Consider the following 55,370-nt stretch of genomic DNA (forward strand, 5'->3'; position numbering starts at 1 on the left):
CTTGTCTTAGGCTATGTCTTTCCCACTACTAGGGCAGACTAGGGACTTTAACCCTTAAGATTGTGCCCATGCTGGGCACACACAAAAAAAAGCCCTGCACCTTCCTATAAGGTGCCAGGGCCGGATCAAACCATTTGGAAGTATCATTAAATGAATTTCTCCAGAATACTCTGCAATTTCTCCCTGCCGTCCTCCTTTTCGGCCTTAAGCCTTGCGAATCCGTCTTCAAAGCACGGTTTATCTGTCTCATAGAACCTGCCTATGGCAATCGGACCCTTTGAAGTGTGATAATCCCACTCTCTTATCGCCTCCAGTGCTTCTTCAAAATGCTCTGGATTGCTGATTTCAACTTCTTTTACATTTTCATTGTATGATTCATAAAGATTATTAAATGTGATGCAAACCTGAAGTGCATCAATAAAAGAAAATCCTTTATGCAGTATCGCTTCCTTCAGCAATTTCCTGAAGTGCTGTTTTTTAACCGGGTAAGCACGGGCTATATAGGTTGCTCCGCTTGCCAGCATAAGAGCAAGAGGATTGAACGGCTCCTCCTTGGCTCCGTATGGCATGGTCCGCCCCATATACCCCAGTTGGGAAGTCGGGGTAGACTGCCCTGTGGCCAGCGCATAGGAACGGTTGTCATGGACAATGACCGTAATATCAACATTCCTCTTTGCGGCAAAAACCAAGTGTTCCAGTCCCTCTGCAAAGGAATCCCCATCCCCCACAAAACAGACAACCTTGAGCTCCGGATCAGCCAGTTTTATGGCTGTCGCGACGGGCAGGGCTCTGCCATGAATGGAGTTGAAACTGTTGACATGGAGGTAATCAACTATTTTGGCGTGATTGCCGATTCCGCTTACGATTACTACTTTTTCCAGATCCAGGCCTTCCGACTTCAATTCCTCCAAGACAGCCTCGAAACTGTTTAAAATTTCAAAGTTCCCGCAGCCAGGACACCATGTTATAGGCGCGTCGGTTTTCAACTGACTCATTCAATCACCTTCTCCACTTCTTTTTCGAGGTCCTCAAGAGAAAATGGCCTCCCGTCATATTTCAGGATTATCTCATCAACCGCAAATCCATACTGCTTCAAAAGCATCGCAAGCTGCCCCCTGGCATTGCATTCCACGCTGACCAGTTTATCGACTCCCTGCAGGGCCTGGGTCAAATCTTTTTGCGGGAATGGGGACAGCACCAGCATCTGTATCATCTTAAACCCGTACTTCCTGGCTATTTCAAGACACACCCCTTTATTCGATCCCCAGCAGAGAAGGGCTGTCTGGCCGCTGTTGTAGACCTTCACCTGCTCATAGTCTTCCAGCTCTTTCCCCAAATTTCTTTCTTTCAGCATCATCTTGTCTGCATATCCTTTTGCATGGTCCGGGCTTTCGCTGGCTAGCCCGTATTCGTCATGGATATAGCTGTTTGTTTTTATCACCTGCTCCTTTGTCGGAGCAAAAGCCAGGGGTGATATGCCACTTTCTGTATTGCTGTAGCGTTTGTATTCCCCTTCGCCATCCCAGAGTACCGGCTGTTCATCTGACAGTTCGCCCGCAAGACTGATGTCGAAGCTGAACACCCCCAGCCCCAGCGTCTTATCCGTCAGTACAATGGCCGGGATCTGGTATTTCCATGCTTTATTCATCGCCAGTCCTGACCAGTAATACGCTTCTTCTGCATCGCCTGGCGCGACAACAAGCCGGGGCATTTCTCCATGTCCGGCATTCAAGGCAAAGTGCAGATCAGTCTGTGCCGTATAAGTTGGCATCCCAGTGGATGGTCCGGCTCTCTGTCCAAGCACTACCACAACCGGAAGCTCCGACATCGCAGACATTCCAAGACCCTCAGCCATCAGACTGAATCCGCCACCGGAAGTTCCAACTGCATTCTTTACACCCATATAGGAGTATCCCGACGACATCATGATAACCGCAATCTCGCTCTCTGGAAGAACAACCTGGAGGCCGAGCTCCGGTTCCAGGCTGGCCATCAGTTCTAATATCGGCGAGGTAGGGGTCATCGGGTACGCTATATAAGCCCGAAGTCCGGCCTTAAGCAGCCCCATGCTGATTGCCTGACAGCCGTTAAGCACCGGCAAAACCGGACGTTCCACCCCAGCGACAGGCATCCGTTCCTGCATCAAATTAAAAGCTGTGCGGGCTATCCGTATTTTCAGCTCCAGCATGTCCGGATAGTGTTTCCGGATAATGTCTTCGTAAATCTCCCATTTGACCTTTAATATTCTGCACAGCGCTCCAGCCATACAATATATCCCCATTGCAGGCTTGGCGCCCTCCTCCTTCAGTATCCTGCCAACCGGAAGCCCTGCGGCGGCCTGAACCAGGCCCTCTGCCGCTACCGTTTCAGAATCATAAAGTATAATCGTCTTTTCACTGAAGCTTTCCTTGTGCCGATCGATGGCATCCTGTCCGAATGCCATTACGACATCCGGCTGGTCCGAGTGTGCTGAGACTTTCTCCAGGGAAGCCCTGACGACAACAAATTGATGCTGCCCTTTAATTACCGAAGGAAAATCATTGTACATGTAGATATGATAACCGAGATGGCTGAAAATCCTGCACAGCATTATGCCGGCCTCATCGATTCCATAGCCATTTGTTCCTCCCAAGAGTACAGTTATATTTCTCAAATGAATACCTTCTTTCATCCTTAAAAAATATAAACGGGTTACTGCATCGGTTAAGACGGAATGTTTGTTGACTATATTTTACTACGCAAATCACGATGGGTCAAATCTACAGATAAGCAGTTTTCTGCGCTTACCATTTTCCGATCTAATGCTTTTGCATATATTCTGCGCAGCTCATTTCCTACTATCGAAATATCTCTCTGTTTTGCCACTTCATATCCCTGTTCAGCAAGATTCTCTATTTTATCTTCCAGTATATTTCTGATGTATATTTCAAACTCTTCTGTGTCTGCAGCTTTGTACACATCCCGTCCATCCACCAGCCAGCTGTCATATACTGGAATGTCCCGCAGCAGAATCGGAATTTTCATGGCTAATGCTTCCAGCACAACGATTCCCTCCGTTTCCTCATAGGAGGGGAAAAGGAATAAATCACTGTGTTCATAAGCTCTTTTCAGTTCGCTTTTCGGAACGTACCCTGCAAATTGCAGGTTTGGCAATTCCGTGCGGACTGCATCCCGTATCTTTTTGGGAACGGTGTGAAGATTGGATTCTCCAAACCAAATGAACTTGTACTTTGGAAACCGCCTTGCCAGTTCTACAAATTCAGGCAGACCTTTTCTTCCTATCATCAGGCCAACCGACATAATGATTTTATCTTCTTTTGAATATCCATACTTTGACCGGAACGCCATTCTTTCCGACTCATCTTCCGTCTTCCTGTAATACTCAAGATCTATGCCGTTCGAAATGACATGGATCTCCTTTTTGATCCCATAAGATTCCAATAACTGTTTCGAATATTCACTGGGAGTTACGATCATATCTCCATGACTGTAGCAGTGTTTTATCCATATTCCGAATAGCCCGTCGAACAAATTGGAACCCAGGTAAGAATTTTTAAAATCCTCCTTTGTCGAATGCGCATGAAATATGACTGGAATCCCAGATTGATGGGCCCTGCAGGCAATCCACAGCGACTTCGGAAACACCGTATTGATATGCACCACATCTGCATCCGCCAGGCCATCCGTGCATGATATCCGGTTCATGTCCGCTGCCATTTTCTGGTGGTAAATAGCACGCCCTACCCCACTCTTTTCAATCAGTTTCTGCATACCGGAATAAAAATAAACCCTCATATTAATAACCTTTCCTCTCTATGAAATCGCCCGGAGCATCATCTCGAAAATCCGACTCAGGCCCAGGCTGTATATATAAATCGCCGCCGGCTTTCCCAACAGAATAATTGCGGTAAATTTTTTAAACGGCATCCGACTGACTCCGGCTAAATAGCACAGGAAATCATCGGGTGCTACCGGCAAAAAAATCAGCAGGGCAAACATCTTTTCAAATTGATTTTCCTTCAGCAGATATCGGTTATACTTCTCAAAAAATCTGCTTCCAGTCATCTTTTGAACAAATCCTGTCCCATATTTTCTCGCAATCATGAACGCCAGCATCGAGCCGATGCAGATCCCCAGGTAATTATAGATAAATCCTTTCACAGGGCCAAAAAAAACTACGCCAAACAGGCATCCCACAGCGCCCGGAAGGATCGGCACCACAACCTGTACCGCCTGAATTGCCAAAAATATGAGGGGAGCCATGATCCCACATCTGTTCAGAAATGCCTCCATCCTGTTTTGATTCGTGAATATTCCCTGTGTATAGCCATAAGCCATCAAGGCAATCAGCAGTGCCGTGCTGAGCAGCAGCAGCACTTTCTTATGATCACCCAGCCAGCTGATGCGCTTTTTCATACACTTCACCTTCTTCCACAGCATGTGCCCAGCATACTTTATGATAGGTTCTCTCCAGTGTCTGGGCAAAATTCTGCAGAGATATTCTTTGTATGCTTTCCTTACATATTTCCTTCATTTCTCTGCATTTCATATCAGAAAACAGCTTCTGATATGATTCAAGGAAATCACAGTCTGTACTGTAGCCATATCCATTTATCCCCTCCTGCAGGATCCCCTCCAGGCATTCATCCTTTCTTGCCAGAATGGGTTTTCCTGCGGCCAGGCTTTCAATATATGTCAGTCCCTGTGTCTCACTACTGGATGCACAGACAAAAGCATCCCCCAAAGCATAATAGTTCTCAACCCCGTTCCAGGCGACTTCTCCCGTGAATACAACGCGGTCCGCTATCCCCTCTTCACATGCCCTGTGCCTGAGGAATTCAAGTTCTGGGCCATTTCCAACAATAAGCAGCTTTGCCATCGGATCTGTTTTTTTCAGCCGTACCATTTTTTCTATCAATTCAATCTGATTCTTTTCACGTGAAACTCTGCCCACCGACAGCAGGATATGATCAGAACCGCTCAGATGATATTTTATCCTTAATCTTAAAACCTCATCCTCATCATATCTGTCAAACTTCGATATGTTCACACCTGTCGGCTGAATGATGATTTCTTTTTTCACTCCATACGAAGAAAGCAGCCTTTTCACCTTTTCCGTCGGCGCAATAATCAGATCTGCTTTTTCACAGCAGCTTCTACTGAAAGTCCTTGCTATACCTTTCAACTTCTGGTTCCCCGGAATCCGAAGATAATGTGTATAATCTTCATAAATGGTATGATAGGTATGAACATGCGGAATCCCCAACTGCTCGGCAAGCTTCCTGCCCAGATGTCCCACGCCAAACTCTGTCTGCGTATGGATCACATCCAGGTGAAGTTCTTTCACTTTATTTATCCATATTTTTGTCAGACTGTAAGTGACCCGACGTTCCTTCAGCAATGCAAAAGGTACGCTCCTCAAACGAAATACATTGTATTCCATTTCCTTCATTTCCGGATTGGAAACAGTAAAAACATACACGGTGTTTCCCTCACTCTCCAGCTCACCTTTTAGCTGGTATGCTGAATTTGCTACTCCGTTCACTTCCGGATAATATGTATCAGTAAAAATTCCGATATTCATAAAAAGCCTCCTCGATATCTGTCCACACTTAATATATCAGGCACAAATAAATATCCGGAAGGTTTTTTGTAAACGTTTAATAAACAATTTGTTTGATAATTGTTTAGAAATTGTTTAGGATTTACTCTATGCATGTTTAGAACCGTCTTATATGATAACTTAATAACGCTATATGCAGGAGGTTTACTATGTTCCATTTTTTATCACAGTTAGACGGAAGTCTACTTGTCTGGATTCAGAATCTTTTGGTTCACGATATGTTTACGCCCTTTTTTAAATTTTTAACAACCATCGGAAACGCAGGGGCGGTATGGATCATTATATCGGTAATACTGCTAGTCCCAAAAAAGACCAGGCCTGTCGGCATAATATCATTGATAGCACTGTGCGGTTCATTTATAATAGATAATATGATTTTAAAAAATCTTATTGCCCGAACGAGACCGTATGATGTGGTTTCCGGAGTGCAGCTGCTGATAGCAAGGCCGAATGACTTTTCTTTCCCCTCGGGACATACCGGAAGTTCATTTGCGGCAGCAGTAGTGTTATATAGGGAATTGCCGAAGAAATATGGGGTTCCGGCATTGATACTTGCCGCCCTCATTGGCTTATCGAGGATTTACCTTGGTGTACATTATCCATCGGACGTGATATGCGGGGCATTATTTGGAAGTATAATAGCCATTTTCATAAGCAGTGCATTCCATATATTAAAGGATGATGGAAATCTGCGATTCCTTGATCGATGGATTTAGAAAAAAAGAGGAGAAGACTGTCATGACGATGAAAAGAAGAATATTTATTTCAAATACAGTGATTGTCCTATTTTCATTATTAATTTTATTAGGGCTTGGCGGTGTGATCGTCGGCCTTTTCAAGAATGAATTCATGAATATCATCGAGCAGAAGTCGCAGATTGCGGCACACAATTATGAAGTTCAGGGCATCCTGCAAAGTGCGGGGGATTATAATGGAGATTGGAATGCATTAAGTGATGCGCTGGCTGCTTATGATTATGAGCTATATGTATCCGATAGCAATCAAAACGAATTGTACTCCAATATCAGGCACAGTGAATGGGAGTGCATCAGTGAACTGGAAAAATCAAGCTTTGATTCAGAACAGGTTGTTTTATACAGTATGGAAAACGTAACTATTGCCAAAGAAAAAATTCTCAAAGGCGAAGAATCAACGTATATCTACGCAGCCTATTACCCCAAAGAAGCCTCCATTCTTGGAATGGACCGGGGAATATTTGACATGTTCATTATCGTGTTCGTAGTGGCGGGAGTTTTGGCCATTCTTGGACTGCTGTTATGCAGCCAGATTTTTACGAACATGCTTATCCGCAAAGTATTGGTTCCGGTGGAAGAGCTTCGTCTTGCTGCGAAACGGATCGAAGAGGGAAACTTCGATGAAAACATTGAATATAACAAGGATGACGAGTTCCTGGAAGTTTGCACCGCGTTTAATAATATGCAGCAGCATCTGAAAGAGGGTGTTGAGCAGAGCGCCGCATATGAGAAAGCGAGGACAGATATGATTTCCGGAATATCTCATGATTTACGAACGCCTCTTACTTCGGTGAAGGGCTATATAAAAGGTTTGAAGGATGGAATCGCCAATACGCCGGAAAAGCAGGAACAGTACTTAGATACAGCGTACAGAAAAGCATGTGATATGGATATTTTGCTGCAGAAATTATTTTATTTTTCCAAGCTGGAAACGGGGAACATGCCATTTTTCAAGCAGAGAATAGACTTTACAACGTGGATTGCATCTTATACAGAAAACAGAAGGGGTGAATGGGAGCAGCAAAATCTGCAGGTCGCTCTGGAAACAGATCATCATGAACATCCCGTGTATATTGATTCAGAACAAATGAAGCGTGTATTTGATAACGTAATCGACAACAGTATAAAATATTCGGATCGTGACAATCTCCATGTATGGATAAAGGTGTCCGGGCATGATGGAAAAGTTCTTATCCAGATAAAAGATAACGGAAAAGGTACAGATAGCGATAAACTGGGGCATTTGTTTGAACTGTTCTATCGCGGGGACGAATCCAGAAACAGCAAAAAAGAAGGCAGTGGTCTGGGCCTGTACATCTGCAGGCATATTGTCGAGCAACACGGGGGAACCATCAATGCAGCAAACGACAATGGGTTCACTATTTCCATTGAGCTGTCTGAAAAATAAAGGAGGAAGCATGATTCCCAAAATACTGATTGTTGAGGATGATGAAGAAATTGCAATTCTCGAAAAAGATTATCTGGAAACGTGCGGCTATGAAGTCATTGTGAAAAACAACGGCGAATCTGTACCTGAAATGCTTTTTACAGGCGGATATGATTTGCTGATTCTGGATTTGATGCTTCCTGGCAGATCGGGATACGACATATGCAGAGAAATCAGGGATAAAATTGATATTCCAATTCTTATGGTGACCGCAAAAACGGAATCCATAGATAAAATAAGGGGCTTGGGATTAGGGGCAGATGACTATATCTCGAAGCCTTTTGATCCCGCCGAACTGGTGGCCAGAGTAAAGTCCCATTTAAAACAATATGAACGATTGACCGCACACGCAGCCTCTGACGGCAATGCAGAGGATACTGAAAATGTCATACAAATCGGTAATCTGCGGATTTTGGCAAAGAGCTGGAAGGTGTACAGGGGGAATGAAGAAATCAAATTTCCACACAGGGAATTTGAGCTTTTAAAGTTTCTGGCAATGAACCCCAATATGGTGTTTTCAAAGGAATACCTGTTTGAAACAATTTGGAAATATGACTATGTAGGCGACAGCGCGACTGTAACGGTGCATATCAACCGAATCCGTGAAAAGATTGAAGAGGACAGCAAGAACCCACTAATCATCGAAACAGTCTGGGGCGCAGGCTATCGTCTTAATCTCTAAACACTCCTATTTAAAAAGATATCTTTTTATCAGCTTGAGCACCTCTGAAACGATAATCACAGAAAATGCCACACCAACAATTTTCATCCACATTATGAATGGCAGCGGTACTGTTCCAAACAATGCGCTGCCAAATTGGGTAATAATGACTTGCAATGCAAACGTGATGCCAAAGACCAAAAGCATCAGCTTGTTATTCGTGAAATTTGCAAAGACACTATGGTTCGTAAGCTCACGACTGTTGAACGCATTAAATAATTGGAATACAACAAATAGTGTGAACAGAATTGTTGAAACCTGTTCTGGTGTTCCCCCTAAAAAGTTAAATGCCGTTTGTGACATAAACACGGCGGAAATGAATAATCCATTAAACACTATCCGTCCCAGCATTCCTTTCGAAACAATGCTGGATCCTCTCGAAACAGGCTGCCTCTTCATTAAATCGCTGCGAATTGGCTCCAGTCCTAAAGTAAGCGCTGGAGGGCCATCCATGATGATGTTGATCCATAACAATTCAAGCGCAGAAAATGGCGATTTAAATCCTACCAGAATTGAAAACAGTACAACCACAACGGAGGAAAGGTTCACCGTCAACTGGAACTGGATAAATCTCTGGAAATTTTCATATATGCCGCGTCCCCACTGCACTGCCTTTACAATTGTCGAAAAGGAATCATCCAGCAAAACAATATCACTGGCCTCCTTGGAGACCTCGGTTCCAGAAATACCCATTGCAATTCCGACATCCGCGTTTTTGATAGCAGGAGCATCGTTGATACCATCCCCCGTTACGGCAACTACATTGCCGCAGGATTTCAAGGCATTGACCACACGCATTTTTATGATAGGTGTACTTCTTGCAATCACTCGGATCTGCGGCAGGATATCCGCCAATTCTTCATCGGAAAGGTGCTCCAATTCTTTTGCTTCTACCGCTCTGTGCTCTTCTCCCAACAAATGCAGCTCATTCGCTATTGCTATTGCCGTAACAATATTATCACCCGTCAGCATTTTCAGATCTATTCCAGCATTGCGGCAGCGTTCCACGGCAATATAAACATCTTCACGCAGCGGATCCGTAATCGCCACAAAGCCGTCGTAAACCATGTTGCTTTCAATCTCTTTCCTATTCGATGAAAAGTCGGAAATTTGATTGAATTCCTTATGTGCGAAGGCAATTACACGACAGGCTTTCTCTTGAAACCCTCTTATCTTCTCTTCGATTTCTTTTGCAAGTGAGCCAGAAACCATACATAAATCCAGTATTTTTTCCGGACTCCCTTTGGTGTAGACAGCATATCCCTTGTCGGCTTCCACAATCGTTGTCATGTTTTTAGTTTCAGATGTAAACGGAAAAACATGTGCAATCTTTGCATTACTGCGAATATCCTTGTATTCATTTCCCGCTTCATGGGCTGCAACAAGCAATGCACATTCAGTTGGATTTCCAATGAATTTTGGCTGTGCACCCTCATAATTAACATCCGCAGTGCTGTTGATACAGAAATTATCCAGCAATAATGCATTGTGCATTTCATTTGGCCTAACCAGCTCTCTATCTGTATACACATCGGTAACTGTCATGCGATTTTCTGTAAGTGTACCTGTCTTGTCGGAGCAAATCACGTTGATACACCCAATTGTTTCACAGGCAATCATCTTTTTAACCAGGGCATTCTGCTTAGACATTTTGATAATATTGACGGCGAGAGATACAGCCACAATGGTTGGCAAGCCTTCTGGCACAGCGGCAACGATCAGTATTATACTGGTGATAAAGGCTTCGGAAATTATCTCAATATTCGCCGTCCCATTTGATATAAATATAATTACCTGAATTATAAAAACAATGGCTGCCATTGTCGCACCCAAAATAGTGATTGTCTTGCCCAGCCTTGCAAGCTGTTCCTGCAGTGGGGTGCTGCCTTTTTCGGTTGAGGAGAGTTCCTTCGCTATCTGCCCAAATTCAGTGTTGTCCCCAACACCGGTCACGACCATCTTACCGCTGCCCCCAGTGATAAAACTGCCCGAAAAAAGCATGTTTGTTCTTTCGGCTACTGGTGTTTCCTCATTATCTGGCAGCATATCCGAATCCTTGTCCACAGGCAGACTTTCACCCGTCAAAGATGATTCGTCCGCACTCAACGCTATGCCTTCCAGAAGCCTGCCATCAGCAGGCAGCTTGTCACCAGTTTCCACATAGACAATGTCACCGACAACAATATCTTTTTGTGGAATCAGTTGTATCTCGCCATTACGGATTAATCTGACCTGTGTATCTTCATTGATTTTGCTGAGAGCCTCAAATGCCTTGGCACTTCTGCCTTCCATCACGACTGTAATAATGACGGAAAGAGAAATTGCAGCAAATATACCTAAGCATTCAATAAAATCCGCATTGCCGCTCCGAAAATAACGCGCGATGTTTACACCCAAGGTAATGATAGCGGCAATAATCAGCATGATAATCATTGGTTCGCTTGCAGCTTCCCATATCCGTTTAGCCATCGAATCCGGCTTTTTTTTGCTAAAGGAGTTGATGCCGTTTGTCTTTGCACTCTCTGCGGCTTGCGAAGCAGTCAGTCCTATTGTACTATCTACATTTAATCTTCTTAATGTTTGTTCTTTTGTTTCCATAAAAGCATTCATGAACTTTCCTCCAGTATAATAATAAACAGACCCAGGTATAGCCCTTGCAAGCCGTACCTGAGTCTTTTCGCATTCAATATAAAAAGGCCCACGTATAGCGTTCACAAGCTATACATGAGTCTCGTTCTTTAAGGCGAGCCAGGCCCAGAATCGGCCAGTATGTTGACTTCGCCCACACGTATAAAGGTGTGCAAACTACTCCCTCATGAAGTAATCAAAATTTCTTTATTATACTATAGTAATAAAAACAAAAAGTCAAGAATTTGTTAAACTTTTATGATCCTCGTATTTTTTCTCACCAATCGGTTTTTACAGGCATAAACTATATTATTTCATCGATATTCGACGTACCCTAGTTATCTCATCCACAGTTTTTACGACAGTATGAGTAATCGGCTTCCATTTAACATCCTTCACTAAGGCTACAACGGAAATAGGTACATACGTAAACATAAACAGCGGGAACGTAAACATATAAGCAACTTTTTTCCAGCCTGAACAATGAATTTTTTTCCATTCGGTCAGAGTTGTAATGAACCCAAGCATAAATATCATGCAATAGTACCACACTGACGAACCAAGAAGTGCCTTGGTAGTCGTATGTATAATTTCATTTACTGAATACATATCGAAAATACCCGCCAGACAGACCCCTGCATATGCCATTATACTAATACTTGAAATGAGCATCCCGGGCATTATTGTCATTGTCATATCGAAGCAGGAAAAACCGTTTCGTTTTCCCTTGAAAATACCCCGGACCAGATCTCTTCCATATTTTGCAAAAACCTGGTAAAAGCCTTTCGCCCAGCGCAGCCTCTGATTCCAGGATTGTGTGAATGTAACCGGCTGCTCATCATAAATGATGGCATTTCTGCAATATCCAATCTTTTCACCTTTAATAATCTGGCATGCAGAAAACTCGATATCTTCTGTGAGAAGATGATGTACCCATCCGCCGTTGGATCTGATCAACTCGGCATCCAGCAGAAAACCTGTTCCGGATATTGCACAACTTGCATTAATGGTCATTCTTGGAAGATTAAGATATTCTGCTTCATGAAGGAACCAAAGTGAATACCCTGCTGAAATCCAATTCTGGTCATAGTTTTTAGAATTTCTGTAGCTGGTCAGAATCCTGTATCCTCGTCCAAAGCTCTTATTCATCTCCGCAATATAATTCTCATCAAGCAGATTGTCCGCATCAATCACGAAATATCCAGCATACTTTTTATATGAATATTCTTTTTCTATGATTTTCATCATAAAATCCAGGGCATAACCCTTTCCGACCTGATCTGCATTGAATCGTTCCCTGACAATAGCTCCAGCATTGCTTGAAGCCGATGCTGTGTTATCTGTACAGTTGTCGGCTACCACAAAAATATCAACTAAATCCTGAGGATACTTTTGGTTTTTTATGCTTTTTATGAGTTCTCCTATAACCATGCCCTCATTCCGGGCCGATATAATCACTGCGTATCTGCGAAAAGTAACCTCTTTCTCCTCGCGTTTTTTTTCTCTTTTTGCCTTGAATGCAATGAAGATATATATCAACTGATAGGAATACATAAGTGTGAAAAACAGAAACATCAAAAAATTAAAATTATTTATAAATCTCGATATAGATAAACCCAAAACATGACCTCCAGCGCTTTTTCCCAATTATAATTACCTTAAATGAGATTTCAATGAGAATGGGATGAAAAAACTGTGGGGATTGCGCACGAACTCATGCGAAGGGGCAAAACAAAAAAAGGCCCTGGCACCTTTCTACAAAGTTCCAGAGCCCTTGAATAATGCGGATGACAGGACTTGAACCTGCATGGTCTCCCACCAGATCCGTTTCTACAACATTAAATTCGGACCCTTCTCTTTCTCAAGACCAGCAAAACCGTCAATGACAGCAGGGCCGTAAACGTGTACCATAGTATTGGTGAATCGTCATTCGTTGCTGCAGTGACTGAAATTGCCTTATATTGATTTGCAAATCCAATGTCTTCAGCATTAACTGCATAATCTCCAGGGGTTTTCATGATAGTAGTATCGGCTTTTAAAGTTCCATCTCCATTATCAACAATTTTAACCTCAATGATATATTCAGTATCATCATATTGATATCCTGATTTATTATCATTTATTTCATATAACGAATATTTAAAACTTTTACCCATATCTTTTTGTGTATAAGTGATTGGTGCAAATACGATTTTTCCGGTGTCATTATTGGCAACCTCTTCAATCAACGAGTCCGAACCATTGATGTAGCTATTTCCCACTAATGCAAAGCGGAATTGGCCGCCAGCGAGAGTATGACCTGTTAATGTCTTATTGGCGGTCAGTTGAATGCTGACGTCACTTGTCCTATAGGTGTTTTCAAATAACATCTCTGTTACCAATTCTTCATCTTTCTGAATCGCTTTAATCACGCTGAGCGTTCCATCATTGTTATCTTTTATCTGTATTTTAATTATATAAACAGATTCATCATACGTATAGCCGGCCTTGTTATCATTCACTTCCGAAATCCTGTAGTAATAGACGTTTCCCATGTCAGCCTGTGTGAATACAAGCTCATCAAAAACAATCATTCCATCCTCGTCATTCCTGACTTCTTGAATTTCATTTACAAAATCTCCTGTTTCTGTGATTTGATCCAATCTGAACGTGAATTGCTGATTTTCTATTTTACGGCCATTCAATATTTTCTCTGCATGGAGGCTTATGCTGGTGTCAGATGTTACATAAGTATTTGAAAACGTAATATCTGTCTTACCTGCTGGAGCGCTTACCGTCTTCTGTGCAGTCAATGTCCCGTCTCCGTTGTCAGAAACCGAAACATGAACTGTATATACGACTGGATCATACGTATATCCGCCAACACCCTCATTCAGTTCTGATATCGTATAGTCATAGCTCTTTCCTGCATCGGCCTCCGTGTATGTGATTTCAGGGAAAACAATACTGCCATCTTCTGCATTCCTTACCACTGAATTTTCACCGATGGAATTCCCCGTTAATAGGTCAATCTGCTGCATCGCAAAAGAAAATTGTTCATTGGGCAACTCTTTACCTGTCAAAATTTTAGTAGCTGTGATCTGTGCGCTTCCTGTTGCCTGATATATGTTATCGAAGGTGATCTCTGTTACTGAATTTGCTTCTTTTGTCATAGTCTGAACTGTGCGCAACGTACCGTCACCATTATCGAGCACTGTAATTTTCACATAATATTCGGAATCATCATATGTATAACCTGCATTTCCTTCATTCACTTCGCTTACCTTATAAAAATAGGATAAGCCAATGTCACTTTGCTTGAAAGTCAGTTTCGGCAAGTCAATATTATTACCGATATTTTTAACCGTGCCGATTTCCTTAATAAAAGTCCCATCTTCGTTAACCTGGCTGAGAGTGAAGGAGAACTGCTGATCTTCAAGGGTTCGCCCTGACAGAGTTTTAGAAGCTGTTAAATTGACATCAATATCGGATGCTGTATAGGTGTTTGTGAATGCGATGCTGCTCTCATTTGTGGCGACAGAACCCACTGTTTTTTTAATACTTTCTATATTACTCGAAAGCGTTCCATTGTCGTTGTCCGTGATCTTCACAACTACCGTATAAACAGCACCATCATATGTGTAGCCTGCAAGTCCTGTATCTTTTTCTTTAATAGTGTATGTTTTGGTTCCAACATCGCTCTGATCATACGGAATCGAGCTGAAATTTATGCCACCACTATATGTTGCAGCACCAGTCAGGCTTCCCGTTTGATTTTTTACTGTTTCTATAAGTGTGTCACCTTCATATAATTCAAAGCTAAAGTAGTCTGCTGCAAGATTGTGCCCTATCAGGGTCTTTTCTGCACTAAACTGCATGCTTCCATTTGCCCTATATGCATTCTGAAAAACGGGAATTTTGTCTGATGTAAAGGTGCCGCTGTTATCAGACAAAATATTGCCTCCTCCATCCTCAACAACAACCTTTAAATTTGCCTGACCCTTGACATTATACACTTTCACGACCAAAGTATGGATTGTGTCATCATAAACGTATCCCGCAAGCCCTGATGGGATTTCTTTCATCCTTAAGGTCTTTGTCATCACCAGATATTCCGTTCCTGCCGCATCTGTGTCTGCGAATATATGGTCATCTGTAAAATGAAGGACATTTTCTGCATCCAAGCCATCCTTCATCGAAAAGACAACGGAATAGTCGCCGTTTGACAATTTGTTTTGAGTGACACCCGTCAATACAGAGACAGAGTCTTCCGAAATTTCGAAATTGAACGGATGAACAATGTTTTTGCCATCTAATTTCTTCACTGCCAAAGGCGTCCAGCTTCCTGTCTTGATAGGCGAATCATAAAAATTAAGCGCTGCCACATTTCCTGTTCCGACAGAAGGTACTGTTATTTGGACAGGATCTGGGGCATCTATCAAATATCCTTCAGGTGCTGCAACTTCCGTTATCGTGTATATTTCCCCTCTTGTGAGCCCGCGGAATATAACCGAACCGTTTGTTTCAGTTAATGTGCGGACGTATACAGGGTCACTGGCATCCCCACCTCTCAGCCAATGAAGTGCAAACATAGCCCCGTTCAAGCTGGTACCATTATCTTTACTCATTTTATTTACGGTGACAGATGCCTTTGTCGTTGAACCGCCCCCAGAAGCACTTGCAAGTGTGAAAATACTTGTGGATGTATTTTCCGGTAATGCGGATTCTCCTGCATAATAAGCCGTATTGCTGACTTGCTTTCCAAGTAGACTGCTATCGATATCGGTTGCAAATCTAAGAATATATTCCGTGCTGTTATCAGGTAAATCCACCGTGAGTATATACCTGCCTTCCATTCCACCTTCAGTTGCCGGAAGATACGTATAAGTGAAAGGAACCAGGGTTCCCTGTGTCTCTATGTTAGTTCCTGTTACAAAATTTTCATCTGTACCAATGACATTTTTATACAATTTAATAGACGTCGGATCCAAGGTAATCCCTTTGGGAAGGATATCCACTACCTGGCTGTTATTCAAGGCTACCTTGTGTTGATTCAGGTTGATTGTCCAAAGCACCTGCTGCTCGGCTATCAAATGTACTCCCGATTTTCCAAGTACTTCATTTTTAATTTCGCCCGAGTAGTTCGTTGGTGCTGAGGAAATAACCCCTGACCTCAGCCCGTCTGCAACAACACTGGCAACATTTCCTCTACAACGAATGGTGCCATTCTCTTTGAAGATGGCGTTTTGTGACACATCAAGTTCCGCAGTAAATGTAATGATGTATTTGTCATTTACCGGTACATTTTTCCCAAAATTGATATTGATAATATCATTTTCATATGTTGCCGCAGCGGTAATCGCACTAAGATCAAGACTGTCCCTCGTTCCGGCACTTTTCGTAATATTAAGTGTATTTGCAACATACGTCCATTTAACACCGCTGATATTGCTGAATGTCGATTCCCCGGTTTTTCTGAATTCTGTACTAATCTTGCTTAAATCATCCGTAATATCCGCATTTTGAAGCGCCATCAAATTGCTGTTTACCGTAATACTGAAGACCACACGAGGATTTTGACCTGCTTTTGTATTGTTTCCATTGTATGCAGAAGGGGCTTTCGAAATAACATTATTATTCACATTCACGCTTTCCGTGTCAGAACTCGCAACAAGGGCTTCTCCCGTAGTGGAAGAAAACAGCGTCGCACTAACCTGATTTGTGAAATTCCGGTTAATGTTCTGCCCGTAAATCTCCTGTTTTATTTTTGTCTTGACTGTGAAATTCTGTTGTGTCTGCAAGGCTCCGTTGTTTTCATAGGTTATTGTTAGCGTCCTGCCATCAGGGCTTATTTCAGCCTTCGGATTTGTTGTGGCATCGATTTTCTGACTGCCACAGTAAATTTCACCTGCTACATAATCCTGATCAAGGGGAAGGGTATCTACAATCCTTGCTTGCCCGTAGTCCGAGAGGTTACTTGCAGCAGCAATGGTCCAGGTAATTGTTCCATTTCTTTTATCCTCTGCAGTAAGAGTCGAATGCCCTTTCACAACAGAAACATATGGAACGGCAACGCCTATCTGATCCAGGTTCACGGTTGGCAGCGTACCCTCCCCGCCTCCATCCCCGACGTAATTGCAATCAAGGCTTGCTGTGTTATTGTATACTGGAGTTTGTGCACCCTTCGTATCTGGAGACACAATGTTCGTCACAAGAGTTACGGTCTGCGTTTCCGTGGCAGCATTTGCCTTGTCTCTCGGCAGATAAATCTTTAGTTCTGATGTACCATCCGCATTTTCTGTATAGAGTCCATAAATCTCCGTGGCGTTTGCCGGAGAATGTGCGTTGTCAAATACTTGAATCGTAGTATTTCCAAGTTTTACTGTGCTCTTATCAAGACGAACATCCGCCTGAAAACGGTCCGTTATAACCGCATTATACATCGCCTGATTTGTTATATTAGCTCTGATTGTCCATAAAATCTTGTTCCCCTGATAAATAGTTCCACTTTTCCCCAGCCAGTTGGGGGTTATCGTTTGGCTTGCTGTATTGGAGTCAAGATCCACATCGTAATCTCCTCCGGATAATTCAGCCCGGTTGCTGATGGTTGTAGCGGATAAATTTCCGTAAACACTCCTTTTAACGACTGTCGTAATCGTAATCTCCTTATAATTAGTACCATCACGACCGTTTGGAATCGTATATGTGATTTTACCCGTTGAACTGTCAAAGACATAATCCACTCCTTCTACAAGGGTTATGCTTCCATGCTGGATTGATTTCAATTCAAGATGAGCAACATCTATTGTATCCGTAAATATGCAGCCACTGAATACCCCCGTCGTGGGCAGCATGTTTACTTTCCATACCAGTTCTCTTGTAGCGTTATTATAACTACTAACGGTTTTAGTAAGAGAGACAGGGGTGGTCGCCGGAGGGATGGGCTTCGTAATACCTAGTTCTATGTTGTTTTCATTATCAATTGGGATATAAACAACAGTACTTGTGCCAGCTGCAACCGAACTTAAATCCAGCGTAAAATCAAACTCCATCTCACCATGTATTTCAAATTCATCTGGACTGTCAATATAGTCCGTAAACACGATCCTAATCTGCCAGGAGTTGTCTGCATTCTGCAGGAAAGAATAATTGGCAATCGGCTTATTATCATTTCCTAAAATGCTTCCATTCGTAGGATTGCTTATCTGAAGTTCCTTGGGTAAATCGATAAGGTAGTAATCGCCGCTTTTTACTGTCCTGTTTTCTTCACCCGTTAATTCATCTATATTATCCTTAAGCATAAAAGTGTATTTGGCATGGAATTTCTCAACCTTTGAGCTGTCAGCAATTTCATATGGATCTAACAGATCGACAAATTCAGATGCCGCCTTCAGCTTATAGCTTAAAGATACAGTCCTCATAATATCTGTATTCCCGGTCTGATTACTCCCGTCTGAGGCATTTGCTTGTTGTACAGGCATAGTAGTGATCATTATTACCAGGAACAGAACAAATGCCTGAATCCTCCGCAATATTTTTTTGTGTCTCTTCATCCCCATGTATCCTCCCCTTAATTACTCTTTTAATAAAAAAAAGCAATCACAACTCCTGTTATTCACAAGAATTATAATTGCAACTTGACAATCATAGCGAAATCCGCTTTAGACTAAAGCTTTGCGTCACAAACTTTCGTCTGCTTTGCCAAATATTAAATTATGCGCTAATTATATACTATAGTCAGGGAAATATCAACATTATCAACAATCACTGCAAAAATGACAGAACCCGTGAAATTCCTTCGTCTCATTTTTATGTTTTTCGACTGGGATAACATTTTTGCAAGCTCTGATTTCATGGTCATTTGTAAATCAGCAAGATAAACTTGGGAAAACTCTGTTTCAAATATACTTTTATCAAGATGATAGAACTGCCTGATCTTTTCATCGAAAGGTGCTGATTCCACAACCGCATCATCGATCTTCTTCTTTTCATCTCTTGCCTCATCAGCTTTTTCAACGCTCTCGAATTTCACATTTCCTACTGCTTTTCGATATTCAAGTTCTTTTTTCTCGATAGTTCTTAATTCATCGCTGAGATCTGCATATCCATTTTCCTCTGCCACCTGCATCCATCTTTTTGTTTCACTGAAATTTGTGTATGGTTTTCCCTCTTCTATGGATAGGCATGACCGATAGCGAAGCTGCAATTCAAAAAATTCCAAAAATCAACAACGGAATTGTAACGACTACTCAAGCTGGATAAAAGCATAGAATTCCAGATTTTATTCCGGCTATTTCTTCGACTAATGATGAAGTGAATCCTAAAGTAGTATCTTATATAGGGATTCTGGAAAGAAAATCATTTTTATGCTGGGAACTATGAGGCAATTTGGTGCGATATCTTGCGTTTGCATATATAATTTTCTTAAAATATGAGCTTATAACGCTGTGCAAAGTGTAAAGATTGCGATTTCATTTCGAAAATTCTTGATAATATTGATATTCACCTAAACATATTATATAATAAGCGTATAATTTAACACCTGGCAAAACCAATGAAAATTGGCGACGCAAAGCTATTAGTCTAAGGCGATTTTTGCTATGATTGTAAGGTTGCAATTATAACTTCTGTGTATACACAGGGTTATGATTGCTTTTTTTGTTTTTTACCTTATGGGTAATAATTGCAAAGGGGGGATTGTATAAGGACCAGTGCAACTGAATTAAAATTGATTACGAAACTAAAAGTGGATTTTCAGCTTAAAGAAAAGGGGTATTTATGAAGAAAAAACTCAAAAAGTTATTTGGATCAATATTTTCGGTATGTTTAATGCTCGCGTTACTGTCGGGGAATGTTTTTGCAGCTGACTTTGAACAAAGCGACTTCATGCGGTATTGGTCGTATTTAGAATATGGAGCGTATAATGTCGAAGGATTTGTTAGCGAGCAATGGTTGCAAACGGAATACAGTGAAGTTTATGATACCAGATTGGTAGTCGGAGGTACAGGTGGTATAGGCGGCACCAATTATGATTTATACGAAATGGAAAATGGCATAGAAAAATCACTACCTGAAAGCAGCATTGGCATCACCCAGAATTTATCCCTTGTAAATGGGGGGAGATATGTAAAACTGCAGTATGTTGTCCGTAACACATCTGAGTTACCACAAATCATTTCGCTAGGATCTTATGCAGATGTTATGATAGGTGATGATGATTATGCATCTATAACAGCATTTGGGGATGGGTCTGGATTTTATATGACAGGAGACAGCCCTGTAGATGCCCAGTTTAATTTCATTGGAAAAAATGCATATGGCGTTACAGATGTGGATACATTTTGGTTTGGATATTATGGTGACAGACTGACTAATCTGTTTAATCAGACCTCAGCTACATCTTTAACAGACACAGACAGTGGATTTGCTTTTTCCTGGAAGGACAGAACTATTCCGGCTGGGGCATCCCAAAGCTTTTCGATTCTGATTGGTGTGGGTAACGTAAACAGTGCCCCGACAATTAAAGTCACAACTCCGCTTGAAACGTTTGGTAACGCAGTAAAGGGAGGGACATATTCATTTTCAGGTACTGTATCAGATACTGAAAATACGCCCGGAACAAATGTATATTATGCCATTGATAGCAACGAACCTGTTCTGGCTTATACCTTTAGCGGAACGCCGGGAGAGTTCAATGCATCCATCCTTTTGCCAGCCGACATCTCTCTGGGTCAGCATACAGTCAACTTTTATGCACAGGACTCTGACGGAGCAATCTCGTCAGTTGTTGCAAGGACAATTTTAGTGGTTGAACAGTACACTGTGACATTTGAAAGCAATGGAGGTTCAGCGTTTGCTCCGTTGACCGGAATAGTTCCGGGTTCAACCATAACAGTTACAACGGCTCCTACCAGGAGCGGCTATACGTTTGCGGGATGGTATAAAGATGCCTCATTTGCAAATGTTTGGAATTTTGCTACAGACACTGTGACAGCTAATACAACTCTTTATGCAAAGTGGACTGCAACTGCCGCAGCAGTTAAAACAGGAGATGCCAGCCCGATAATACCATTGGTTATTTTAATTGGTGCCTCGATGACAGCTGCAGGAGTATCCCTGAGAAAATATAAATCAAAGTGGACGAAATAATCCAAACATAAGGTTGTAATATATACGATTGTAATTAGGAAACTGTTTATCAGAAATGGTAAACAGTTTCTTTTGTGAACTGCTCGCTAGAGTACCCGACACCATAAACAAAGCGTTCCTATCCAACAATCATTAAATTCTTTTATCATCTTTTGCACAAGTACTGAGCATAAAAACAAGACAAACGAGAAGAATTTTCTCTTATACAAAATTATTTTGAATCAAACTGGATTCACCAAAAACCAGCGCTACAACCCCTGGTTTTATTAGGTTATAGCGTTATTTTTTGTCACTCAAACTCAATGTCTCGATTCATGACACGAATCCAAAATAATTTTTTCATCGGAACGCTCAGGCAAAATAGTTATAGGTATCCCAATTTGATTTTTCTCATGATATATCCAATGACTGCCTGTTTTGAAACGTGCCACACTCTGCCTTCTCTGCATGCCTTTATCTCACCAGAGGATAAAATCCTGTATACCTGATTCATTCCAATTCTTAACCTTCCGTTGAGCTCTTCCGGGGTTACTACGCTTTCGTATTCTTTGAAATTCGTTATCATCCTCCTGCACACTTTATTTACAGGGATGTTCTCTATCAGAAGCCTTACTTTTAATAGATATTTAATTCTTTTTTGACTTTTCGCATTGTTTCATACCAATCAGCAAATAAACTGTGTGTTCCTTTGGTTTTCTGTGGGTGAAGAAACGAAATTACGGGTGTCTCTTTTCCACCAAATCTTGTGTAGTAATAGTTTATATCCACTGCTTTCTCATTTTCAATACCCTTAATAGCCTTTTCATTCATTTGCCACCCTGACGTCTTATCCCGATCCAGCACATGCTCATATAATAGGTCAGCATTCTTTCCTTCTCCACGCCCACAGCAAACTATTACGTCTGGCTGATAGAGGTTTAACTGTTCCTGTATAAATTCTGCATCCTGCATGACAAAAGCTGCTATTTCAGCTTTATCTGCGCTTGATTTGCCATCTTGCTTTTTAAGATTTATCGCACATATTTTAGGCAGATACTCTAATTTACACGCCTTCGATATCGTCTTTGGATATTCTTCTTCGTCTTCTAACAAAGCCTTGGTATAGCGAACGATATTATTCCAAGTTTTCCAATATGTGCTGCTTCCCCCTTCTCTCAAAAATTTTCTCAAATCATTGTCAGCATGTCCATCTAATCTGTCTGTATCTTTTAATACATAACAGATTTTTATTTTTTGCTTGTTCCACTCTGTTTCTTCTACAATGCCATCTTTAATAAACGGTTTATAGTTGCTCTCTGTCTGCCATCGGTCAAATAACTCTTCTTCCTTCTCATTTATGCTCATTTTTGCTGCCCCCTCCTCGAATAATAGTTTTTGCAAGAAAATATTTATGATAATTATTGGGATGACAGCCTTGCACCCTGTTGTTCTTTTTTATTCTTACTTTGCTTAGCCTTCAGGTTTATTCTTTCAGAACAAGTTCCCTTTGGGATCCCAATTTATTGTTTCTTGATTTTCATATTCGACTGCTGCCTTCTTTGAATTTAAACATCCCAAAAAATATTACCACCCAAGGAAGGGGCAATTTTATTCATTAATAACGGGCAATCAGGGGTTTTCCCGGTTTTGGCCCCACATGAATTATCCAGCTACTTTTCACCAAAAGAAATGGATTATTTTCTATTTGTGGTCAAAACTGTGGTCAAGACATAAAAAAAAGGCCCTGGCACCTTCCTACAAGGTGCCAAAACCCTTGAATAATGCGGATGACAGGACTTGAACCTGCACGGTCTCCCACCAGATCCTAAGTCTGGCGCGTCTGCCAATTCCGCCACATCCGCAGTTGAACAGTCAGAGAAATTTTATCATAATCATGCATTCTTGTCAATGAATCTTGATTTTGTCATTGACATTTTTGTGTCAACTATCTTGACAAGCTTGTGATATAATATTAATGTGAAGATATGATGCGGCCTGTGATAAATTATTGAGGTGAGTACTATGAAATTCAATGAAAAACTTGACTTTTTGATGACTGTCACAAAAACATCCAATAGCGCCCTTTCTCTGTACACATCCGTAGATGCTTCCTATATAAGTCGCTTGCGCAGGGGAGAAAGACGGCTCCCCAGAAACGAGAACTTCAGCCGGAAAATGTCGGAGTATCTGGCAGGTCACTTTGCCTCTCCCATTCAGAAGAGGACTCTTTTTGAAACACTGGGCTATGAACTGAAGGCGGAGACCGAGCAGGGTCTTTCCAGCCTTATATATCAATGGCTCATGACGGACGATTCTGATAATCCGTCTCTTTCGCATGGTTATTTTTCTGACTTTCCGGAAATTGAATTTCGAAAAAAGCCCGACACAACCGACAGCCGTTTCAGCCCTCCAAATCCCAGGGATACAGGCACTTCCGTTTATCTGGGAAACGAAGGCAAGCGGGCGGCTTTCTTATGTTTCCTTTCCCAGCTAATCGAAGAAAAAAAGCCCCAGACAGTACTGTTTTTCAGTGATGAGGATGCTGCGTGGTCAATAGAAGATCCCAAATTCATCTCCCAATGGCAGGAGATGATGCTGCAGATTATCGGTAACGGACATAAAATCATTGTTATTCACAATCTTCAGAGCCCGTTGGATGAACTTGTAAAAGTCTGCGACTGTTGGCTTCCCCTCCAGCTTACCGGCAGCGTATCTGCATATTATTGTCCACTGGCCCGGGATGGGATTTTCAGGCGAACCATGTATATTGCCCCCGAGAATTCCGTATTATTTTCTTCCGGTGTACGCGGAAACACCGGCCCTCATTCAAATATTCTGATGAACGATAAGGAAATTGTCTCTTCTTTTGAAGAGGAATTTTATCAGTTCCTCAAGATGTGCAGACACCTCTTCTGGGTGGTCAGGCCGAACTCACTGGAGTCCCTGATCCATATGATTATGGAATTTGACAAAGAACCCGCTGACACCACTGTGCGGTCCGGATACCTTACCATAAATACGATGTCACAGGCATTATTTGAAAGTATTGTTTCCAATCGCTTCGACAGGAAAGATTTCTTTCTGGACTTTTTCAGCCGCTGGAAGGTTTCCTTCCGCAAGCTGATGAGGACCCATGTTTATAGTGAAATACTGCATCTGCCCTCTGTTGAAACAATAAAGGAGGGAAAACTCAAGATTGTTTTCTCCGAACTGGCAAACGGCACCCCTCTTTATTATACGGTGGAGGAATGCATCCAGCACCTTGGAAACATGATACATATGCTGAAAACCAACGACAATTATCATCTATATCTTACCGGGGAATCAAGGCTTAATAACGGGTTCCTTTATTTCAAGGACAACTTCGGCGCCTTGATCCTGAATGCTTCCGTGCCGCCTGCCATCAGTCTGACGGATGAAGACACGACCCTGGCGGTCATCCACACTATTTTATCCGCACACTCGAACATGTTCTCCTACCCCGAACCGCTGAGAAAGGATGCAATCGAAAAACTGCAGAAAACCATTGATAATCTCAGGAAATGACACTTTGTGATTTTTTCGTGTTTTGGGTTTAATTACATGGAAAAATGTGGTATAAATAGGGATAACATTTCAAAAAAATAAAATTAATAGAAAGTTGAGAAGAACATGAAAAAAATCATTTTAATTACAACTCTCTGTCTTTCCTTGGTGTTTTCCTTGGCCGCCTGTGGCGGATCCTCGAATTCAGCATTCACAATGGGAAATTATGACAAACTTGAAGTCGCAAAGGCAGACGTAGAAATCCAGGAGACCGCCGTTGACGATTATATTAATTCCCTGCTGCAAAGCGCGGCAACGACCAGCTCGGTTACAGAAGGCACCGTTGCAGACGGGGATACCCTGAACATCAATTACACAGGATACGTGGATGGCGCAACCTTTGATGGTGGTTCCGCAGAAGGCGCCTCCCTCACAATAGGCTCTGGCACATTTATTGATGGTTTTGAATCCGGTCTCATCGGCGTCGCAATTGGAAGCACCGTCACCCTGAACCTTACTTTCCCGGACCCTTACTCAAGCAACACCGATTTATCCGGAAAAGCCGTTACTTTTGACGTAACCGTTAATTCAAAAAATGTGTCAATCGTTCCGGAGCTTACGGATGCGTGGGTTGCAGAAAACGCTGCCAACTTTACCACAGATGCCCTTACTACGACGGATGAGCTCCGTGCCTTTGCAAGAAAACAGCTGGAAGATGACGCCCTTAAGTCCGCTACGTGGAATGCTCTCTGGGCACTTGGATCCATGAGCTCGTACGATGAAAAAGAAGTTGCTACCCTTGTGGATCAGGAAGTAACCTATTATGAAGATTCCATTTCTTCAAGTTATGGTATGAAGCTTGCTGATTATCTTACCCTAGTCGGTCAGACACAGGAAGAATTCGAGGCAACCATCACCGATGGTGTAAAAGAATATATGCTGCGCAAGAAGATCATTGAATATGTAGCAGAACAGGAAAAGGTGTCCGTAAGCAGTGACGAATACGAAGCATCACTCCAGGAATATGCTGATTATTATAAATATGATTCCGTATCTGCAATGACGGATGATGTTGTTCCGCTTTTCCTGGATCAGATCAGGCTTTCTCTCCTTTCCGATAAGGTTTACGAAGTAATAAAAGGGAACGTCAAAGTTGTTGAATCCACGGATGCAGAAACGACAACGGCTGCCGATGAAACAACAGCCGCCGCAGAAACAACCGCTGCTGAATAAAGCAAAAGGACTTCAGCCTTTCATTAAGGTTGAAGTCCTTTTTTCTAAAAATCGTTATCTTTGAGCCACTCCATGGACGCTACGGCATCTTCATATCTATTCATCTCCAACGTCCAACCCACATCCGGAAATCTGCTCCGCAGGATGTCGAGCGTCTCCTTCATCGGTATCGTTCCTTCAGAAAGAATGCTGTGCTGGTCTCTCCAGCCATTGTTGTTATGTATGTGGATGTGCTTTACCCGGTCCCCCATTTCTCTGGCCCAGCTGTTTATGACCGGCCTCTTGGAAAAACAGTTTGCATGACCAATGTCCAGGCAGAATCCAAATGCCGGATGATTGACCCTGTCAATGACTTCTGCGATGGGTTCCGGATTGTTATCCAATACATTTTCAAGATACACTTTTACCTTGTCATCCTTATCAGCCAGAAATTCCTTCCAGAACAAAACGGAATTGTCTCTCCAGCTGGACTCAAAGTAAACGGAAGGAATAAAGCAGGTATGGAATACAATGTATTTTCCACCCAGAGCATTGATGCTGTCATAGGCATCCTGAAATCTCTTCATGGTAACTTCCCTAATCCGGACATCAAAGCTTGCTGGGGAAAGGTCAATGAATGGACCATGGGCAGAAAATGGCACCATATCAATCAGCGGACCCATTCTGTCTCTGTAGTTGGCGACAGAACTTTCCTTTTTGTCCAGCGAGTGTCCGATGGAAAACTCAATCGTCTCAACTCCAAACCGGTAGGACTCTGCCAAACGTATGATTTCTTCGTCTTCAAATAAATGAGATAAATAGATATTCATAATTTCTTCACTTTCCGTTAATAATGATTAAATCATACCACAATCTGCCAACGTTGACACCCCCTCATCGTTACTATATAATTTTTGTACAACAACAGGCCTGAGCCTGAATAAGGAGTATCACTAAAATGCTTGAGTTGAAAAATATTAGAAAAACCTATCATATTGGAGATATTGAAACAAAAGCCATTGATGACATAAGTGTTTCTTTCCGGGAAAAAGAGTTCGTCTCCATCCTTGGAACCAGCGGTTCGGGGAAGACCACCTGTCTGAATATTATCGGCGGACTCGACCGGTATGATTCCGGCGAGCTGGTTATCAAGGGAAAGAAGACTTCTTCCTTTAAAGACAAGGACTGGGACGCCTACCGGAACAATTCCGTTGGCTTCATTTTCCAAAGCTATAATCTGATTCTGCACCTGAGCATCGTGGCCAACGTAGAACTGGGTATGACCTTAAGCGGCATGTCCGCAGGCGAGCGACACAAAAAAGCTATCGATGTGCTGACACGCGTTGGCCTCAAGGAACATCTTCACAAAAAACCCGGCCAGCTTTCAGGCGGTCAGATGCAGCGTGTTGCCATAGCAAGAGCTTTGGCCAACGACCCGGAAATACTTCTTTGTGACGAGCCTACCGGAGCCCTGGACACCACCACCAGCGGACAGATCATGGACCTGATTCGGGAAGTGGCAAAGGACAGACTGGTCATCATGGTCACCCACAATCCGGATATCGCCCAAAAATATTCTGACCGAATCATACGTTTCCAGGACGGTAAAATCATATCCGACACCAACCCCTACGAGGCACAGGCGGAAGATTCCGTCTTCAATCTTCGCAAAACCAGCATGAGTTTTTTTACCGCTCTTAAGATTTCCTTTAACAATATCCGGACAAAAAAAGGTAGGACTTTTCTGACTGCTTTGGCCTCCAGTATAGGAATTATCGGAATTGCCGTTATCCTGAGCCTTTCCTCTGGATTCAAGGTGCAGATTGACAAATTCCAAAGCGATGCCATGGCGGAATTTCCTATTATCATTTCTCAGTCAGCTGCAGAAATCAATGCTGAAAACATTGCCTCCATGCAGTCGGAGATGCAGGATTCTATGATGGGGACCCAGGAATATGTGCAGTCGGACAAGGCTTTTCTGTATGATCCTTCCGAAAGCGTTTTTATGCACAAGAACCTTTTGACGGATGAATACCTTGGTTATCTGGACAATATCGATCCGGAAATTTGCAGCGGAATCGGGTATACCTATACTGTTTCCATGAACATGCTGCGGGATGTGGACGGTACTGTCACTCCTATAAGCCTCAATTCCAAGAGCTCATCGACCTCCGTCATGTCTTCTGGTGCGAATGCCACGGGACTCTCTTCCTACCCTGAACTTCTAAAAGGCGAGGGGAAAACCTATCTGGAAAGAACCTACGAATTATTGGACGGCTCTTATCCAACAGATGCAACGGACATAGTCCTTGTGGTGGATACCCGAAACCGCATTGACAAGAAAATCCTTCAGGGTCTGGGCTTTGAAACAGAGAACTTAGACAGTGTCAGCTTCGATAAAATCGTCGGAACAGAATTCAAAATCATCACCAATAACAATTATTACGTAAAAACCCCCTTCGGCACATATATCCCGGGACAGGATTACAATGCCATGTATGCTGCAGACGGGAATATTTCTGTAAAGATTTCCGGTGTCATACGGGTAAAAGATGGGGAAACAGGCATCCTGAATCCCGGAATTGCATACAGCGACAGCCTTTCCAAAATGATTATCGAAAGCAGTAAAGACTCCGAAATCGTAGCTGCGCAGAAAGCAAGCGATACAAATGTCATGACCACGGAAAAGCTGGACGAAGCGTCGAAGACTTCCCTCCTCTCCTATTTGGGAGGAAATGCCGCACCTTATATGGTAATGTTATATCCGGATAATTTCGAAGACAAAGACGCAATAATCGCCTACCTGGATGAATATAATAAAGATTTAAAAACCGACGATCAGATAGTCTATACGGACCTGGCGGCCACCATGTCCTCCATGACGGGAGGCATTATGGATGGCATCACCATCGTGCTGATTGCCTTTGCCGGCATCTCTCTGGTAGTCAGTCTTATAATGATCTGCATCATAACCTATACCTCTGTGCTGGAACGAACAAAGGAAATCGGGATACTGAGGGCTCTTGGTGCAAGAAAAAAGGATATCACACGGGTATTTGACGCAGAAACCTGTATCCTGGGAATCTTCTCCGGTCTCCTGGGAATCCTCATCGCCTGGCTGCTGACCTTCCCGATCAACATTATTTTATTTAACCTGACAGAACTCAAAGGCGTTGCCCGGCTGGATCCCAGATATGCCATATTCCTGGTCGTGCTGAGCACCGTCCTGACCATTTTGGGCGGGCACATACCCGCACGTATGGCTTCCAAAAAGGATGCCGTGGAAGCTTTACGAAGCGAATAATACAAAAGGAAGCACTCCAGTTTTCGGAAGTGCTTCCTCTTTTTTTGTTATTACCATTTTATGAATACCAGAAGATCCATGTTCTTGAAGGTCGATTTGCCAGATCCATCCTCATTCATGCTATTTAACTGGAATGGATGCCAGCCCCAGATTGACCACCTGCACCCCTTCGTATCCTTCCCTTTGCCGCTGTAAGAGGTGTGGTGTGAAGTTCCGAAAATGCTTTGCTTATTCCACGTTCAATTTTGATTCCGTTTTTTTTCCAGCGACAACCTGTTGAAATAGCCTGATAATAGAGCATAAAGCGAAGGAAGATCTCTTCAATGTTAGTTTAATGCCGTTTCGAGCATATAAAAAGCACTCTTTCGGATGCATTCTTAACATGAAAATACCACCTGATCATTTTACTGATTGGTGGTATTACTCTTCGACTAATTCAAAAGCGTCTGTAGGATATAAGTAATCCTCATCTTCTTCATCCATCACCCTGTAACAATTATGCTCTGTTGCTGTTGCTTCGTATATTTTTCCATTAATTAAAGCAACTGGGTCGCTTTCTCCTAAATATTTAACTTTCATCAAAATACCTCTTAACTTTTATTTTGACTCTACCAGTTTCTTTTGATTCAAACCAGTATAGTTCAGAATGTTTTGAAATTCCTTGTATATCGACATACCCATCACCGCGAACTTTTTCCCATTCAGCTTCTGGTACGCCATCTTGATTGCTAAGATATTTTGCAACCTTTATTAGTTTCTTTGTTCCCTTGCCTGCAAGTGTTACAACATTGGTTATTTTTCTACCTTCTGATATTTTTGCTGTTTTACCGTTTGGTGACCTTATGTTGTCCCTAAAGACTGCAGTGCCTAGATTTTTTCCAATTTTTATATCTCTTTCACTTATTATAACATTTTCAATCGGATTTTAAAGCCTTTTTTCGGTTTGCCAGTCTTTCACCTTAGCATCATACTTCTTGATGTTCCCGAGATCCAGGGAACCTTCTTTCAACCGCTTGTACTTCTAGATGTCCTGGTTGATTACTGCCTCACTGCGTGCTTTCTCATAGCCTTCCCCCGCTCGCTTTTATCCATGAGCTCCGGCTCTTCATTGATACCTTCAAAGAAAGTGCTCATTGTTTGCCGGCGATTAGGATGGTAAAGATTCCCGGCTATTGCTGTACTGAATCCCCATTCTTTCCTTCGTTCCTCCTCACTCATCAGATATACGCGCTTATTGGCTGTCCTTACCGCCATCCTTGAATACGAAGCAATATTGACATTCTTTCCATCTGCCTTAAGGCTGCGTTTTGAGCCTGCTCATATCATTATTTATAGCGTTAATCAATTTATTCAGCTTCTCATTATTGCCTTGGATGAAATCATCGAAAGGAGTGCTTTTAATGAATTTAAAGCCTTTTCCCCCTGCTTCCTTAACTTCCTTGTCAACCCTACGGCCACCCTCGAGATATTGTGGTCTCTATCCTACCACTGTTTATAATGCTTTCGTAACTCTGTGCAGAAGGAATGACATTCCTGTCATCCGGTTTCACGACCTGCGGCATAGCTTTGCCACCCTTATGCTGGAATCTGGAGAAATCGACATTAAGACGGTCTCCAACATGCTGGGCCATGCAAAAGTTTCTACCACCCAGGAGATCTATCAGCATGTAACGCCAAAAATGAAGGAAGACCTCTCTAATGTAATAGAATCAACCTTCTTCGGCATTTAAAACTTCTAATGAAAAAGCAGAAAACTTCTAATGAACTTCTAATGAACTACTTTTTATTCGATGAATTATTTGAACTGGAAAAATCAAAAAGTCCGCAAAAATGCACTTTACATTGAACCATCTGTACCCTATAATACCGGTAGTGTGTTCGAGACCTTCCACACGTAAAACAAAACTAAAGGAGATTTATTATGAAAAACAAAAAAGTGCTCTACCTCACGCAGGCAGCAATAATTGCTGCCCTTTACATCGTCTTGACATTCCTGGCAAATGCCTTTGGGCTTGCCTCAGGGTCTATTCAGATCCGATTGTCAGAAGCTTTGACAATCCTTCCCTTCTTTACACCCGCAGCTATACCCGGACTTTTTATCGGATGCCTTCTGAGTAACGTCCTCACAGGCTGTGTTCTGCTGGACATAATTTTTGGCAGTATCGCCACCCTGATTGGAGCCGTTGGTTCCTATCTGCTCAGGAAAAATAAGTACCTTGTGCCCATTCCTCCAATTGTGGCCAATGCTGTCATCGTCCCCTTCGTATTGATATATGGATATGGCCTGCCTTCAGCTTCTTTCCCATTTTTCGTGGTGACCGTTGCAATCGGAGAAATCATTTCCTGCGGTGTTCTGGGACTTCTGCTCTTAAAAGCCCTGAACAAGCACAGGACTACTTTATTTGGTTAGATAGCTGCTTAACGCGTAGAGGGTCTGACCCCCATACGTGACCCTGGACCAACCAGTGGTCAGGCCATCTCCCGCATAGGCTGTTCTAGTTACAAACTCCCCATTTTTCAGGGTATACACGACCACACTGTTCCCGCCTGCCTCCGGAAGAGTTCGTAAATTCACCTCTTCTTTTGCCGTAACCTGCTCATTGACCTCTGTCACATTATATCCGGTGAAAGGGTCCAGAACCTGCGTTTCTGTAGGCGTTTGCTGGGTTGCAGCCGGTTCCGCAGATGTCGTCAAAAGACTGCTGACAGCATAGAGGGTCTGACCCCCGTAGATGACTTTTGACCAGCCGTTGGTTCCAATGGCAACTCTTTGTATGAATTCTCCATTCTTTAAAGTATAAACTACCGTACCGGAATCAGCTGAGTTTGGTGATGTCCTGAGATTGGTCTCGCTTTTGGCGGTTACCTGCTCGTTGACTGCCGTGTACGGATCATATACTGTGGTTTGCGCCGTCGGCGCGGTCACTTCAGATGCTCCTCCGGCTATCTTGGCCTCCGCATCGGAGCTGAATCCAAAATAAGCTACGTTCATATCCACATATCCTGAGATCCCGTTTACGATTCCCTTATTGGTATACTGCCACATTGCGTGGTCTCCGCTATATGAAGAAGTCATGCCGGATGAATAGGCAGTTCCCGGGTATTGGGCAACCCATATTTTATATCCGGATGCAATCCGCTGAGTATCCCAGCTGGCGGAACCCGTAAGCTCACTGCCGCCTGCGTAAAACATCGGGATATAGCCTTTGTTTTTCACGTATTCCAGGAAAGCAAGAGCATTATCTGTTCTTTCTGCATTTGTCATTCCATGCATTCTGCTGTCTGACGCCGTAAAATCCTCACAATTATAGACAACGGGGTATGTAATCTTATAGGTTCCGATCAAATCCGTCACCCAAGCTGCCTCCTCAACGGCTTCCTCTGTCGACACCGCAGTGGAGAAAAAATATACCCCTGTTTTAATACCGGCTTTTGCCGCCTGCTGCAGGTTGTACTTTGCATAAGCATCCTCGCAGATTGTCCCGTTTCCGTCAGTACGATATCCAATCCGGATCATTGCAAACTCTATGCCTGCTTTTTTGACTGCAGTCCAGTCGATTTTCCCCTGCCACTTGGACACGTCGATTCCATAGGTTATTCCCGAAACGGAATAATCATTATTTGAGGCCCCCAGGTTCGCTGCGCTGACCTCCACTCCCACGTTCCCTCCGGCGGCAACAGGCTGTGGATCCTCGCCTCCGTCCAAGGTATCGGTGGATTCTTCCTGCGAACTGGTGCTATCCCCGGATTCGGTTCCGCTGGTTTCCTCGTTATTTGCCAAAGTTGTACCTGCAGTATCATTTTTATCCGTTTTTCCGGAAGCTAGGACAATGGCAGTTATGATGACAATAAGAGCCAACAGGCCTGCCGCCGAAATAAATATTTTCTTTCTCATTTGTATCCTTCCTGATCTGGTGCATCTTTTATCCATTCTTTAATGCCGTCCAATGTTTCGTTCCACATGATCACGATGGAACCCTCTGCGACTGACACGTCGCTTTCCATTCCAATAAATTCATTGCTGATTCCAAGGGGCCTGCTGCGGGTCAGTCTGGCATCACTCAGCTCATACTTCAAACCGGTCAGAGTAACCCCTTTCGCAGTGTCGCATGCCGCAAAAACGGATATGATACCCTCCTTTTCATGGCCAAAGTGCATTTCCCCATTTTCCACTACTGTGACTGCCATGTCCTCCCCGTACAAAAATCCTCTGCCGCCTTGACCGGCAATGAACGCAAGTACCTGGATATTGGCATACGTATGATCCAGCCGACCGCCCATTCCTCCGAGGATGATAAACCTCCGATAGCCCCGGTCCAGTCCTTCCTGAACCGCCAGCATCATATCCGTGTCATCCTTTTCCTTCGGATGGACGACCAGATTGGGGTGCTGGGGAATCTCTTCGATAGAATCAAAGTCCCCCAGCACAATATCCGCCTTAACCCCCAGGTCCTGCAGATATGCAAAGCCCCCATCCGCAGCAATAACGCAATCTCCGGAGTCCGGCACAATACTCATCTGCATGATATCCGAAATCTGTCCGGCTCCGAAAATATAACATATATTATTCATTCTAGCCTCCCCGGCTTCTTTATGGCATGTTCATTTTTTTCTTATTTTGACTTCTTCCTGCCGCCCCGCGCATTAAAATCTTTCTCGATCCCAGCCTTCCAGTCCGAACTCAATGCCCGGTTCTGCCTTATCCCGCTGACTGTATCACTTAGAATCCGGTAATTCAATCGCACGCCTTCCGGATCCGCCAGAAAATCGGCCGCGCGATCCGCCCCGATTCCAAACTTTTCAGCTGTTGATACGGCATCAATATTGGCACCCAGAAAAATGAATTCCCAGGCATATTTTTCTTTCTGTCTTCCAATCATTGCTCTGACTTTGGAATAGGTGTATTCCACACTGGCATTCTCCATACCGTCCGTAGTGATGACCACCAGAACCTTGTCTGCCCTGCGGTCCTCTGGAAGACTCCTCTGCCTGTTTCCAACCCTGTGTATGGTTTTACCCACTGCATCCAAAAGGGCCGTACATCCCCTGACATAGTACTCATGGTGCGTGATGGGGAGGATTTCCCGGATGTCCAGTCTGTCGTGCAGGACCTCATACTCATTATCAAAAAGGATTGTTGTTACGAATGCTTCCCCCGGTTCTTCCTTCTGTTTCTTCAGCAGAGCATTATACCCTCCGATTGTGTCATTCTCCAGCCCGCCCATGGAGCCGCTTCTATCCAGTATAAATACCAATTCCGTTCTGTCTGTCTTCATTTCGTTATCCTCCTTATATATTTATAATGTAAGGATAACCGTTTTTGGCTTTCAGCAGGTCGCCTCCCATGCGACAATTATCTTCCCAGGACCGGCTGCCCAAAAGCAAACAGGGCTTCATTGACTTCAAAAATATTATGATTTTCCTTCTCAATAAAATACTTGATAATGACATCCGATTTATTGCTGTTTGAGAGGGTATATCCGGCCTTTCCCATAAGATCAAGGGTCTCATCCAGATTCAGCTTCAAGGCAATGGACAGGGCGATAGCCGTGGCTCTTCCCGGCTTGTAATGTGCATCGCTTCGGATCTTGGAGAAGAGCTTTCTGTCAAGATTTGCTTTCTTATAAACCTCCGTATCAGCCATCTTCTTCTCGTCTATCAGGCGCAGCATCGCAGCCGAAAATGTCTCATCCAGATGCTCCACGACATCCTCCAGGCTTCGTTTGCTGCTTGACAGAATATATTCAGCGACCTTCGGTTTTGACTCCTGGGCATACTCAAATTCCTGTACCCTGCTGCCCGTATCTTTTCGTGCCGCATTTTCTACATAATTTGCATCAATATATTCCCTGATGGAAGATGTCAGCTTTTCGCTTAACGAAAAAGCCTTTTCATCAAAAACGACCAGATAGACCATCATATCGTGCTCAAGCAGGAATTCTCCTATGGCAGATATCGCCACATGTATTGCCTGGTCTTTCGGATATCCATAAATCCCCGATGATACCAATGGAAACGCGACTGATTGGCAGCGGTTTTCTTCTGCCAGTACAAGGGCACTTGTGTAGGCGCTATGCAACAGCTGTTTTTCATTATCTCCGCCTCCCATCCAGATGGGGCCAACAGCATGAATTATATATCGGGCCGGGAGGGCATATCCGCCTGTGATCACTGATTTTCCTGTTTCGCACCCGCCAATTCGGTCACACTCTGCCTGCAGCTTCTCGGCACCCGCAGCTGAAAAAATCGCCCCGCAGACACCGCCGCCCATCTTAAGGCGGGTGTTTGCAGCATTTACAATGGCATCTACCTTCATATTGGTGATATCGTTCCTCACTATCTCAAATGGCAAAATTCTCTCCCCTTTCTCAAATACAAAAGGGCCGGCCAGGCCGGCTTTAGTTCTAATTCTACCACTTTTTCTATTCTATTCAAGCCCTCTGCCGCGAATCAGCATAAAAAAAATGCCCGGAACCTAACTGCTTTAAGTCCCAAACATCTTATAATGAGCCATCGGAGATTCGAACCCCGGACAACTTGATTAAAAGTCAAGTGCTCTACCGACTGAGCTAATGGCCCCTGTTATATATAAAACAAGTTTTTGCAGGCAACAGGGCTAGCTGGATTTGAACCAGCGAATGCAGGAGTCAAAGTCCTGTGCCTTACCGCTTGGCGATAGCCCTAAACAGGTAAAACAGGGTGGATAATGGGATTCGAACCCATGGCCTCCAGAGCCACAATCTGGCGCGCTAACCAACTGCGCTATACCCACCATAAAATGTGCCCGAAGGGATTCGAACCCCCGACCTACGGCTTAGAAGGCCGTTGCTCTATCCAGCTGAGCTACGAACACACATTTTTTCTGCAAAAAGGGTTAATGCAAAAGCGGGTAGCGGGAATCGAACCCGCGTATCTAGCTTGGAAGGCTAGTGTTCTACCATTGAACTACACCCGCATAACAGTCGGGGTGACAGGATTCGAACCTGCGACCTCTTGATCCCAAATCAAGCGCTCTAGCCAAGCTGAGCCACACCCCGGTACATTTTTCTTTTGCAATGCAAGAGCTATTATATACTAGGAATTTTTTATTGTCAACTTGTTTTTCAAAGTTTTTTTCCTTCGTTTTCAATAGCCCCTAATATCTCTCCCATCCGGCAGAGAGCATTGTATCTGTGGCTTATTTTGTTCTTCAGTTCCGAAGGCATTTCCCCAAGCGTCTGGGCAAACTCCGGGATAAATACAATGGGGTCGTATCCGAACCCATTGCTTCCTTTTTCCTCATACGCAATCAGACCCTCCACCGTGCCTCTTGTGGTAACGATTCTTCCATCAGGAAAAGCTGTTGCAATTGCGCAGACAAACCGTGCGCTCCTTTGATCTCCCACGGCACCGGAAAGCCTCTCGATGATATTTTTGTTCTTAATGGAGTAATCCGTGGTCTCCCCCATGTACCTGGCGGAATATACCCCGGGCGCCTTGTCGAGATAATCCACTTCCAGCCCCGAATCATCCGCCATGACGATGGCACCTGTTATTTCCATTATAGCGCGGGCCTTTATCGCGGCATTCTCTTCAAAGGTGCTTCCCGTCTCCTCCACGTCAATCTGAATTCCCTCGTCTTTCAGGGAGGTCATGTCCACCCTGAAATCAAAGCCGGACAGAATCTCCCTTACCTCTCTTAATTTATCCTGATTATTCGTCGCAAATATTATCTTCATTCCGTTACCTGTCTTTTCTCTTCGGAGGTTTCGGTCCCGGGAACTGGTAGAAATAGGTCTTGATCATTCCATTGTATATTTTCCTGTTCTTGGCTGCTTTCATTCCCATATCTTTTTCTGCCTGTTCGTAAGAGGTTATGACATATGCCGACCAGCTGTCCAGGCTGCGTATTCTTTCACCCAGTTCCTTATACAGGGCCGGAAGACCCTCGCGATCTTCAAGCCTTTCCCCGTACGGAGGATTGGTGATCAGAAATCCATATTTTTTGGGATGGCTGAGCTGGGAAAGTGGTCTCTCCTGAAAATGAATCAGGTGCTCCACCCCTGCATCAGCAGCGTTCTGTCTGGCCGCCTTTATGATGCTTCCGTCGATGTCGTATCCCTGGATATCTACCTCGATATTGGTATCGATCATTTCATTGGCTTCATCCATTGCATCCTGCCATGTTTTGACCGGAATAATGTTTTCCCACTTTTGGGCGAGGAAGGATCTGTTCAGGCCGGGCGCAATATTGGCTGCCATCATGGCCGCTTCAATGGGAAAGGTTCCGCTCCCACAGAAAGGATCCACCAGAATCCGATCCTTGTTCCACGGAGTGAGAAGAATAAGGGCTGCCGCCAGAGTTTCCGATATAGGTGCCTTGGATGCGAGTTTTCTGTATCCCCGCTTGTGGAGGGAGTCTCCGGTCGTATCCAGGGCCACGGTAACCTCATCCTTCATGAGGAAAATCCTGACCGGATATTCATTGCCCGTCTCCTCAAACCACTCGGTACGGTATACGCCCTTTAGAGCCTCCACCATGGCCTTTTTTGCAATGCTCTGTATGTCCGAGGGGCTGAACAGTTTGCTCTTGATGGAGCTTGCCTTGGTTACCCAGAATTTCCCATCTTTAGGGATGAACTCTTCCCATCGGATGGCCTTTATGCCTTCAAACAGCTCATCGTAGGTAGTCGCTTGAAACCGGGCTACTTTTATCATGATTCTTTCTGTAGTCCTCAAATTTATGTTGGCTCTGCAGACGGCCTCTTCATCTCCGATGAAGGTAACCTTTCCGTCCTCCACCTGGGAGATTTCGTATCCTAAGTCCTGTATCTCGTTTTTCAGCACGGATTCCAGTCCAAAATGGCAGGGTGCTATCAATTCATATCTTGTCATATTTCCTCATTTCATTTTCTTTATTGTGTTGCAGTTATAGTATTATATATCAGAAACATGTTGACGCAGTAAACAACTTTATCCTAAATAATAGATAAATAATTTCTTCTTTTATTATTTTAATTGTTGCATTTCTACAATCTTGATTTTGCGGATTAGTTTTTTATTGTTTTTTTATTACCTGTGTAATATAATCAGCTTGTAAAGGAATTTGTTTCTTTTACAAACAACCCCTTATTATTTATTTATACTCCCCTCAAACAGTCTAGTGGCTCCCCTCTAGACTGTTTTACTTTTGTCTGAGAACATTGACCAGAGCGATTATCACAAGAATCACAAATAAAGGCAGGGCAATCTGAACCAGAATGGTAATGGCTCCTCCGATAAGCAGGAGCAGCAGGATAACTGCCACAACCGCAAACACTATGCCAAGCAGCTTTCCATACCAGGTGTTGACCCCGGATACCCTCCAGGATCTCTTTTCTTCCTGGTGGTAGGTTTCCCCTTCAGAATATGCCGTTCCCATCCTTTCCTTCGCGTCCAGAATCGTTTTCGCAATAAGTTCCGGAGCTCCCAGATTGTCTATGATTTCCTCTTCCTTCTTGCCCGTCCGCTTCTCGCCTTCAATATACTCATTATAATACTCCCGCTGTGACTTGATTTCTCCTGCAGAAGCAGCTCCTGCCAGGGCTTCCTCCAGCAGCTTCAAAAATTCATCTTTTCTCATATTATACCCCACGTTACCATGTAAGAAGTTCTTATACGATTATACTCCATAAGCAATCTTTCAGTCAACAAACCTTGCCCCGGAAGTAGAGGAAGGAATTTTCTGCTTGTATTCTCAAAGTATTTATATTAGAATAAGTTTAATTTATATATAAGGAGGAGTTATCATGGCACGTATAATTACTGACGCTTGTGTAAGCTGTGGTGCATGTGCACCTGAATGTCCAACAAACGCGATTTCAGAAGGCGATGGAAAATTTGAAATTGACGCAGCTGAATGCATCGATTGCGGCGCTTGCGAATCTGTATGTCCTACAGGCGCAATTGAACAGGCATAATACTAATTAAAATAAAACAATCCCGTTTGAATGCGGGATTGTTTTTTATTGTTCTCGATTGACAAATTTTGTAAAGTCAGCCTGCCACATAAGCTTTATAGTGCCTACCGGACCATTTCTCTGCTTCGCAATAATTACTTCTGCCACGCTCTTATCTTCCGTGTCCGGATGGTAATACTCATCCCTGTATAGGAACATAACGACATCGGCATCCTGCTCTATGGCTCCCGAGTCCCTCAGATCCGAAAGCATGGGTCTGCGGTCCTGCCTCTGTTCCAATGCTCTGTTCAGCTGGGACAAGGCGATAATCGGCACATTCAGTTCTCTGGCCAGCCCTTTGAGCGCTCTTGAAATATCCGATATTTCCTGCTGCCTGTTATCCGATCTTTTGCCTCCGGACATAAGCTGCAGGTAATCAATGACAATAAGCTGGATGTCATTTTCCAGCTTGAACTTGCGGCACTTAGTCCTCATTTCCGCCACGCCGATGCTGGGCGTGTCATCAATGACCAGCTTCGAATTGCCGATTACGTTTGCGGAATCAATCAGCTTCTCCCAGTCCGATTCCGAGAGCTTTCCCGTGCGGATTGCCTGGGAATCCACCCGGGACTCCTGGGCAAAGAGCCTGTTTACCAGCTGCTCTTTTGACATTTCAAGACTGAATATCGCCACACCCATATTCTTTTTGAAAGCCAGATGTTCGGCGATATTCAATACAAAGGCGGTCTTTCCCATGGAGGGGCGGGCCGCTATCAGCACCAGATCGGAGGGCTGGAGACCGGCGGTCTTGTAATCCAGATCCGTAAAGCCCGTGGGCACCCCCGTGACAATGCTCTTGGATTTGGATGCTTCCTCGATTTTGTCCAAAACGTTCATTACAATCTGCCGGATGGTTATAAAGGAATTCTCCGAATTGGTCTGAATCAGCCCAAAAACCCTTCTCTCCGTCTCATTCAGGATATTTTCAAGGCTGTCCCTGCCCATATAGCATTCATTGGAAATCTCGTCGGTTATCTTAATGATTCTGCGCAGCATTGCCTTTTCATGCACAATTTCCGCATAATGCTTTATATTCGCAGAAGTAGGAACCGCCTCAAGGAGCTCTTTTATGAACTCGATTCCAGCCAGCTCCGGAGGAACATCCTTCTCTTTCAGTTTATTATTCAGTGTAATAAGGTCTACGGGTTTTCCCTGATTATACATTTCGACCATGGCATCAAAAACAACTCCATACTGTCTCCCATAGAAATCATCCGCAACCAGGATTTCCGAGGCTTTCGCCACGGCATCCTCATCCATCATCATGGATCCGATGACCGATTTTTCAGCTTCGACACTATGCGGCAGCACTCTTTTAATCAGAGCTTCATCCATTTGTTTCCTCCATACTATTCTTCCACGACTTTAACGGTCAGTTGAGCTGTTACATCCTTGTGCAGCTTAACTGTCACGGTGTGCGTCCCCAGTGTTTTGATTGGATTCTCCAGGACCATTTTCTTTTTATCAATCTCCAGCTTCAGCTGGTCCGTCACGGCCTTTGCGATTTCTTTGGTGGATACGGACCCAAAGGACCTTCCGCCTTCTCCGGTTTTTATGGCCAGAACCACCGGTTTCTCCTCTATCTTCGCAGCGAGGGCCTTTGCCTCCTCCAGCATTTCCTGAGCCAGCTTCTTGTCATGTTCTTTCTGCAGCCTCAGATCGTTGATATTTTTAGCGGTCGCCTCAACTCCCAGCTTCTTTGGCAGGATGAAGTTCCTTGCGTAGCCGTCACTCACCTTGATGACTTCCCCTTTTTTTCCCAGTTTTTTCACATCTTCCAATAAAATAACATCCATGATTATATGTCTCCTTCTTCTATCATTTTACTTAAGGTATCCTTAACTATTTGCTTTGCCTCGTCCAGGGTGACTTCCTTAAGCTGGGCTCCGGCCACGTTCAAATGTCCTCCGCCTCCCAGCCTTTCCATAACCAGCTGTACGTTTATTTCATCCACGGAGCGCGCACTTATGTAAATCGTGTTGTTGTATCTCGTCACTACAAAAGAAGCCTTTATACCACGTATCTCCAGCATCTCATTGGCTGCCTGGGCGGCTGTCACAGTAGGGCTTTCAATGTGTTCAGATGGGCACTCCCCAATAATGAAAAATTCCCTGAATATCTCGGCATTATGGTAGGTCACCGCTCTCGCTTTAAACGCATCGAAATCATCCCAAAACATTTTCCTGACCTTGTTTATATCCGCACCGTTCCGCTTCAGAAAGGCTGCCGCTTCAAAGGTACGTGCTCCCGTGCTGTTTGCGAAATAGTTTGTATCGATCATGATTCCTGCGTACAGTGCATCGGCTTCCGCCTGTTTTAGCCGGATGTCCTCGGAAATATACTGAAGAATTTCCGATACCATTTCACAGGTGGAGGAAGCAAACGGTTCAATGTAGGACAAAACCGCATTTTCCACCACCTCCGATCCCTGTCTGTGATGGTCCAGAATCACCGTAGCCTTCGACCCAGAAACCAGCCTGGGTTCTTCCACGAAGCTTGGCTTATTTACATCAACCAGAACCAAAACCGTGTTGTCATTCAGAATCTGCAGAGCCTGGGATCCGCTTATGAACATATCCTCTTCATATTCATCTCCTGCCTTAAATCCATCAATGATCGGTTTGACAGAATTTGTCATTTCCCCGATAACTATGTGTGCTTTCCTGTCAAGGGTTCTGGCCACCCTGTATATCCCCACAGACGCACCTACGGAATCAATGTCACCCAGCTTATGCCCCATAATCAGGACATCCTCTTTGCTGTTCAGCAGTTCCCGCAGGGCATGGGCTTTAACCCTTGCTTTGACCCTTGTATTCTTTTCTACCTGTTTGCTTTTTCCACCGTAATAATAAATCTTTTCCCCATCCTTGATGACCGCCTGGTCACCGCCTCTTCCCAGAGCCAGGTCAATGGCAGTGCGTGAAAATTCGCAGGTTTTTGAATAGGTCTCTCCATTTACACCCAGTCCGATACTAATGGTGACCGGCATTTCATTTCCGATATTTATGGATTTGACCTCATCAAGAATGTTGAATTTATTGCTCTGAAGCACGGAGATATATTTCTGTTTCAATACGATAAAGTATTTATCCTTCTCCAGCTTCCTCACCACGCCGTCCATGGCAGTAAAATACTTATTAATCTTTCTGTCGATAAGTGCAAGAATCAGGGATTTACGGACTGCCTCCACCGTCTCCATGACTTCTTCGAAATTGTCCAGATATACTAAGGCTGCAACAAATTTCTGCTCTGTATTTTCTTTCCTGAGATTGAGCATCTCTGTCTCATCAAACAAGCCTACGGAAAACATATCGTCCTGTTCAGACGGAATATCCGTCAGGATATCGTCATCCTCGGACTCCTTCCATGTGATTTTCTTAAACTCCACACGGTAATTCCTGCCCTTGAACGCAATTTCCCCGACCGAGTCCTCCTCCCCGAAGCGTAGTTCCTCCTCCGTAATTTCCGGAAAAAGAGACGTGATTTTCTTATCTGCCGCTTTGCCGGTACCAATCAGATCCGTGAACCTTTTGTTCATCCACAGAATCCTTCCATCCTTGTTCAGCACGCAGTATGGAACCGGAAGTTCCATAAGCATCCTGCTCTGGGATTTTGCGAGGCCTTCCGTCATCGTAATGATTTCATTGGTGATTTTAGGTCGGCTTCCAATCAAAAGCACCAGGGATATGCTTATAAATACCAGGGTGAAAACCAGGAGGGTTACTCCTGCCCGGGCATCGATCATGTATATTACAATATTTACTATCACAAGCAGTCCGCTGAGAATGAGCGGCCAGTACATATATGGTGTGAAACCTTTGTTCCATCGATTCTTCATCCTGTCTCCTCATTCGGTACAAAATTTCATACAAGCCTATTATACGCACTTTTGGTTATCTTATCAAGTCAAAAAGCCAGCCGCCGGCCATACGGGAAGTCAATGGCCCCCATTTATTTATTCAATTATACAACTATGAGCGGTTGTGATACATTTATTTATAACAATTAACCATAAAGGAGGCAAGTTTTATGACTATGGAAAAAATGGTAATATTTCACAATCTGCTTAACGAGAACCACCGTCCGGCCATGGAAAGATGGTTCAGGCGTTCCCACGTACCGGATGTTCTTACCCAGTACCCGTGGACCAGCCGATATCTTTTATACCGCCCCGTTCCTGCCCCGGAGGGAGCCGTCAATGAAGGGCTGTACACTTACCGAATCCACGAAAACTGGGCCAGTGACATCAAGAACCGCAGGGGGCACAAAGGTCTTATGGGTATGACTCCCGAACCGGTTTCCGGCGCCATCAAGGCGGACATCATCCATATTCCTGCCGAACCGACGGAAGATTTTCTGGGTGGCAGTTGGCCATTTGAAAAGCATTCGGTTCTCCGGTGGGTAATTGCCTACCGTTATCCGGAAAATGCCGACAAAGAGGAATGCGACAGGTTTTTCCTGGAAGTTCAGGCAGAAGAAATCAAGAAAATGACTGGCCTGATTCGTTTCTTCAGCCATAAAGCCATCGAATTCGAGGGAAGTGCTCTTCCCATTACTACGGATGACAACAAAACGGATGGCAGTGATAAACTGAAGAACCTGATGCGGCATTGGGACAGGCTGTCCGAATTATGGTTTGAATGCAATGATGACTGGACAAACGCCCTGATTCATAACCCGCCGTCATTCACAAAACCGGAATGGGCTACTTCCGACTCCTTTCCATTCCTGAAGCCTTCCGATGATTTCATAAGCACATTCATCCTGGAGTCCCCAGACAATGATTTCACGAAAACATTTTCTCCTTTATACTACTAACCCAGTTGGGAAGAGATGCCGTATCGGCGGACCGGTACGGCATCTCTTTTATTTTTCTGTTTCTTTACTTTTCTGTGCCCGCAGCTTATTGAGGGCATCATTTTTACCGATTAAAATCATTGCTTCATCTTTATGGATTGGTTTATCCACGTCCGGCGTGATATCCAGTTCGTCGTCTCTCCGGATTCCGATTACATTCACTTTATATTTAGATCGGATATTCACTTCCTTCAAGCTGTGACCAATCCAGGAATCCATTGGATCCATCTCCATCAGACTGCAAGTGGAGGATAATTCCACCGCATCAAAGAAGTTATCCATAATCAGGTTGTTCGCAATATGTATTCCCATCTCTTTCTCCGGAAATACAACCAGATCCGCCCCGACTTTTTTAAGAATCTTGCCATGAAGCTCCGTCTGTGCCTTTGCCAGTACATAAGGGATTCCAAGTTCTTTCACAAGAATTGTGGCTAAAATGCTCGCCTCCAGATCTTCTGACATCGCTATAATGGCTCCGTCAAAATTGCTGATTCCCAATGAAGCCAGGGTCGCTTTATCCGTAATCTTTGCTTTCACCGCATAGGTTACAATATCCGCTATCTCTTTTATTTTATCATCGTCATCATCAACAACCAGTACTTCGCATCCGCTTTGGGCAAGTGTTTCCGCTACGCTCCGTCCAAACCGCCCAAGCCCGAACACTACAAATTCTTTCTTCTGCATAATTGAATCTCCTTCCTTTATCCAACCAGAACCTTTTCTTCCGGGAGCTGTATCTTGCTTTTTCTGTCTTTACCTACTCGCAGTGAAAGCGCCATGGTTATCGGTCCGACCCTTCCCAAAAACATCGTTGCCATTATAATGATTTTTCCTGCTGTGGTCAAAGACATGGTAACATTTTTGCTAAGGCCAACTGTGCCAAGGGCGGAAGCCGATTCAAAGAGCAGATCCAGGAAATCCCTTTCTGTCACCACCGACAGGCAGATTGTGGATACAACCAGGGTCGATATGCTGAACATGAAGATTGCCAGTGACTTTTTCACATAGCCGTCATCCACTCTTCGTCCCAATATCTCGATACATTCTTTTTTTCTCACACTCGACAACCCGGCAATAACAAGAATCGCAAAGGTAACTGTTTTTATTCCTCCCGCCGTTCCGGAAGGCGAACCTCCGATAAACATCATTACGATACCGAATAAAGATGTGGCATTCTTCAAATCTTCCTGGGGAACCGTTAAGAAGCCAGCTGTCCTGAACGTGATGGACTGAAAAAAGGATGCCATGATTTTCTGACCGGTATTCATATTTCCGATTGTCATCTGGTTTCCGTATTCATTGATAAACACAAACAAGGCTCCAAACAGGATCAGGCTGAAAGTCGTTATCAGCACGATTTTTGTATGGAGGCTTAACTTTCGAAAGAAGAGCCGGATAGACAATTTTTCTTTCCAGCCGATTTTTATCTTCTGAATAATGTCCCACCAGACCGGGTATCCAATTCCGCCGATTATAATCAGCAGCATCGTGTTGATATTGACAAGAGGGTTGGTCTGGTATGGGATAAAGCTTGCGCTCCCAATAAGATCGATGCCTGCGTTACAAAAGGCAGAAACAGCATGAAAAATGGAATACCATACCCCGTGTACCAGCCCAAACTCCGGTACAAATTGGAAACTGTACAGCAAGGCTCCAACCGCTTCGACCAGGAACGTTCCCTTCATAATCCATATAGTCAGTTTGACCAGGCCCTGCAGGGTCTCCAGATTATAGGCTTCCTGAATCAGCATCCTGTCACTTAAAGTGATACGCCTTTTCATAATCAGAAAAATACTGGTTACAAAAGTGACCACGCCCAGTCCGCCAAACTGAATCAGACACAGAATCACAATCTGACCAAACAGGTTCCAATGATCTACAGTAACCACTGTTGTCAGTCCTGTCACGCACACGGAAGTGGTGGACGCAAAGAATGAATCTACAAGAGGTGTGAACTGCCCACTTTTTGAAGCAATCGGAAGAGACAGCAGAATTCCTCCAATGAATATGGCAAGAAAAAACCCTCCTGTGATCATCTGGGTTGTGGTTATTTTATGCTTTCGTATCAGTTGCATCTTTTCTACCTCTCAAAATTAGATGAACTTGATTATAATCCTTTTATAGAAATTTGCAATCATTATTTTTTGTTGATTAATTCATTCAGCTCCATAAGGTATATCCACCTTTCCATTTTGCCCTCAAGGGCTTCCTGGGCTTCCTCTTTTTCCTTCATGCAGGCAGTCAGCCGGATGAAATCGGTAGCGCTTGCTGCAATCTCCTTTTCCAGGCTGTCTATCCTTGCCTCCAGCTTTGCAATTTCCTCATCGATGCTTTCAAACTCCCGCTTTTCATTGAAGGACATTTTGACTTTATCCTCCCCCATCCGTGGCTTTGACTTGTCCTGCCTGCTTTCTTCCCTGTTTTGTGCGGTTTTGTCTTCGGTCGGATTTTCCTCTTCCTGGAGGGCGTTCAGATAATCCTCATAATTGCCCTCATACTGGCGAATAACGCCATTGCCTTTGAACGCAAATATCCGGTCCGTAATCCGGTTGAGAAAATATCTGTCATGGGATACAGCTATGACAATTCCGTCAAAGTCATCCAGATAATCCTCAAAAATGGCCATGGTCTGTATATCAAGGTCATTGGTAGGTTCATCCAGAATCAGCACATTGGGTGCCTCCATAAGTATCTTAAGCAGGCACAGCCTCCTTTTTTCACCACCCGAAAGGCGGCTGATAGATTGGTACTGCAGGGCGTCATCAAAGAGAAACCTGGTAAGCATCTGGGAAGCAGATATCGACCCTGATGCCGTCTTTACAAAGTCCGCCGTCTCCCTCACATAATCTATCACCCGCATATTCTGAGGCAGATTTTCATTTTCCTGGGAAAAATATCCAATCTTCACGGTGCTTCCGATATCTATGACTCCACTGTCCGGCTGAATCTCTCCCATAATCATCTTCAGAAGAGTAGATTTTCCGCATCCGTTCCTTCCGATAAAACCGATTCTGTCGCCATTCAGGAAAATATAATTAAAATCATTAATCAGTACACGGTCCCCGCAACTTTTGGAGAGTCCTTCAATTTCAATAGTTTTCCTTCCCATACGGCTTTTCAGGGAGCTCATCTGCAGGCTTTCTTCCTCTGCCGGTCCTCCCGCATCCCGCAGCGCCTCATATCTTTGAATATGCGCTTTCTGCTTGGTGCTCCTTGCTCTCGCTCCCCTGCGGATCCATTCCAGTTCTACCTTTAGAATGCTCTGCCTCTTCCTTTCGCCGGACTGTTCGATCTCTTCGCGCAGCGTCTTCTGTTCAAGGTAATCTGCATATTTTCCGTTATAACTATATATTTTCCCTTTGTCGATTTCTACCACCCGGTTTACAATACGGTCCAGAAAATATCTGTCATGGGTGATCATTATAAGGGCTTCTTTCCTCTTATTCAGGTAATCTTCCAGCCAGGCCGCCATTTCATTGTCCATATGGTTGGTCGGTTCGTCCAGAATCAGGATATCGCAGGGTTTAAGCAGAACAGCTGCCAGGGCTGCCCTTTTTTTCTGGCCGCCCGAAAGATTGTCGATAACAGCCCCATAATCCGGAAGTCCCAGCTTGTTCAGAATGTTTTTTGCCTCTCCTTCTATTTCCCAGCGGTTGTCGCCCGAAATATTCGCTGCAATCACATAATCATAAATCGTAATCCCCTTCGGGAACACGGGGTCCTGAGGCAGGTAATTGATTTTTACATTACTGCCCTTTACCACTTCCCCCGCATCAAGAGGTTCCAGTCCTGCTGCCACCTTCAAAAGCGTGGACTTTCCGGTTCCATTGACTCCGATGATCCCAACCTTTTCTCCTTCATTGATGCTGAAGTCTGCGCTGTCCAACAGGATCCTGTCGGTATATGATTTTCTCATTCCATTTATTGTAAGTAAGTTCATTTTTTTCTCCTGCTTTTCTTCCTTGTATTATATCATTATACACACATAGTATGAATAATGGTATAATAAAACCAATTCAAATCTAAAGGAGGATGAATATGAAAGATGCAATAGACATTGCCCTGGAAAATGGTTTTTCACATGCTGCCGAGCTAAATGTGGATACCATTGAACTGAATCCAGAGGTCCGTAAGATGTGTGCCGCCAACACATGCCACCATTATGGCAAGAACTGGTCCTGCCCTCCTGCCTGCGGAACACTGGATGAATGCGGCGACAGGATCAAAAAATATAAAAAAGGCATTATTGTGCAGTCTACTGCCCAGCTTGAGGACAGCTTTGACGTCGAGGGAATGGAAGAACTGACAAAGCAGCATATCAAAAACTACCGGTCGACTCTGGCTGAACTCAAGAAAAAATACCCGGACGTTTTATATTTGGGTACTGGTGCCTGCGATATCTGCGCTGAATGCACTTATCCTGACGAGCCGTGCCGTTTTCCGGACAAGGCCATCTCCTCCATGGAGGCCTATGGAATGGTAGTCAACGAAGTCTGCAAGGCAAACGACCTCCCCTATAACTACGGGAAGGATACCATGACCTTCGTCGGATGCTTTTTAATCGGATAATCCCAAAAAAAGGACTGAATCCGCCGGATTCAGTCCTTTTTTTTGGGATTATATGTATATCAAGTTCCCTTCCATCTCTGCGGCTTCCTCCTCGTCATGGGTGACCATAACGACGGTTCTTCCATCTATGTTTTCCTTTACATAATTCATGACCTGACGCTTCCGTTCCTCATCCAGACCCTTAAAAGGCTCGTCCAGGAACAGGATTTCGCTTTTCGCCAGAATGGCCCTGACCAGAGCGACTCTGCGGCGCATCCCGCCGCTCAGCTCACTGACCGGGTTATACAGGCTATCGCCAACCCCGACCTGAATGAGGTGATTGCGGATCTGGCCGTCAGGCGTATCCTTATGACAGACCATGCGTACATTTTCCACGGCATCAAAACTCTCACAAAGACGGTCTTCCTGGAATACAGCACTTTTTTTGACTGGAACGCCCTTTATGCTGCCTTCGTCCTGCTGCTCAAAGCCCATGAGCAGATTAAGAAGAGTCGTCTTTCCGCACCCTGATGGACCCATGATGCAGGTAATCCCGTGTTCCCTGATGATTGCGGAAAAGCCTTTCAGCACCGTTTTTTCTCCAAATCTTTTCGAAACATTTTCGATTATGATATCCATCTAACGCTTCCTCCTATAGGAAAAAAGAGCTCTCGCCGCATGCATGAAAATCTTCTCAAACAGAATGCTGATGACTACGATGACCACCGACCAGGCAAACAGTTCCCCCGTGTTCAGGTATACCTTTGCATTATATAGTTTCTCTCCGATGGATCCGTCCGGTATGCCTATTACCTCTGCGGCAACGCCTGCTTTCCAGGTCAGTCCCACTGCCATGCTGCAAGCAGAAAGAAGGTATGGTTTAACCTGGGGAATATATATATATCGGAACTTCCGCCTCCATCCCACGTCAAAGAGCCGGGCCATCTCCAGAAGCTTTATATCGGCGGCATGGAATCCCTGCAGCACATTGGTATATATAATAGGAAGGCCCATCAGGAATGCGATGAAAACCGCCAAGTTGCGGGCATTTAGCCATATAAGGCACAGAATGATGAAGGAGGCTACCGGAGTAGCCTTTACAACGGCCATATAGGGCTGGAGCATGACCCCGATAACGCGGAAACGCCCCGCAGCAAATGCGAGGATCGTTCCCAAAAATAATGCTAGAAAAAAACCAATTTCTATTCTCAAGAAGGTAAAGGCAATGGCACTCCAGAAATCCACCGTGAAGACCAGAGTCATCAGTTTCCTGGCCACCACAAAGGGTGTCACCAGAAACAGAGAATTGTCCAGAAGCATGGCAGCAAGCTGCCAGACGGCCAGGGCTGCCAGAATAGCCCCAGCTTTTTCCAGCCTGTTACCTTTCAAAATAGAACGCATCCCCTGGAAGCGCCCCACCGATGGCTTCCGGTTTCTGTTCAAAAAGGACATTCAAATATCCCTCCATGGCAGTCTTCATTTCGCTGCCTTCCATATAGGTGATATTGCAATACGGGATTGCTTTCTGGGCAACTGCTGCTGCCACAATGCCGTATTTCTCTACAAGAAGAGCTGCGCCTCCCACATTTGCATTAACATATTCTGTGGATTCCTTATACTCGTCTAAAAATTTAGCAACCTGCTGTGGATACTGCTCCGCAAATTCTTTCCGTACTACCAGAACTCCGGTAATCAGCATGCTTCCATTTTCCAGCTTGTCCCATTCTTCTGTCATGTCTACAGCTATATTCAGACCGGCCACGCTCGACTGGGCCACTGTTACGAAGGGCTGGGGAAGCATTGCAATTCCGCCGCCCTGGGCAAGCAGTGCCACTACTTCTGTGGGTTCGGACTTCCATTCAATTGTAACATCTTTATCCGGATCCAGTCCATACTCACTGAGCAGATAACGGAGGGCAAATTCCGGTGTCGACCCTTTGCCGGTTGCATAAATGGTTTTTCCACGCAAATCTTCCATGCTGCTGATGGTATCCCCCACTTCAACTATGTAATTGACTCCAAGTGTGTTGACCGCCAGAAGCTCTACGGCTCCCTTTGTATTGTTGTACAGAACGGAGGCCAGATTCGCAGGGACTGCCGCAATGTCCAGATCGCCCTGTATCAGCTTTGGCGTCAGCTCATCGGCCGATGCCGCGATGGTGAATGTATAATTATTGAATGCTGTTTTCTGCTCCGCCGCTTCCATCAGCTGGACCATTCCCATGGAAGTTGGGCCTTTCAGTCCACCTACACGGATGTCTATCGCCTCCACGGTCTCCTTCGTGGTGGTTTCCGTCTCTTTCTGCGTTTCAGCTCCGGAATCCTTCTGACATCCGGACAGAAACGAAACAGCCAGAATTGCGGTCAATACTAATGTGGTTATTCTCCTTTTCACGTTCATACTCCTTCATAAACCTGTTTTATTTGCTTTTTGATGTGACCGTTTTTGTGCTTACACCGCTGATCATTCCGATCTTTCCGGAAAGGGAACTCACTACATCCCCCGGAGCCTCCAAAACAACGCAGATTATGGATATCCCTCTTTCTTTGCAGGGAATCCCCATACGGCCAATTATATATCCGCCGAACTGGTGCAGCAGTTCGTTGATTTCACTTGCAACCGAGGTATCTTCTACGATTATGCTGATGATTGAAATCCTGGATTCCATTCTTTCTCCTTACCTCATCCGGACAAAAAAATCCGCGCTGCCGGGCGCGGATATCAAAGGGTGCAGACGTGCACCATCTTGTCAATTTCTCCGCCTTCCCAGCCGGGACGTACCCCGCTGCGTCAGAACGATTCGATTCAATTACAGCAAATTATATTCCAGGGATTATTTTTTGTCAATTATAGTTAAGAAATTAACAGAATATTCCACGTTAATTTCTTAACTATTGCTATTTCTTCGTTAATATTTTAATTATTATTGACATTATTCTTAAACTTTCGTATTATTTCATTTAGAAAAAAGCCAAGATTTTTATAACAATTATTTTAAGGAGGCATCTATTATGCATCAAAGCCAGTATAGTTTTACCACGTCCCCTTCAGCCCTTGTTCAGGTTGCGGAAATCGCATCCAGGTACAAAGGCCGACAGGACAAACTCATGGATGTAATCATCGCAGTACAGAAAATCGTCCCCTCTCTCGCGGAGGATGTTGCGGCTGTAATCGCAAGGGAAATGGGCTTATCCCAGAACCATGTCTACAGTTTTGTAACTTTCTACGAGTATCTGTCCGTACAGCCCCGGGGCAAATACATGATCCGAATGTGCAGTAGCGCTCCCTGTCACGTACGCGGCGCCAAGGACGTCATGGATACCATTACTGAAATGCTTGGCATCAAAATCGGCGAAACAACACCGGACAACCGGTTCACTGTGGAAACGTGTCCATGCCTTGGTATCTGCGACATTTCTCCTGCCATCATGATTAACGATAAGGTTTATGGAGATCTGGACCCGGAACGTGCAAGGGAACTTATCAAGAAATATATAAGGGAGGACATCTGATATGGAAGAAACACGCGTACTGCTTAGAAATAAAGATGTCGCAAACATGGTCGATGTTGCGGTCAGCATGGAGCATGGAGGCTATGTTGGCCTGCGCAATGCCCTCTTGATGGACGGAGCCCAGGTAATCGAGACCCTAAGGGATTCCGGTCTGAGAGGAAGGGGAGGAGCAGGATTTCCCACCTGGATGAAGATCAAATTCGCCTATGACGCAGGAGGCACCTCCAAGGTAGTTGTGTGCAACGCGGACGAAGGCGAGCCAGGCACCAGCAAGGACAGAATCCTGTTAAGTACCGATCCCCACAGCATCTTTGAGGGAATGGCCATCGTCGGAAAGGCAATCGGCGCAGGACGTGGGTTTATTTACCTCAGAGCTGAATATTCCTACCTGTTTCCCATTCTTGAAAACGCCCTGGATAGTGCCAGAAAATCCGGTATCCTCGGAAAAAACATCTTAGGAAGCGACTTTTCCTTTGACATAGAAATGCGTTCCGGTGCCGGCGCTTACGTGTGCGGCGAGGAAACAGCCCTCTTTGAATCCATCGAAGGAAAAAGAGGCGAACCGCGCACCCGTCCCCCTTATCCCGGGACCTACGGACTCTTCGGACTGCCTACCGTATTAAACAATGTGGAAACCCTGGCAAACATAGGCCCGATATTCGCAAACGGAGTGGACTGGTTCAGAAGTATCGGCTCAGAAAACAGCCCCGGAACGAAACTTTTCACCGTTACCGGCAACGTGCACAGACGCGGGGTTTTCGAATTCCCAATGGGTACGAACCTGAAGGACATCATCTACGAAGTATGCGGCGGCATTGCAGGCGGCAAGGAACTTCTGGCCGTTCAGACCGGTGGTGCATCCGGCGCCATCATTCGCCCATCCCAGATAGACATTCCTCTGGACATTGATCATGTGGCATCCTCCGGCGGGCGCCTCGGATGCGGCACCATATTTGTTATCGATGACAGCAACTGTGTTCTCGACATCGTAAAAAACACACTGGAATTTTTCACCAACGAATCCTGTGGCAAATGCATCCCATGCCGCGAGGGTGGAGTGCAGCTCCTAAAGCTCATCAAAAAGATATCTGAGGGCAGAGGAAGCGTAATAGATATCGATACAATGATGGATCTCTCCAATACTATGAGGGAAACCGCTCTCTGCGGCCTCGGTCACTCCACGCCCGTTCCGGTTCTGACCAGCATCGCAAACTTCCGTGATTCTTATGACAGACATCTGGATAAGGATCCGTGTTCAAAATGTTCACCTGAAAGGGGGTTAAAATAATGGTCAATATAAATATAGATGGAATAAATTTACAGGTGGAAGAAGGAACCACCATCATGGAAGCTGCAAAGAAAATCCATGTCAATATCCCCTCCCTTTGTCACCATGAGGACCAGTCCGTAAAATCCGTATGCCGTATCTGCGTGGTTGAAGTCAACGGGCAGAAGCTGCTTCAGCCCGCCTGCAGTTACCCGGTTGCCGAGAGCATGTCCATCCGGACAAACACGCCCCGCATAATCAAGGCAAGAAAAAATATCCTGGAACTGATATTTTCCCATCATCCCCAGGACTGCCTCAACTGTGATAAAAACGGCAGCTGTGAACTGCAGAGCATCGCACAGGATCTCAACATGAATTCACCAATACGTTACGAAGTTGAGCTGCGCGGTAAAGCCGTGGACACCTCTTCCCCTTCCATAACCTTTGATGCCAATAAGTGTATCCTCTGCGGCCGCTGCGTGGAAGTCTGCAATGACGTTCAGACCGTGGGGATCCTGGCCAAGGAGAACAGAGGCTACAACACCGTGGTAGCGCCTCCTTATGGAAAAAAGCTTCAGGATACTGCCTGCGTAAACTGCGGACAATGTGTCCAGGTCTGCCCGGTAGGTGCCCTTACAATTCACGATGACACAAATCTGGTTTACAAAGCCAAGGAAGAGGGCAAGGTCCTGATCGCGCAGGTTGCCCCATCCTCACGTACCACCATCGCAGAAGCTCTGGGTGAAGAAACCGGAACCGTGAGTACCGGACGCATGATCACAGCCATGAAAATGCTCGGCTTTGACTATGTGTTCGACACCGACTTCACGGCCGACCTTACAATTATGGAAGAGGGAAACGAGCTTTTAAACAGAATCACAAACGGCGGCGTTCTGCCTATGATGACCTCCTGCTGCCCGGGTTGGGTTAAATTCTGTGAAACCTCTTATCCAAAATATACCCAGCATCTTTCCTCGGCCAAATCACCGCAGCAGATGTTCGGCAGTGTAATCAAGACATATTTTGCCCAAAAAGCTGGCATCGATCCGGCGAATATCTTCAGCTGTTCCATAATGCCTTGTACCGCAAAGAAGTTTGAATGCAAGCGACCGGAGATGTCCGACAGCGGGTACCAGGACGTGGATGCAGCCCTCACCGTACAGGAATTAGCCAAACTGATAAAATCTGCCGGAATCGACTTCTCAAAGCTGGAAGAATCCCGATTTGATAATCCATTTGGTCTGGGCAGCGGAGCCGGTGAAATCTTTGCAGCAACTGGCGGTGTAATGGAAGCAGCCCTTCGTACCGTATATGAGGTTCTCACGGGTGAAGAGCTGAAGCAGCTGGAATTCCAGGCAGTCCGTGGTTTTGAGGGCTTAAAGGAAGCCGCCGTAGATATCAACGGCACTACCGTAAAAGTAGCAGTGGTCCACTCCCTGGGCGAAGCCCGCAAGATAATGGACCGCGTGGTAGACGGCACCGCGGACTACCATTTCATCGAAGTCATGGCCTGCCCGGGCGGATGCATAGGCGGAGGCGGAAACCCTGTCCGCAACTGGAAGAAGGTTGCAAAACGAACCGTCAACGTATATCAGCAGGACAAAGATCTTCCTATCAGAAAATCCCACGAGTCACCTGCCATAAAGATGATTTACGAGGAGTTCCTTGGCGAACCTCTGAGCGAAACATCCCACCATCTTCTACATACAAAGTATGCAAACAGACAGGATATATTGCGGATCTAGAATTCGTACAGAGACGCATATTCATAGCAAAAAAAGCGGTGCAGGGTTGAACTGACCCCCATAAGTTAGACCTAAAAATCTAACTTATGGGAGGTCAGTTTTTTTATGGCAAAATATAGTTTTGAATTTAAAAAGCAAATT

General features: G+C 44.4%; 47 protein-coding genes, 7 tRNA genes and 2 riboswitches. Of the genes, 16 read left to right on the forward strand and 38 right to left on the reverse strand.

What is annotated here, in order from left to right; genetic code table 11:
• Positions 1 to 146: 146 nt before the first annotated feature.
• From BUA79_RS09240 to BUA79_RS09260, 5 genes are all read right to left on the reverse strand, one after another.
• On the reverse strand, positions 147 to 995 hold the full coding sequence (locus BUA79_RS09240; protein ID WP_073994153.1) for a thiamine pyrophosphate-dependent enzyme: 849 nt from the start codon (positions 993 to 995) through the stop codon (positions 147 to 149).
• A complete protein-coding gene (locus BUA79_RS09245; RefSeq protein ID WP_094757407.1) occupies positions 992 to 2,653 on the reverse strand; it encodes a 2-oxoacid:acceptor oxidoreductase subunit alpha in 1,662 nt (553 codons plus the stop codon). Before BUA79_RS09245 ends, BUA79_RS09240 begins: the two co-directional genes overlap by 4 nt.
• A gap of 71 nt (positions 2,654 to 2,724) precedes the next feature.
• Positions 2,725 to 3,771, reverse strand: coding sequence for a glycosyltransferase family 4 protein (locus BUA79_RS09250; RefSeq protein ID WP_242941675.1), 1,047 nt, complete (start codon positions 3,769 to 3,771; stop codon positions 2,725 to 2,727).
• A gap of 42 nt (positions 3,772 to 3,813) precedes the next feature.
• On the reverse strand, positions 3,814 to 4,416 hold the full coding sequence (locus tag BUA79_RS09255) for a TVP38/TMEM64 family protein (RefSeq protein WP_073994155.1): 603 nt from the start codon (positions 4,414 to 4,416) through the stop codon (positions 3,814 to 3,816).
• Positions 4,388 to 5,584 (reverse strand): glycosyltransferase, encoded by a 1,197-nt coding sequence (locus tag BUA79_RS09260; RefSeq protein ID WP_073994156.1) that lies wholly within the window; start codon positions 5,582 to 5,584, stop codon positions 4,388 to 4,390. Before BUA79_RS09260 ends, BUA79_RS09255 begins: the two co-directional genes overlap by 29 nt.
• A 188-nt stretch (positions 5,585 to 5,772) precedes the next feature.
• Between BUA79_RS09260 and BUA79_RS09265 the strand changes: the two genes are divergently transcribed.
• From BUA79_RS09265 to BUA79_RS09275, 3 genes are read left to right on the forward strand one after another with little or no spacing between them, the layout of a single operon-like run.
• A complete protein-coding gene (locus tag BUA79_RS09265; protein WP_073994157.1) occupies positions 5,773 to 6,339 on the forward strand; it encodes a phosphatase PAP2 family protein in 567 nt (188 codons plus the stop codon).
• Positions 6,340 to 6,361: 22 nt separating this feature from the next.
• Positions 6,362 to 7,786: a HAMP domain-containing sensor histidine kinase gene (locus BUA79_RS09270; protein ID WP_073994158.1), complete on the forward strand. Its 1,425-nt coding sequence runs from the start codon at positions 6,362 to 6,364 to the stop codon at positions 7,784 to 7,786.
• Positions 7,787 to 7,799: 13 nt separating this feature from the next.
• Positions 7,800 to 8,507, forward strand: coding sequence for a response regulator transcription factor (locus BUA79_RS09275; RefSeq protein ID WP_178138581.1), 708 nt, complete (start codon positions 7,800 to 7,802; stop codon positions 8,505 to 8,507).
• Positions 8,508 to 8,513: 6 nt separating this feature from the next.
• On the opposite strand, the gene BUA79_RS09280 is transcribed toward BUA79_RS09275, so the two are convergent.
• The 4 genes from BUA79_RS09280 to BUA79_RS09295 all read right to left on the reverse strand — a co-directional run bounded on the left by BUA79_RS09280 (position 8,514) and on the right by BUA79_RS09295 (position 19,374).
• The gene (locus BUA79_RS09280) at positions 8,514 to 11,156 is read right to left on the reverse strand and encodes a calcium-translocating P-type ATPase, PMCA-type (protein WP_073994160.1); all 2,643 of its coding nucleotides are present in this window, start codon (positions 11,154 to 11,156) and stop codon (positions 8,514 to 8,516) included.
• A gap of 327 nt (positions 11,157 to 11,483) precedes the next feature.
• Positions 11,484 to 12,728, reverse strand: a complete 1,245-nt coding sequence (locus tag BUA79_RS09285) for a glycosyltransferase family 2 protein (protein WP_242941676.1) — start codon at positions 12,726 to 12,728, stop codon at positions 11,484 to 11,486.
• Positions 12,729 to 13,012: 284 nt separating this feature from the next.
• The gene (locus BUA79_RS09290; RefSeq protein ID WP_178138577.1) at positions 13,013 to 18,706 is read right to left on the reverse strand and encodes a Spy0128 family protein; all 5,694 of its coding nucleotides are present in this window, start codon (positions 18,704 to 18,706) and stop codon (positions 13,013 to 13,015) included.
• Between the two features lie 75 nt (positions 18,707 to 18,781).
• Positions 18,782 to 18,866: riboswitch (cyclic di-GMP riboswitch) on the reverse strand.
• 7 nt (positions 18,867 to 18,873) lie between these two features.
• Positions 18,874 to 19,374, reverse strand: a complete 501-nt coding sequence (locus tag BUA79_RS09295) for a hypothetical protein (RefSeq protein WP_178138578.1) — start codon at positions 19,372 to 19,374, stop codon at positions 18,874 to 18,876.
• 313 nt (positions 19,375 to 19,687) lie between these two features.
• Positions 19,688 to 19,773: riboswitch (cyclic di-GMP riboswitch) on the forward strand.
• A 266-nt stretch (positions 19,774 to 20,039) separates the two neighbouring features.
• Here BUA79_RS09295 and BUA79_RS12765 point away from each other — a divergent pair.
• Positions 20,040 to 21,302 (forward strand): InlB B-repeat-containing protein, encoded by a 1,263-nt coding sequence (locus BUA79_RS12765; RefSeq protein WP_242941677.1) that lies wholly within the window; start codon positions 20,040 to 20,042, stop codon positions 21,300 to 21,302.
• A gap of 364 nt (positions 21,303 to 21,666) precedes the next feature.
• On the opposite strand, the gene BUA79_RS09305 is transcribed toward BUA79_RS12765, so the two are convergent.
• The 3 genes from BUA79_RS09305 to BUA79_RS09315 form a co-directional block, all read right to left on the reverse strand.
• The gene (locus tag BUA79_RS09305; protein ID WP_073994164.1) at positions 21,667 to 21,867 is read right to left on the reverse strand and encodes a MerR family transcriptional regulator; all 201 of its coding nucleotides are present in this window, start codon (positions 21,865 to 21,867) and stop codon (positions 21,667 to 21,669) included.
• Positions 21,868 to 21,917: 50 nt separating this feature from the next.
• Positions 21,918 to 22,646 carry a hypothetical protein gene (locus BUA79_RS09310; RefSeq protein ID WP_073994165.1) on the reverse strand — a complete coding sequence of 243 codons (729 nt, stop codon included), beginning with the start codon at positions 22,644 to 22,646 and terminating at the stop codon, positions 21,918 to 21,920.
• A 417-nt stretch (positions 22,647 to 23,063) separates the two neighbouring features.
• Positions 23,064 to 23,143: transfer RNA gene (locus BUA79_RS09315), tRNA-Leu, on the reverse strand.
• A gap of 160 nt (positions 23,144 to 23,303) precedes the next feature.
• On the opposite strand from BUA79_RS09315, the gene BUA79_RS09320 reads away from it, so the two are divergent.
• Positions 23,304 to 24,827, forward strand: a complete 1,524-nt coding sequence (locus BUA79_RS09320; protein ID WP_073994166.1) for a hypothetical protein — start codon at positions 23,304 to 23,306, stop codon at positions 24,825 to 24,827.
• 195 nt (positions 24,828 to 25,022) lie between these two features.
• Positions 25,023 to 26,039: a trigger factor gene (locus tag BUA79_RS09325; RefSeq protein ID WP_178138579.1), complete on the forward strand. Its 1,017-nt coding sequence runs from the start codon at positions 25,023 to 25,025 to the stop codon at positions 26,037 to 26,039.
• Between the two features lie 44 nt (positions 26,040 to 26,083).
• Here the strand turns inward: BUA79_RS09325 and BUA79_RS09330 are convergent, their stop codons facing one another.
• Positions 26,084 to 26,848: a sugar phosphate isomerase/epimerase family protein gene (locus tag BUA79_RS09330; protein ID WP_073994168.1), complete on the reverse strand. Its 765-nt coding sequence runs from the start codon at positions 26,846 to 26,848 to the stop codon at positions 26,084 to 26,086.
• A gap of 128 nt (positions 26,849 to 26,976) precedes the next feature.
• Between BUA79_RS09330 and BUA79_RS09335 the strand changes: the two genes are divergently transcribed.
• Together BUA79_RS09335 and BUA79_RS12820 are read left to right on the forward strand one after the other, a co-directional pair.
• On the forward strand, positions 26,977 to 29,322 hold the full coding sequence (locus BUA79_RS09335) for an ABC transporter ATP-binding protein/permease (protein ID WP_073994169.1): 2,346 nt from the start codon (positions 26,977 to 26,979) through the stop codon (positions 29,320 to 29,322).
• A gap of 60 nt (positions 29,323 to 29,382) precedes the next feature.
• On the forward strand, positions 29,383 to 29,517 hold the full coding sequence (locus BUA79_RS12820) for a hypothetical protein (RefSeq protein WP_278308918.1): 135 nt from the start codon (positions 29,383 to 29,385) through the stop codon (positions 29,515 to 29,517).
• A gap of 225 nt (positions 29,518 to 29,742) precedes the next feature.
• Here the strand turns inward: BUA79_RS12820 and BUA79_RS12575 are convergent, their stop codons facing one another.
• Complete coding sequence (locus BUA79_RS12575) at positions 29,743 to 29,901, reverse strand: hypothetical protein (RefSeq protein WP_178138580.1); 159 nt, start codon at positions 29,899 to 29,901, stop codon at positions 29,743 to 29,745.
• 459 nt (positions 29,902 to 30,360) lie between these two features.
• Positions 30,361 to 30,576, reverse strand: coding sequence for a hypothetical protein (locus tag BUA79_RS12580; RefSeq protein WP_073994170.1), 216 nt, complete (start codon positions 30,574 to 30,576; stop codon positions 30,361 to 30,363).
• 146 nt (positions 30,577 to 30,722) lie between these two features.
• On the opposite strand from BUA79_RS12580, the gene BUA79_RS12285 reads away from it, so the two are divergent.
• Both BUA79_RS12285 and BUA79_RS09350 read left to right on the forward strand, forming a co-directional pair.
• Positions 30,723 to 31,052, forward strand: a complete 330-nt coding sequence (locus BUA79_RS12285) for a tyrosine-type recombinase/integrase (RefSeq protein ID WP_242941678.1) — start codon at positions 30,723 to 30,725, stop codon at positions 31,050 to 31,052.
• 191 nt (positions 31,053 to 31,243) lie between these two features.
• Positions 31,244 to 31,732, forward strand: a complete 489-nt coding sequence (locus BUA79_RS09350) for a QueT transporter family protein (protein ID WP_073994171.1) — start codon at positions 31,244 to 31,246, stop codon at positions 31,730 to 31,732.
• On the opposite strand, the gene BUA79_RS09355 is transcribed toward BUA79_RS09350, so the two are convergent.
• The 13 genes from BUA79_RS09355 to BUA79_RS09415 all read right to left on the reverse strand — a co-directional run bounded on the left by BUA79_RS09355 (position 31,721) and on the right by BUA79_RS09415 (position 38,923).
• Entirely contained in the window at positions 31,721 to 33,217 is a 1,497-nt protein-coding gene (locus BUA79_RS09355; RefSeq protein ID WP_073994172.1) for a GH25 family lysozyme, read from the reverse strand. The genes BUA79_RS09350 and BUA79_RS09355 overlap by 12 nt on opposite strands.
• On the reverse strand, positions 33,214 to 33,894 hold the full coding sequence (locus BUA79_RS09360; RefSeq protein WP_073994173.1) for a thiamine diphosphokinase: 681 nt from the start codon (positions 33,892 to 33,894) through the stop codon (positions 33,214 to 33,216). The genes BUA79_RS09355 and BUA79_RS09360 overlap by 4 nt, the downstream gene beginning before the upstream one ends.
• Positions 33,895 to 33,935: 41 nt before the next feature.
• Positions 33,936 to 34,598: a vWA domain-containing protein gene (locus BUA79_RS09365; RefSeq protein ID WP_073994174.1), complete on the reverse strand. Its 663-nt coding sequence runs from the start codon at positions 34,596 to 34,598 to the stop codon at positions 33,936 to 33,938.
• A 77-nt stretch (positions 34,599 to 34,675) separates the two neighbouring features.
• Positions 34,676 to 35,674 carry a macro domain-containing protein gene (locus BUA79_RS09370; protein ID WP_073994175.1) on the reverse strand — a complete coding sequence of 333 codons (999 nt, stop codon included), beginning with the start codon at positions 35,672 to 35,674 and terminating at the stop codon, positions 34,676 to 34,678.
• 154 nt (positions 35,675 to 35,828) lie between these two features.
• Positions 35,829 to 35,901, reverse strand: a tRNA-Lys gene (locus tag BUA79_RS09375).
• 32 nt (positions 35,902 to 35,933) lie between these two features.
• Positions 35,934 to 36,005, reverse strand: a tRNA-Gln gene (locus BUA79_RS09380).
• A gap of 15 nt (positions 36,006 to 36,020) precedes the next feature.
• Positions 36,021 to 36,094, reverse strand: a tRNA-His gene (locus BUA79_RS09385).
• 7 nt (positions 36,095 to 36,101) lie between these two features.
• Positions 36,102 to 36,175 (reverse strand) — tRNA-Arg (locus tag BUA79_RS09390).
• 31 nt (positions 36,176 to 36,206) lie between these two features.
• Positions 36,207 to 36,277 (reverse strand) — tRNA-Gly (locus BUA79_RS09395).
• 7 nt (positions 36,278 to 36,284) lie between these two features.
• Positions 36,285 to 36,359, reverse strand: a tRNA-Pro gene (locus BUA79_RS09400).
• Between the two features lie 66 nt (positions 36,360 to 36,425).
• Positions 36,426 to 37,040, reverse strand: a complete 615-nt coding sequence (gene rdgB / locus BUA79_RS09405) for an RdgB/HAM1 family non-canonical purine NTP pyrophosphatase (protein ID WP_073994176.1) — start codon at positions 37,038 to 37,040, stop codon at positions 36,426 to 36,428.
• A gap of 4 nt (positions 37,041 to 37,044) precedes the next feature.
• On the reverse strand, positions 37,045 to 38,196 hold the full coding sequence (locus BUA79_RS09410) for a THUMP domain-containing class I SAM-dependent RNA methyltransferase (protein WP_073994177.1): 1,152 nt from the start codon (positions 38,194 to 38,196) through the stop codon (positions 37,045 to 37,047).
• Positions 38,197 to 38,485: 289 nt separating this feature from the next.
• On the reverse strand, positions 38,486 to 38,923 hold the full coding sequence (locus BUA79_RS09415) for an HAAS signaling domain-containing protein (protein WP_073994178.1): 438 nt from the start codon (positions 38,921 to 38,923) through the stop codon (positions 38,486 to 38,488).
• A 166-nt stretch (positions 38,924 to 39,089) separates the two neighbouring features.
• On the opposite strand from BUA79_RS09415, the gene BUA79_RS09420 reads away from it, so the two are divergent.
• The gene (locus BUA79_RS09420; RefSeq protein ID WP_073994179.1) at positions 39,090 to 39,260 is read left to right on the forward strand and encodes a DUF362 domain-containing protein; all 171 of its coding nucleotides are present in this window, start codon (positions 39,090 to 39,092) and stop codon (positions 39,258 to 39,260) included.
• A gap of 45 nt (positions 39,261 to 39,305) precedes the next feature.
• Here the strand turns inward: BUA79_RS09420 and dnaB are convergent, their stop codons facing one another.
• Genes dnaB through BUA79_RS09435 form a run of 3 tightly spaced genes read right to left on the reverse strand, consistent with a single transcriptional unit; the run spans position 39,306 to position 43,137 of the window.
• Complete coding sequence (dnaB, locus tag BUA79_RS09425) at positions 39,306 to 40,634, reverse strand: replicative DNA helicase (RefSeq protein WP_073994180.1); 1,329 nt, start codon at positions 40,632 to 40,634, stop codon at positions 39,306 to 39,308.
• 14 nt (positions 40,635 to 40,648) lie between these two features.
• Complete coding sequence (gene rplI / locus BUA79_RS09430; protein ID WP_073994181.1) at positions 40,649 to 41,095, reverse strand: 50S ribosomal protein L9; 447 nt, start codon at positions 41,093 to 41,095, stop codon at positions 40,649 to 40,651.
• Between the two features lie 2 nt (positions 41,096 to 41,097).
• Entirely contained in the window at positions 41,098 to 43,137 is a 2,040-nt protein-coding gene (locus BUA79_RS09435; RefSeq protein WP_073994182.1) for a DHH family phosphoesterase, read from the reverse strand.
• A gap of 191 nt (positions 43,138 to 43,328) precedes the next feature.
• On the opposite strand from BUA79_RS09435, the gene BUA79_RS09440 reads away from it, so the two are divergent.
• A complete protein-coding gene (locus BUA79_RS09440) occupies positions 43,329 to 44,117 on the forward strand; it encodes a hypothetical protein (RefSeq protein ID WP_073994183.1) in 789 nt (262 codons plus the stop codon).
• Positions 44,118 to 44,165: 48 nt separating this feature from the next.
• On the opposite strand, the gene BUA79_RS09445 is transcribed toward BUA79_RS09440, so the two are convergent.
• From BUA79_RS09445 to BUA79_RS09455, 3 genes are all read right to left on the reverse strand, one after another.
• Positions 44,166 to 44,840, reverse strand: coding sequence for a potassium channel family protein (locus BUA79_RS09445; RefSeq protein WP_073994184.1), 675 nt, complete (start codon positions 44,838 to 44,840; stop codon positions 44,166 to 44,168).
• 17 nt (positions 44,841 to 44,857) lie between these two features.
• Positions 44,858 to 46,231, reverse strand: coding sequence for a TrkH family potassium uptake protein (locus BUA79_RS09450; RefSeq protein WP_073994185.1), 1,374 nt, complete (start codon positions 46,229 to 46,231; stop codon positions 44,858 to 44,860).
• 62 nt (positions 46,232 to 46,293) lie between these two features.
• Complete coding sequence (locus BUA79_RS09455; RefSeq protein WP_073994186.1) at positions 46,294 to 48,096, reverse strand: ABC-F family ATP-binding cassette domain-containing protein; 1,803 nt, start codon at positions 48,094 to 48,096, stop codon at positions 46,294 to 46,296.
• Positions 48,097 to 48,194: 98 nt separating this feature from the next.
• Between BUA79_RS09455 and BUA79_RS09460 the strand changes: the two genes are divergently transcribed.
• Entirely contained in the window at positions 48,195 to 48,725 is a 531-nt protein-coding gene (locus tag BUA79_RS09460; RefSeq protein ID WP_330389241.1) for a DUF2284 domain-containing protein, read from the forward strand.
• A gap of 48 nt (positions 48,726 to 48,773) precedes the next feature.
• Here the strand turns inward: BUA79_RS09460 and BUA79_RS09465 are convergent, their stop codons facing one another.
• From BUA79_RS09465 to BUA79_RS09480, 4 genes are read right to left on the reverse strand one after another with little or no spacing between them, the layout of a single operon-like run.
• The gene (locus BUA79_RS09465; RefSeq protein ID WP_073994188.1) at positions 48,774 to 49,343 is read right to left on the reverse strand and encodes an ATP-binding cassette domain-containing protein; all 570 of its coding nucleotides are present in this window, start codon (positions 49,341 to 49,343) and stop codon (positions 48,774 to 48,776) included.
• Positions 49,344 to 50,093, reverse strand: a complete 750-nt coding sequence (locus tag BUA79_RS09470; protein ID WP_330389242.1) for an ABC transporter permease — start codon at positions 50,091 to 50,093, stop codon at positions 49,344 to 49,346. It abuts the gene before it with no gap.
• Positions 50,083 to 51,105, reverse strand: a complete 1,023-nt coding sequence (locus BUA79_RS09475; RefSeq protein WP_073994190.1) for an ABC transporter substrate-binding protein — start codon at positions 51,103 to 51,105, stop codon at positions 50,083 to 50,085. The genes BUA79_RS09470 and BUA79_RS09475 overlap by 11 nt, the downstream gene beginning before the upstream one ends.
• A 19-nt stretch (positions 51,106 to 51,124) precedes the next feature.
• Complete coding sequence (locus BUA79_RS09480) at positions 51,125 to 51,373, reverse strand: TM1266 family iron-only hydrogenase system putative regulator (RefSeq protein WP_073994191.1); 249 nt, start codon at positions 51,371 to 51,373, stop codon at positions 51,125 to 51,127.
• Between the two features lie 343 nt (positions 51,374 to 51,716).
• Between BUA79_RS09480 and BUA79_RS09485 the strand changes: the two genes are divergently transcribed.
• The 3 genes from BUA79_RS09485 to BUA79_RS09495 are packed head-to-tail and all read left to right on the forward strand — an operon-like array spanning position 51,717 to position 55,229.
• Positions 51,717 to 52,217 carry an NADH-quinone oxidoreductase subunit NuoE family protein gene (locus BUA79_RS09485; RefSeq protein WP_073994192.1) on the forward strand — a complete coding sequence of 167 codons (501 nt, stop codon included), beginning with the start codon at positions 51,717 to 51,719 and terminating at the stop codon, positions 52,215 to 52,217.
• 1 nt (position 52,218) lies between these two features.
• Positions 52,219 to 53,505: a complex I 51 kDa subunit family protein gene (locus tag BUA79_RS09490; protein ID WP_073994193.1), complete on the forward strand. Its 1,287-nt coding sequence runs from the start codon at positions 52,219 to 52,221 to the stop codon at positions 53,503 to 53,505.
• Positions 53,505 to 55,229, forward strand: a complete 1,725-nt coding sequence (locus BUA79_RS09495) for an NADH-dependent [FeFe] hydrogenase, group A6 (protein ID WP_073994194.1) — start codon at positions 53,505 to 53,507, stop codon at positions 55,227 to 55,229. The genes BUA79_RS09490 and BUA79_RS09495 overlap by 1 nt, the downstream gene beginning before the upstream one ends.
• Positions 55,230 to 55,370 lie beyond the last annotated feature (141 nt).

Source organism: Parasporobacterium paucivorans DSM 15970 (assembly GCF_900141895.1).
Lineage (GTDB): Bacteria > Bacillota > Clostridia > Lachnospirales > Lachnospiraceae > Parasporobacterium > Parasporobacterium paucivorans.

Bases quoted from the DNA above. Each gene is read 5' to 3' on its own strand.
- BUA79_RS09240 (WP_073994153.1), bottom strand. From the start codon at position 995: ATGAGTCAGTTGAAAACCGACGCGCCTATAACATGGTGTCCTGGCTGC.
- BUA79_RS09250 (WP_242941675.1), bottom strand. From the start codon at position 3,771: ATGCAGAAACTGATTGAAAAGAGTGGGGTAGGGCGTGCTATTTACCAC.
- BUA79_RS09255 (WP_073994155.1), bottom strand. From the start codon at position 4,416: ATGAAAAAGCGCATCAGCTGGCTGGGTGATCATAAGAAAGTGCTGCTG.
- BUA79_RS09260 (WP_073994156.1), bottom strand. From the start codon at position 5,584: ATGAATATCGGAATTTTTACTGATACATATTATCCGGAAGTGAACGGA.
- BUA79_RS09265 (WP_073994157.1), top strand. From the start codon at position 5,773: ATGTTCCATTTTTTATCACAGTTAGACGGAAGTCTACTTGTCTGGATT.
- BUA79_RS09270 (WP_073994158.1), top strand. From the start codon at position 6,362: ATGACGATGAAAAGAAGAATATTTATTTCAAATACAGTGATTGTCCTA.
- BUA79_RS09280 (WP_073994160.1), bottom strand. From the start codon at position 11,156: ATGAATGCTTTTATGGAAACAAAAGAACAAACATTAAGAAGATTAAAT.
- BUA79_RS09285 (WP_242941676.1), bottom strand. From the start codon at position 12,728: ATGTATTCCTATCAGTTGATATATATCTTCATTGCATTCAAGGCAAAA.
- BUA79_RS09290 (WP_178138577.1), bottom strand. From the start codon at position 18,706: ATGAAGAGACACAAAAAAATATTGCGGAGGATTCAGGCATTTGTTCTG.
- BUA79_RS12765 (WP_242941677.1), top strand. From the start codon at position 20,040: ATGCGGTATTGGTCGTATTTAGAATATGGAGCGTATAATGTCGAAGGA.
- BUA79_RS09305 (WP_073994164.1), bottom strand. From the start codon at position 21,867: ATGATAACGAATTTCAAAGAATACGAAAGCGTAGTAACCCCGGAAGAG.
- BUA79_RS09310 (WP_073994165.1), bottom strand. From the start codon at position 22,646: ATGAGCATAAATGAGAAGGAAGAAGAGTTATTTGACCGATGGCAGACA.
- BUA79_RS09320 (WP_073994166.1), top strand. From the start codon at position 23,304: ATGAAATTCAATGAAAAACTTGACTTTTTGATGACTGTCACAAAAACA.
- BUA79_RS09325 (WP_178138579.1), top strand. From the start codon at position 25,023: ATGGGAAATTATGACAAACTTGAAGTCGCAAAGGCAGACGTAGAAATC.
- BUA79_RS09330 (WP_073994168.1), bottom strand. From the start codon at position 26,848: ATGAATATCTATTTATCTCATTTATTTGAAGACGAAGAAATCATACGT.
- BUA79_RS09335 (WP_073994169.1), top strand. From the start codon at position 26,977: ATGCTTGAGTTGAAAAATATTAGAAAAACCTATCATATTGGAGATATT.
- BUA79_RS12820 (WP_278308918.1), top strand. From the start codon at position 29,383: ATGAATACCAGAAGATCCATGTTCTTGAAGGTCGATTTGCCAGATCCA.
- BUA79_RS12575 (WP_178138580.1), bottom strand. From the start codon at position 29,901: ATGAAAGTTAAATATTTAGGAGAAAGCGACCCAGTTGCTTTAATTAAT.
- BUA79_RS12580 (WP_073994170.1), bottom strand. From the start codon at position 30,576: ATGGCGGTAAGGACAGCCAATAAGCGCGTATATCTGATGAGTGAGGAG.
- BUA79_RS12285 (WP_242941678.1), top strand. From the start codon at position 30,723: ATGAATTTAAAGCCTTTTCCCCCTGCTTCCTTAACTTCCTTGTCAACC.
- BUA79_RS09350 (WP_073994171.1), top strand. From the start codon at position 31,244: ATGAAAAACAAAAAAGTGCTCTACCTCACGCAGGCAGCAATAATTGCT.
- BUA79_RS09355 (WP_073994172.1), bottom strand. From the start codon at position 33,217: ATGAGAAAGAAAATATTTATTTCGGCGGCAGGCCTGTTGGCTCTTATT.
- BUA79_RS09360 (WP_073994173.1), bottom strand. From the start codon at position 33,894: ATGAATAATATATGTTATATTTTCGGAGCCGGACAGATTTCGGATATC.
- BUA79_RS09365 (WP_073994174.1), bottom strand. From the start codon at position 34,598: ATGAAGACAGACAGAACGGAATTGGTATTTATACTGGATAGAAGCGGC.
- rdgB (WP_073994176.1), bottom strand. From the start codon at position 37,040: ATGAAGATAATATTTGCGACGAATAATCAGGATAAATTAAGAGAGGTA.
- BUA79_RS09410 (WP_073994177.1), bottom strand. From the start codon at position 38,196: ATGACAAGATATGAATTGATAGCACCCTGCCATTTTGGACTGGAATCC.
- BUA79_RS09415 (WP_073994178.1), bottom strand. From the start codon at position 38,923: ATGAGAAAAGATGAATTTTTGAAGCTGCTGGAGGAAGCCCTGGCAGGA.
- BUA79_RS09420 (WP_073994179.1), top strand. From the start codon at position 39,090: ATGGCACGTATAATTACTGACGCTTGTGTAAGCTGTGGTGCATGTGCA.
- dnaB (WP_073994180.1), bottom strand. From the start codon at position 40,634: ATGGATGAAGCTCTGATTAAAAGAGTGCTGCCGCATAGTGTCGAAGCT.
- rplI (WP_073994181.1), bottom strand. From the start codon at position 41,095: ATGGATGTTATTTTATTGGAAGATGTGAAAAAACTGGGAAAAAAAGGG.
- BUA79_RS09435 (WP_073994182.1), bottom strand. From the start codon at position 43,137: ATGAAGAATCGATGGAACAAAGGTTTCACACCATATATGTACTGGCCG.
- BUA79_RS09440 (WP_073994183.1), top strand. From the start codon at position 43,329: ATGACTATGGAAAAAATGGTAATATTTCACAATCTGCTTAACGAGAAC.
- BUA79_RS09445 (WP_073994184.1), bottom strand. From the start codon at position 44,840: ATGCAGAAGAAAGAATTTGTAGTGTTCGGGCTTGGGCGGTTTGGACGG.
- BUA79_RS09450 (WP_073994185.1), bottom strand. From the start codon at position 46,231: ATGCAACTGATACGAAAGCATAAAATAACCACAACCCAGATGATCACA.
- BUA79_RS09455 (WP_073994186.1), bottom strand. From the start codon at position 48,096: ATGAACTTACTTACAATAAATGGAATGAGAAAATCATATACCGACAGG.
- BUA79_RS09460 (WP_330389241.1), top strand. From the start codon at position 48,195: ATGAAAGATGCAATAGACATTGCCCTGGAAAATGGTTTTTCACATGCT.
- BUA79_RS09465 (WP_073994188.1), bottom strand. From the start codon at position 49,343: ATGGATATCATAATCGAAAATGTTTCGAAAAGATTTGGAGAAAAAACG.
- BUA79_RS09475 (WP_073994190.1), bottom strand. From the start codon at position 51,105: ATGAACGTGAAAAGGAGAATAACCACATTAGTATTGACCGCAATTCTG.
- BUA79_RS09480 (WP_073994191.1), bottom strand. From the start codon at position 51,373: ATGGAATCCAGGATTTCAATCATCAGCATAATCGTAGAAGATACCTCG.
- BUA79_RS09485 (WP_073994192.1), top strand. From the start codon at position 51,717: ATGCATCAAAGCCAGTATAGTTTTACCACGTCCCCTTCAGCCCTTGTT.
- BUA79_RS09490 (WP_073994193.1), top strand. From the start codon at position 52,219: ATGGAAGAAACACGCGTACTGCTTAGAAATAAAGATGTCGCAAACATG.
- BUA79_RS09495 (WP_073994194.1), top strand. From the start codon at position 53,505: ATGGTCAATATAAATATAGATGGAATAAATTTACAGGTGGAAGAAGGA.